The organism is Microbacterium sp. JAI119 (genome assembly GCF_013410135.1).
Classification (GTDB): Bacteria; Actinomycetota; Actinomycetes; order Actinomycetales; family Microbacteriaceae; genus Microbacterium; species Microbacterium oxydans.
Map to the genome: position 1 here is coordinate 1,348,826 of NZ_JACCCK010000001.1, position 57,069 is coordinate 1,405,894.

Genomic DNA, 57,069 nt, shown 5'->3' on the forward strand with positions numbered 1-57,069 from the left:
GGTCGCCCTTCACGCGGAACTCGGGACGGTCGGAGTCGATCGTGAGCGTGTCGGCGGTGTAGGTCTGGATCTTGAGGGCATTCGCCCCGGTCGATGCCACGGCATCCACGATCGCGAGCGCTCGTTCGAGATCTCCGTTGTGGTTGCCCGACATCTCGGCGATCGTGAACACGGGGGAACCGGTGCCGATCTTCGCCGAGGAGAGATCGATGGTCTGCGCAGAAGTCACGCCGACAACTCTAGACGGGGGAGTTCCTCGAAGACGCGACCTGCCTTGCTCGGGGAGGTGCGCTCCGGCCCCGCGGACCCCAGGACCGCAATTCCGGATGAGCCGGAATATTGCCCTAAGCTGTGGGTCTATGGGGCGTGTGACGGAGCTCGTCGGGGACGAGCGTGCGACGACTGGCGAGGAAGCCTTCTACGACCGGCTTCGACCGCTGGTGGAGTCGTTCGGCCGCCCCGAGGGGATCCGCCGGGTCGCAGTGGTGGGGAATCAGCCTCTGGACGAGTCTCCGGAACGTGCGGAGCGGATCGACTCCGCAGACCTCGTCATCCGCGTCAACGGCTTCCGCATGGATGACATCGACGGGCCTGCCACCGTCGGGAGGCGCGTCGACGTCGTGGTCTTCAACCGTGGGGTGCGACCGACCCCGTGGTTCTTCTCGGACTACACCGACCGTCTCTACCTCATGATCGAACCGGGGCGTCTGCTGTGGGAGAACCCGAAGACCCCCGACTTCTGGCCGCCGGACCTGGGTATCGTCACCATGCCGAACCGTGAGGTGATCCTTCCGCTCGGCGAGGCGATGGGAGTGGACCCGCACGAGGGTGGCCAATGGGCGACCACGGGCACGGTGATGCTCTGGATCGCGACCAGGCTGTTCCCTGATGTCGAGATGGACGTCACCGGTTTCTCCTTCGTGGATGCGCCGGATCAGACCGCCTGGAACCACGCTTACGGAGAACCGTCAGCTGTCGGCGCCGAACACCGCATCGACCTCGAATCCATGCTCTTGCGCGAGTGGATCGACTCCGGGCGTATCTCCTATCACCGCTGATCTCCAGACCCGACCATCACCAATCACCCGAATGATTGAGGACTGAATGCTGAACCGAATCCGTCGACGGATCGACGCTGCCGTCGTGCGCCGCGTTGATGCCAGAGTGGACGCACGCCTCGAAGAGGCCTTCGCGAACCTCGAGGGCGCCCGCGCCGACTACGAGGCTCGCTTGGCCGGCAACCAAGCGGACTTCTCCTACATCCGCTCCGAGTTCGATCGCATCGCCCCGCAGGTCGCTGCGTTGGAGCAGCGCTTCGAGTGGCTGCGTCATCAGCTCGACCTCACGAACGAGGATCCGGAGAGCGACCTCGTACGGGCGAGAGCCGAACACGAGCGTGCCCGTATCCGGCTCGAGCTCGCTTCGCACTATGAGGAGCGTCTCCGTCGTCTCGAGTCGCCCGCTCGATAGCCGCGGGCGACTCGGGCGCTAGAGGCCGGCGAGGCTGCGCAGCTGGTCGACGCTGACGCGTGCGGCGTCGACGGCCCGACCGACGTTCGATCCGGAGGACACGGCGGAGCGCAGCGCGCTCAGTCGGCTCGAGTACTCGCTCGTCGTCGTGTTCCAGTCCTCGGCGATCGACGAAGGCGGCAGCGCCTCCGACAGGCGCTGTGCGTCTCCCTGCATCGTATCCAGGACGGAATTGACGTCTCCATCGCCTTCGGACACGATGTCCAGCCCGACCAGCGCCGATTCCAGCCAGACGCCGACGCGGTCGCGGAACGCGGGAAGGGACGGGTCCTCCACGGGTGGGGGAGTGTCGACCGGAGCCGTAGGGTCGGGGGATGCGGATGAAACCGCGGAGGGCGTCTGCGTCGGCGTCGGGGTCGTCGTCGCCGTCGGAGACGCCGAAGCGCCCGGCGCCGGTGACCCGCCCCTGGGGAGGAGGAAGAACAGCAGCGCGGCCACGACGAGCAGGGCGAGGACGGAGAGTCCGACGATCAACCAGACTCGTCCGCGGTTGCGCGGCTTGGGTTCGATGGGGGCCCAACGGAGCTCGGGCTGCGGTTCGTCGGTCATGCCCTCATCCTTCCAGCGGAGCCATCGGCTGCCAGGACCGATCACGGGCGAGTCTGCCGCCTTCTCTCAGGCCTCGGAACAGGTTGCTGGTGCCCCGGACCGTCCTCTCCACGAACACCAGTCGGATGAGCTCCTTCGCGAAGGTCATCGCCGTCCCCAGCCCGAACAGCACCGGGTTGTAGACGCCGTGCACGCGGTAGTAATTCTTGATGTAGGCGCGATTGCGCATGATGTAGAAGCGGTAGGCGTTGCTCGACGCGTTCATGTGCCGGATGCCCATGTCCCATTGCTTGATCTCGCGGGTGCGGCGCAGCACGAACTCGTCCACGATCACCGCGGTCGTCTTGCGGGACGCGAGCCACCCGTACATCTGGTCGTCCCAGTAGATGAAGAAACGAGGGTCTGGCAGGCCGATCTGCGCGACGACGGAACGGTGGATGAACATGCCCTCGAAGCAGCCGCTGTTCATCTCCTTGTAGCCGGAAGTGTCGAAACCGGACGGCGCGAACGGGATCGGGATGCCCATGCGCTCGGCGATGCGGTACTGCCAGTAGAACTCGCTGCCGTCGTAGTCGTACCGGCGCCCCTGGATGCTCTTGAAACGCGGAGTCCAGAAGCCCATCCTGGCCAGGCCGTCCGGAAGGACCTCGACGTCGTCGTCCATCATCCAGATCCATTCGGCGCCGAGGTCGTATGCGGTGCGCATCCCCTCGCTGAAGCCGCCTGATCCGCCCGTGTTGGTGTCGAGACGGCGGTACACGATCTCGGTACCGATGCTGTCGCGGAACGACTCGACCACGTCCGTGGTGTCGTCCACCGACGCGTTGTCGATGATCACGATACGACCAGGCTTCGGGTCCATCGCGGTGATGCTCGTGAGCAGTCCGGTGAGAAGGTGCGAGCGGTTGTAGGTGACGATGACGATCGTCGCCGTGGTCGGGTCGAATGCAGCGGGTGCCGCGGTCATGCCTTCTCCTTGAGGATCTGCTGCCAGGACGTGGAGGAGACGAGCTCGGGGAGCGCGTCACGATAGTGCTTCTGCAGTTCGGGCCAACGGCGGCGCAGCTCGGCGTGCAGTCGGAGGGAGTCGCGGAGCATCCGGCGGTGGGTGCGCCTGTCACGGACATAGTGGAGCTTTCCGGCGGAATCCGCGGTCTCGACGAGCGCACTGTCGACGCTGCCCAGCCGCCACCAGACGGCGTCCTTCTTCCGGAACTCCGTCTCGGGCGCCGCGACGTTCTCCGGAGCGGGACGGTGAAACCAGTTCGAGACCAGCGTGGAGAGGGTCAGCCACCGCAGCTTCATCCCCTCCGGACTCATCGGTTCCTGCAGGTACCGGCGTCGTCCCGTCCGCGGGCGCCCGAGGTTCGACGTGTCGTGGTGCACGACCGTCTCCGGGAAATCGGACGCGATCGCCCGGGCTGCGGGCATCGCTGTCGCGAGGCTCTCCCGCAGATGACGCGGCCCGGCCAGGACGTCCCGCAGTGCCTTCGCGCGAAGGGCCACGGGGTAGTACTGCATCATCATGAGGTGTTTGAGGTCGACGCGACGGCTGTGCACCAGGAGCCGTCCGCTGCGGGGGGCATTCGAGTGCAGGAGCGCGGCGACGATCCGATTTCGGGCATGGAAGTACGCCTGCCAGTCGATCATGTCGTCCTTGTGCACCCATGACACGTGCCACAGGGCGACGCCGGGAAGGGATACGGTGCGGAAACCGGCCTCGCCCGCGCGCAGACAGAACTCGGCATCGTCCCACTTGATGAACGCCGGTAGGGCGAGTCCGACTTCGCGGATCACCTCGAGCGGGATGAGGCACATCCACCACCCGTTGTAATCGGCCTCCATGCGTGCGTGCAGGAAGGGGGAATCCCGCAGGCTCGCCGTCGCGAAGTCGTGGGGCATCCGCTCCGGATTGGTGTCGCCCCAGGCGAAGGCCGGCTCGTCGACGACCTCAGCCCAGCCGTGCAGTGTGCAGCGTGCCATCAGGTCGAACATGTGGCCACCGACGATGGTGGACTCGCTCGTGTAGCGGGCGAACACGATCGAGCGACGGAGGGCCTCAGGCTCGAGTCGCACATCATCGTCGAGCAGCTGCACGAACTCGCTCTCCGGACGCAGGAGCGATTCCTGCATGGCCCGAGCGAATCCACCGGATCCGCCGAGGTTGTCCTGCCGGATCACGCGAAGCGTGTCGCCGAGGAGGGCGGAGACGGCTTCGTATCCATCCTGCTCGGCGACCAAGCGGGTGCCTTGGTCGACGAGGAAGATACGGTCGACCAGCGACAGCACATCGGGGGACGATGCCAGCGTCCGCAGCGTTTCGATGCAGTAATCCGGCTTGTCGAACGTCGTGATGCCGAGTGAGGCCTTCCCGGTTCGGACCGGCTCGTGCTCCGTCTCCCAGCGCGCACCGTTCAGGACGACGGGCTCCTCATCCGCGACGACATCGAACCAGATCCAGCCGCCGTCGTCGTGGGGGCCGAGATCGAGATCGAAGGTCGTCGTGGCGTCTCCGACGACGGAGCGCGCCTCGATCCGGCGGGACTCGCCCTGCGCATCCGAACGATGCAGCAGCACGGTGCCCGATCCGGTGGAGCGCACGGTGAGACGCACGTCCCGCACGCCCGTCCAGTGGCGCCAGTATGCGGCGGGGAAGGCGTTGAAATAGGTGCTGAAAGACCACGTGCTCTTCGCCGGGACCCGCGCACTGGAGCGGTCGAGGATGCCCTCGACCGGTGTGATCGCCGCACGCGCCGCGCGTTCGTCCTCGGTGTCAGGTCGATGCTCGGCGTCCACGTAGAGGGGGAACACATCGGGGTCGTCGCCACCGGGGAAGACGACGTTCTGCAGGACGTATGCCACGGGTTGGTTTCTCCGATGTTGGTGTCACAGGCGGTTGTCGTGGGGACAGCGGCCGGACTCGACGAGCAGAGAGTAGCCTACCGTCCGCTCCCTTCGGATCAGCGGAGAGGCTCACCTCGGTGGCGAAGGGGCGACGGTTAGACTGGCTGCGATGAAGGTACTGATCACCGGCGGCGCCGGATACATCGGATCCACGGTCGCCACCGCGTGCATCGAGGCGGGCATCGACGTGGTCATCCTCGACGACCTCTCCAAGGGGCTCCGAGCCTTCTGCGAGGGTCGCGCGTTCTACGAGGGCGACATCGCCGACCAGGTGGTCCTGGAACGTCTGCTCGCCGATCACCCCGACATCGATGCGGTCATCCACTGTGCTGCACGTATCGTCGTGCCCGAGTCGGTCACGGATCCCCTCGGCTACTACGAGACCAACGTGGGAAAGACGATCGTGCTGCTCCAGCATCTGCGTGACGCGGGGATCCCACGCATCGTGTTCAGCTCTTCCGCTGCCGTCTACGAGGGGGAGAGCGGTGCGGGGGTCGATGAAGACGCTCCGCTGGCTCCCTCGAGTCCCTATGCCACGACGAAGGCGATGGTCGAGCAGATCCTCGAAGATGCGGCCTCCAACGGCGACTTCCGTGCGATCGCCCTCCGCTACTTCAACCCCATCGGCGCCGATCCGCAGATGCGCACCGGGCTGCAGAACCCTCTGCCTTCGCATGCGCTCGGGAAGATCATGCAGTCCCATGCCGCAGCCGAGGCCTTCTCGATCACCGGAACCGACTGGCCGACCAGGGACGGATCCGGGCTGCGGGACTACATCCACGTCTGGGACCTCGCGCTCGCGCACGTGGCGGCCGTCGAGCGATTCGACGAGGTCGCGACGGCGGACGACCCCTATCGGGTGATCAACATCGGCACCGGGGAGGGCGTGACCGTCCGCGAGCTGGTGGCGGCCTTCGAGCGGGTCACGGGTGAGGCTCTCGCCGTCGTCGAGACCGCGCGGCGTCCCGGCGATCAGGCCGGCGCGTTCGCGATCGTCGATCGTGCGGCTGAGGTGCTGGACTGGCGTGCCGAGCGCTCGGTGGACGACGGGGTCCGCGACGCTATCACCTGGGCGGAGAAGCTGCCCTCCATCCGCTGACGGCGCCCCTCGGCTACTCCTGAGGGCGGAGCGTCGGTATGGCTCCCGTGTGTGCTGCATCGATGTTCTCGCGCCAGGAACGCGACTGGCCTGCACGCAGGGCGCACAGCACGAGCATGAACCATCCGGCGCCGACGAGCGTGAAGCTCTCGAACATGGAGTCGACCGCCAGCGTCACCAGCATGATCGGCGTCCAGGCGTACACGACGGAGCGGCGCGTGCTCGCTACGAGCCAGGAGCGGATGAGAGCGACGCCACCCAGCAGGAGGAAGAGCACCAGCCCCGCGGCGCCGAGCTGGAGCAGCACGTCGAAGAAGGCGTTCAGCGCGCTCTGATGGCGGTCGTCGAGTTGGAAGTTGATATAGGTGAACGGGTACTCGCCCCGTGCCCAGTCGCCGAACCATCCCCATCCCTGGACCGGTTTCACGGCCACGAAATCGAGGATCGTGTTCCAGAGCGAGCCGCGGATCGAGAAGTCGGAGCCCGCATCGAGCACGGCGATGATCTGATGGCGCAGCGCGAACGCCGCCGCAAGGGCGAGGGTGACGACGACGCCGAGCGTCCACTGCACGATCGTGCGCCGGTCGGCCGGGGTGTGGCGGACGATCGTGAGGGCGATCGTGACGACGCCGACGGCACCGGCGAGCACGAGGACCGTCGGGGAGGAGGACAGCACCGCCAGGAAGCTCGCGAGAGCGATCGACGCCACGGCGAGCGGGGCTTTCACGGACTGCGTGCGCCACTCGATCACGAAGGTGATCAGCGCGATCACCGCGATGAATCCGAGCATGTTGCGGCTGCCGAAGAGGCCCTGGATCGGGCCGCCGACGGCGAGATTCCCCTGGATCCCGAGGAAGGTGAAAGGCAGATCGAGCAGCACGCCGGACAGGATCTCCACTGCGAGGGACGCGGCCAGGAGCACCCGGAGCGTGTCGCCGATCGCGCGCACCGTCTGGAGCGTGTCGCGGACGTGGCCGATCGTGATGGCGAGGAACGCGAAGCCGAAGAGCGACATCCACCCGAAGATCGTGTCGGACTTGTCTGTGGTCCAGAAGACGCTCACCAGCGCCCAGGCGAGGAAGGCGAGCAATGACGACGGCGCGATGCGCAGCAGCGACAGCTCGTCGCGACGTATCCAGAGGATGGCCGCGCCCAGCAGGCAGAGCGCGGCGATGATCGTCGCCAGCGTTGTCGCCGACGTCATCTGCTGGATGGCATAGGAACCGAACACGGCAGCCAGCGCTGCGAGCGTGAAGGCGCGTGCCAGCTCCACGGAGCCGAGCAGCCGCACGATCGGGCGTGCCGGCGTCACGGCACCCGCCGCTGCCGAGTGCCGCGTTCGAACAGTAGGTCGCGCTCGCCGACGCCGACCAGGGGCACCGACTTGAGCTTGAACGACAGCAGCACGAGCAGCATCCAGCCCCACAGCATGATGGGCATCGACTCGGTCAAGCCCTGCACGAGCAGGACCACCGTGAACAGACTGGGCAGCAGGGTCAACGGCGAGAACGGACGTGCATCATCGAGGTCCCAGCGGGGACGATCGACCGCGAAGAACCAGGAGCGCCACAGCAGCGTGCCGTAGGCGACCGCCATCAGCACCACTCCCACCACACCGAGCTGGAGCAGGACGTCGAGCCACATGTTGTGCGCGTGGAACACGGTGATCCCGTGATCGGTGATCCACCGGTCGAAGGCGGGATCATCGGGGATCCACGGGCTCGAGAACCCGTTGCCGACGATCGGGTGCTCGGCCGCCCGCTCCAGCACCTTGGTCCAGATCTTCTCGGATCGTCCGGTGAGGTCGCTGCTGCGACCGAGAAGCCCCAGCAGTGGCTCGCGCACCAGCCAGATCCCCAGCGCGGCGACCGCCGCGCCGCCGATCGAGACCACGTAGATGCGGGTGCGCGCTCCCGGAGTGCGGGCCCGCCGCATCAGCAGCGCGACAGCGAGCACGACGGCGACCGCCGCCGCGCACACGAGGGCTGTCGCCGATGCGGTCCGGAACAGGAAGTACGTGGCGAGAAGCATCCACAGGGCCAACGTGGTGCGCCAGCGCGCCTTGGCTGCGAACAGCACTCCGAAGGTGATGATCGCGAAGAGCGAGATGATCGCGAGCAGATTCGCGTTCCCGACGATGCCCTGGATCCTGCCGCCGTCGAACAGGTTGTCGCGGACCCAGTACCACTGCGGATCGATCTTGCCGTCAGGGAGGGTGAGGAAGTTGGGCAGCAGCGGCCCGTGCAGCACCAGCGAGACCCAGAGCTCGATCGCCAGCGAGAGGCCGAGGATCCATTTGAATGCCGACGAGAGGGCACGGACGATCTCGTGCCAGGTGAGCACGTGGGCCAGGAAGAGCGCGTTCACCGTGACGGCGGCGAGAAGGATCCAGGTGACGACTGTGGGACCGCGCCACTGCGACCAGGCGACGGAGACGAGCGCGAAGGCGGTGTAGCCGAGGGCTGTCCAGGGCAGGCGCCGCCAGCGGAACGGCTGGGGGCGATTGCGGGCGAGCATCGGAATGCCGATGCCGAGGGTCGTGAGCGTGAAGACGGCGAGCGTCACGGCGGCCCCGTCCCGCCCGAGCAGGTTGTAGACCGCGGAGTGGGCGAAGGTCACGAAGAGCACGAGGATCGCATACCCGCGCAGCAGCAGATGCCCCGTCGACTCGCGCTCCGGCGCGGTGGGCGGGGCAGACACCGGATGCTTCGTGTGCTGGGCCATCGCGTTCAGGCTACCGCGCCGTGCTCCGGGCGTCGCTGAACGCCGCAGCACCGCTCTACGCTGGGGTGCATGCTGCTGCGCCTCTCGAACACGCCCCGTGACTACGCCTGGGGATCGGACTCGCTTCTCGCCGGACTCGAGGGGCGTACGCCCACCGGTGCGCCGGAGGCCGAGGTGTGGTTCGGGGACCATCCCGGCGACCCCGCCGACGTCGCGGGCGGCGGCACACTCGACCAGATCACCGGGGGCACGCTCCCGTACCTGCTCAAGCTGCTCGCCGCGGGGAGCCCGCTCTCGATCCAGGTGCACCCGACGATCGATCAGGCCAAGGCAGGATGGGAGCGCGAGAGCGGTCTCGCCGCGGACGACCCTCGGCGCAACTATCGCGACGCCAACCACAAGCCGGAACTCCTCGTCGCACTCAGCGAGCGCTTCGAGTCCCTGAGCGGACTGCGTCCCGTTCCCCGGACGCTCGCGTTGCTCGGCGCTCTCGAGGACAGCCACGGCGTCCAGGAGCTCCGGACGCGCCTGAGCGCGGAAGGCGACGTCCTGCGCGACGTGATCGCCTGGCTGCTCGGAGGCGGTGCACGCGCTGAGGTCGACGACATCATCGCCGCGGTCGTCGCTGCCTCCACCCGCGAAGACGCAGGGGAGTGGAGCACGACTCTGCAGGCGATAGCGAGCGTGGCGCAGACGTACCCTGGCGACCCCGGCGTCGTGGTGGCGCTGCTCATGAACCACGTCGTCCTCGAGCGGGGCGAGGGGATCTTCCTCCGTGCCGGCCTCCTCCATGCCTACCTCTCCGGTCTCGGCGTGGAGATCATGGCGGCGAGCGACAACGTGCTCCGCGGCGGACTCACTCCCAAGCGCATCGACGTCCCCGAGCTTCTCGCGATCCTCGACACCTCCCCCGGAGAAGTGCCGGTGCTGCGGGCGCGGGCTGAGGGTCCCGTCACGCCGTATCCCGTTCCGGTGCCCGACTTCGCCCTCGAACGGGTCGTCGTCGACGGCGACCCGCTCACGATCGGGCTCTCCGGGCCCACGATGGTCCTCGCGACGGCCGGTGAGGTGACGGTGACCTCTTCACAGGGCGAGGCGCTCACACTCGCGGTCGGGACCGTCGCCTTCGCGGACTCCGCCGAGGAGGGGATCACCCTCTCGGGTGCTGGTGAGGCGTTCGTTGCCGGACCCGGACGCTGACACGGGCTCATCGGACGCGATCCGACACGCCGGTGACAGGTCAAGAACCTTAAAGAGCTCCTTGAGGGTTTACGATCCGCGACTTGACCGGAGCGAATGACACGGGTGTAATTAGTCATGCGCACGGCCCGCCGGGGGGCGGAGACAGGGTTGGAGATCGAGATGACGGGATACCGTTCAGACGTACCGGAGAACTGGTTCGTCGATCCGATCAACCTCGGTGTTCCCGGGGTTCGACGCGCGGACACTGCAGAGGACGACAATGCCCTCGCCTGGCAGAGCGACGCGCTCTGCTCGCAGACGGACCCCGAGGCGTTCTTCCCTGAGAAGGGCGGCTCGACCAGGGACGCCAAGCGGATCTGCACCTCGTGCGACGTCCGTGGCGAATGCCTCGAATACGCTCTCAACAACGACGAGCGATTCGGCATCTGGGGCGGGCTCTCCGAGCGCGAGCGTCGCAAGCTCAAGCGCCGCGCCAGCTGAGTGGTCCATCGCTCCCGGAGCGAGAACCGCAGGGATGCATGGCTTCGCGGGCGCGCCGCGTCCAGTACGCAGACGTCGGGGGTCGCGCGCATAGGCTGACGACGTCATGCCAGCCCGAGTTCACGCCATCATCGTCGCGCGCACTGGATCGTCCTCCCGAGCGCAACTGCTCCGCACTCTCGACGCCCTCCGCGCTCAGACCACTCCCGCCGCCGCTGTAACGCTCGTCGTGTGCGGCGACGCATCGTCAGTGCGCGAGAGCGAGGCCGTCGCGAGCACCGTCGAGGGGATCATCGAGGCGCGCGCCACCACCTCCTTCGCCGAGTCCGTCGAGCTCGCGAGGCCCCGAGTCGCGGAAGGCTCGGCGATCTGGCTGCTCGCTCAGGACACCACGCCGCACCCGCGGGCACTCGAGCGCCTGAGCGGGATGCTGGAGCGCTCGCCCTCCGCCGCGATCATCGCTCCCAAGCTCGTGGCCTCGGACAACGACCGCGAGATCGTATCGCTCGGCGTCAGCATGACCGCTCTCGGACGCTCGGTCGAACTCGCGGCCGGTGAACTCGACCAGGGACAGCACGACCGCTCGGACGACGCACTCGGTGCGGACGTGCGAGGTCTCCTCATCCGTGGCGAGGTCCGCGATGCCCTGCGGCCGGATCCCGCGCTCGCCGGCGCAGACGAGGGCCTCGACCTCGGAGTCCGCGCGCGCTTGGGCGGAGGGCGCGTCGTGCTCGCTCCAGGCGCGCGCGTCTCCGTATCCCCCGATGGTCCTGCCGCGCTGCCGTCCGGCCGTTTCCGGCGCGCCTTCGTCACCCGGCTGGCCCAGCTCCATCGGCGCCTGGCTTATGCGCCTGCCGCAGCCGTACCTCTGCACTGGCTCAGCCTGCTGCCCCTCGCGCTGTGGCGCTCGATCACCGATCTCGTCGCGAAGCGCCCGGAAGCCGTGCTTCCCGAATGGGGTGCCGCGCTCACGGCGATGTCTCGGTTCGGCGCCGTCGTGCGCTCGCGCGCAGCGATTCGTGCGTTCCGCACCTCCAGCTGGGCCAGCATCGCGCCGCTGCGAGTGACGTCTTCGGAGTTGCGGCGACGGCTGGACGACGGCCACGGGAGCGAGGGCGGTGCGGTCAGCGAACTGCGCTTCTTCTCGGGGGGCGGCGCCTGGGCCGTGCTCGCAGCGCTGGTGGTCAGCATCGCCTCCTTCACGAGCCTGCTGGCATGGCCGACGCTGGGGGGAGGGGCACTGCTGCCCCTCCGACAGACCGTGGGTGCGCTGTGGAGCGACGCCGCGTGGGGGATGCGGGACGTCGCCCTCGACCTGGTCGGCCCTGCCGACCCCTTCGCGTCGGTCGTGGCGGTGCTGGGCTCGCTCTGGCCGGCCGGCCCCTCGTTCTCGGTGGTTCTGCTGTGGATCCTCGCGCTCCCGCTCGCCGTGCTCGGCGGCTGGTTCGCCGCGACGCGGGTGACCGACCGTGAGGGCCTGCGCATCTTCGCGGGAGTCGCGTGGGCTCTCGCCCCGACCTTCCTCACCGCGCTCGTCGACGGGCGCCCGACTGCGGTCCTGGTACACCTCCTGCTCCCGTGGCTCTTCCACAGCGCGGTGGTCGCGCATCGCTCCTGGGGCGCCGCGGGAAGCGCCTCGCTGCTCCTCGCCGCGGTCGTCGCCTGCGCTCCCTCGCTCGCCCCCGCCCTCGCACTGCTGTGGGTCGTCGCACTCGGCATCGTGCTGGGAACCGCGCAGTTCCGCGGCGCGGGCCGGTTGCTGTGGCTGCCGGTGCCCACGATCGTCCTCTTCGCGCCGCTCGTGTTCTGGCAGCTCGCACACGGCACGCCGTTGGCACTGCTGGCCGATCCCGGATTCATCTGGGCGGGCCCGCAGGTCGCCGCCGACGCCGCAGGGCGTCTCGCGCTCGCCGGCGGCTTCCCGACGCCGACGCTGGCCGGATGGATGGAGATCGTCCCGCCGTCGATCGCCGTATGGGCTCCGTTGCTCTGCGCCCCCATCGCCGTGCTCGCGCTCGGAGCAGCGGTCGCGCCGCGCTGGCGTGCGGGGATCACCCTGCTCGTCGTCGCTGCATCCGGGCTCGCGACGGCCTTCCTCGCTGTCGGCGTCACCGTGAGCTTCGCGCAGGGAACTCCGGTCGCGATCTGGCCAGGGGCAGGGCTCAGCCTGGCCTGGATCGGCGTGGTCGGTGCCGCGGTCGTCACCTTGGACACCGCTCTCACCATGCCGCGGCTGCGGGTCTCCGCCGCGGTGGTCGCAGCGGCGGCACTGGCAGCATGCGCGGTGCCCGCGCTCAGTGCGCAGCACACCGACCGTTCGGTCCTGACCAACGGGCCGGATTCGACGCTGCCGGCATACGTGGCAGCACAGGCGGCCGGTGATCGCTCGATCGCCACTCTCGTGCTGACCCCCCAGAACGACGGCGGCCTCGCCGCTGAGGTGACGTGGGGCGCGAGCGAGACCCTCGGTTCGCAGTCGACCTTGACCTCCACCGCCGTCGAGCCACAGGGCGCCGACATCTCGACGCTGGCCGTGGACCTCCTCTCCGCGCGCGACTTCGACGCGCCGGGTGCCCTCGCGGAGACGGGGATCAGCTACGTGCTCGTCGCCCAGGTCCAGGGAGAGGGCGACAAAGCGAGGGCTCTGCGCACCGAGGCCGTCGCAGCGATCGACCAGCGTGCCGGCCTGGTGCACGCGGGGACCACCGACCGTGGAGTGCTCTGGCGGCTGGAGGCCGAACCTGCCGAGCAGCCCTCCCTCACCTCCGCCCAGCAGGGCACGGCACGACTCGTGATCACCCTGCAGCTGCTGGCGGTGTTCGCCGCCCTCCTGCTGTCGATCCCGACGAGGGCATCGCGCCGCGCCGCACGCTCCCGCTCCCGGATCGTCGGTCGTGTGCCGGACGAGCCGATCGTCCTGCCGAGGCACAGGGAGGACGCTGACCTCATCGACGAAGCTCCGGTGGGGACGATCGAGGACCCGCAGGACGAGCCCGCACTGAACGAGGATGCCCTCGCGCCGATCGCCCAGCCGACCAGCGACGAGCCGTCTTCGTCTGGCACAGAAGCGTCGACGGACCGCGGTGAACGACGCCCGACCTCTACCGAGGAGGACCGATGAGCAGTGGCAACCGCGCATTCCGAGTCGCCGCGACCGGTGCCAGGGTCATCACGGGCGTGGCGGTCATCGCCGCGTGCGTGATCGGTGTCGCGACGGCGGTGCACGCCCCGTGGCCTGTCGTCGCGCACGATCCGGCACAGGTCGAGGTCACACCGGTCCCCGGTGACAGCATCCTCGTCTGCAACGGTGACCTCCGTGCACTCGGGCGCGACGCCGCGGCCCCGCTGGACATGCTCCCCGCAGCCTCCCCGTCCCTGACGACAGGAGGTACCGCGGGAGCTCCGGAAGCGGATCGGCTCGCGGTGACGGATCTGCCGGAGGCCGAGGGACCGGAACGGCTCACAGGGCGGGTCGACGGGCGCACGGCACCGCTGATCGCCGGAGCGGAGTCGATCACGATCGCGGCCGACGACCTCGCGGGATACGCCGCCCTGCCGTGTGGTCAGCCGCGATTGGAGTCGTGGCTCGTCGGAGGAAGCATCGACACCGGGACGGAGGACATCGTGACGCTGACGAATGCGGCCGATGTCCCGTCCACGGTCACGCTGTCGGTGTACGGACCCGCGCGGAGCACGCGGACGGTGATCGTCCCCGCGCGCTCGCAGACGGCCCTTCCCCTCACCTCATTCACCACCGGCAACGACGTGCCCGTGGTGAAGGTGAGCGCGGTGGGAGCCCCGGTGCGCGCAGCCCTCCAGTCATCGCTGGTGCGGGTTCTCGATCCCGCGGGCATCGACCTGCAGGACTCGGTCCCCGGGGCGCAGCAGAGGCTCGTGTTCACCGGGGTGGAGGCGTTCCCGGCCAGCGGCGACGACTCCGAGATGACTGTTCTTCGCGTTCTGTCGCCGGGCGTCGGCGCTCGCGTCCAGGTCAAGGTCCACGCCGAGGGGGAGGCGGGTCTGGCCGATGAGTTCACCGTCCCGCTCGAAGCCGATCTCCCGTCCCAGGTGTCCCTGTCCGGTCTCGAGCCGGGTCGGTACACGGTCGAGGTGGAAGCGGACGTGCCGCTCATCGCCGCCGTCCGACAGCAGGACGGATTCGGGCTCGACTCGGACTTCGCCTGGGTGATGCCGGCTCCTGAGGTCGATGTCGATGTGGTGTTCGCCGTGCCGTCCGGTCCGGCGGCCAGACTGCAGCTCGCCAACACATCCGACGCTGACGCCACCGTCACACTCGAACCCGTGGACGGGGGGCAAGCGCAGGAGATCGTCGTCCCGGCAGGCGAGACCGCCGGGGTCGCCGTCGCGGGGCGTACGACCTATCGGATGCAGACGACGGCGCCCGTGCACGCTGCGGTGGCGCTCACGGCTCCCGGCGCCATCGCGGTGATGCCCATCCAGACGAGCGCCGGCGGAGAAAAGCCGATCACGGTCTATCCCTGAGCGGCGCACCGCGTTCGGGCCGACATGCCGGCAACGACTGTCGTGGCGTCAGTCGTGGTGTCAGTGGTCGTGGCCGAGGTCCCACGGCTCGCGGCCGACGTACTCGGCCGCTGCCCGGAAGACCGCGCTCTCGATGGCCATGCGCCGGTGCGCGGCATCGTCGTGCCCAGGGGGCAGGAGCCGTTCGATGGGGAGTCGGAACAGCACGATGCGCCGGTTCTCGCGGTCGAGATACCACCGGGGCACTTCGTCGGTCGCGTCGAACCCCGGGATCGCGCCGATCTCGAACCGGACGTCCTGCAGTTCGGGCCAGGTACCGCGGAGGAACTCGACGGCCGTGCCGACCGTGAGGTCGAACCGGTCGATGCGTCCGTCGAGAGGAGCCAACGGCGGACGCACGACCTCGCTGCGGCCCAGGCGACCATGTCGCCCATGCCGCGCACCGCGCCGAGGAGCGGCGGTGGCGGGGGTGGCGCGTCGACGAGGCATGACGAAAGTCTAGGCGGTGGCGGCTCGCCCGGCGCGGCATCCGTCGCCGCGTCGGAGTGCGCCGTACGCTGGCGGAGATGGACGGACGACTGTGCTCGAAGGTCGGCTGCGCGCGAGAGGCCGTGGCCACCCTCACCTACGACTACGGCGATCAGATGGCGGCCCTCGGCCCGCTCGGCGCTGCGAACGATCCTCAGGCGCATGATCTGTGCTCGCCCCACGCCGACCGGCTCTCGGTGCCCGCCGGGTGGCTCGTCGTCCGTCACGAAGCACTGCGCGCCTGACACCGGTGGATCGACACGCGGTCACAGCCGAGCGCTGAATTCCGAAGTCTGGATACGCTGACCGCAGGCGTGCCAGGGCGGCGCGGCCGGAAAGGCACTCGTGATCGTCTGGCGTCGCTGGATCTTCCCCCTGCTTCTCGTCGTGGTCTTCGGCGCGTGCGCCGCGGCTCTCGTCAAGATCGCGTTCTTCCCCGACCGCGCGGAGAGCGTCGTCAGTCCGGAGGCCGGGATCACGGATCCCGTCGTGGCTGTCGAGCGCGGTTCGGTCGTGAACGCGCTGAGCCTGAGCGGGAACGTGGCGCGCGACGACGACTTCGCCGTCCGGGGTGAGCTCAACGGCACCGTCCTCGCCGTGCACGTGGGGGAGGGGGCGACCGTGACCGCGGGGCAGAAGCTGTACACCGTGCGTCAGGAGGAGCCGCGCAAGGACATCGACGTTCTCGCGCCCGAAGCCGGCGACGTGTCGGAGTTCGCCGTCGTCAAGGGCCAGGCCACCACGGTCGGCACCGAGACGTACAAGCTCACGCCAGCGCGCTACCACCTGCTCGCCACCGTCGACCCCGTGCAGCTGTACCGGCTCGTCAATGCTCCCACCGAGGCCACGGTCACCATCACGGGCGGCCCTGCCCCGTTCGCGTGCACCGGTGTGGGAGTCCAGGTGACGGCGGAGGGCACCGCGAATGTGCGCTGCGCGATCCCGGTCGACCAGACGGTCTTCGCAGGTCTCCCCGCGAAGATCGACCTCGCTCTCGGCCAGGTGGATGACGCGCTGGTGATCCCGGTCACCGCCGTCCAGGGCGGTGCGGGGTCGGGGAAGGTCTGGGTCGACGCCGGTGACGGCTCCGACCCCGAGGAGCGGGCGGTGACTCTCGGCGTCAACGACGGCGTCATGGTCGAGGTGACGGAGGGTCTGGCGGAGGGCGACAGCATCCGTCAGTTCGTGCCCGGCTTCGTCGCGCCGGTCGAGGAGTTCTGCTACGAGGTCTCCCCGGGAGTGGAGCAGTGCGACACCGGGACCAGCTGGTGAGCCTGGTCGCGCTCGACGACGTCTCCAAGAGCGTCCTGCTCGCCGACGACTCGCGCCTGGAGATCCTTCGGGGCGTCACCCTCGAGGTCGGAGCGGGGGACCACGTCTCCATCGTGGGCCGCTCGGGGTCGGGGAAATCGACGCTGCTCAACATCCTGGGGATGTTGGATGCGCCCACCTCCGGCTCCGTCGCGTTCGAAGGTCGGGAGGTGCGCCGGATGCGCTCCGGTCGCCTCGACCGCCTTCGCGGCGACAACGTCGGCTTCGTGTTCCAGCAGTTCAACCTTCTGCCGGGGCGTACGGCGATCGACAACGTGATGATGCCGCTCGGCCACGCGAAGGGGCGGATGTTCTGGAACCGTCGCCAGATCGCGGCCGACATGCTCGAGCGCGTCGGGCTGGGGCATCGCGTCGACCAGATCGCCGACAAGCTCTCCGGCGGTGAGCAGCAGCGTGTCGCCATCGCGCGGGCTCTCGTCCGCAGACCGGTCCTGATCCTCGCGGACGAGCCGACCGGAGCCCTCGATATCGACACCGGGGCATCGGTCATGTCGCTGCTCGACGAAGTGGCGACAGAGACCGACGCGGCACTGGTCACCATCACGCACGATCTCCATGTCGCTGCGCGGGCGCGTCGCCACTACCGACTCGACGCCGGACGCCTGGAGATCGCCGACCTCAGCCGCGCCTTCGAGGCGTCGACCCTCGCCGCCCCCGTGCCCTCCGCCGCACCGGAGGTGGTCGCATGACCGGTTTCCTCGGCGCCCTCTCCGACGCCTGGGCCGAGATCCGTGTGCACAAACTGCGCGTGCTGCTCAGCCTCATCGGGATCGCCGTGTCCGTGGGCGCGCTCACCGCGGTCGTCGCGATCTCCGAGTACCAGCGACAGTTCCAAGCCGAGCAGTCCGACCGGTGGGGCGGACGAGCGGCCACCGTCGTCGTCGCGGTCAACAGCGACGACGGCACGCCCGTCGACGCCGACGAGTTCGATGCCCGCTTCGACCGCGTGTCCGAGCGCTTCGGGTTCAGCCACACGGCGCGCATCTCCCAGGGCGTGATGCTCGACGTCCAGCTCCCCGACGGGATCGTGCAGGTTCCGGCCCGCGTCATGGATCCCGCGTTCTCGCAGATCCATCGCGAGCGCCTCCTGGAAGGGCGGTGGTTCCTCGATTCCGACAGCGAGGCGATGGCCCCGCCCGTCGTCATCACGGAGCCCCTGTGGGACCGGCTGGGGCGTGTGCCGTTGTCGCAGCACCCGACCGTGACGCTCGGCGGCCCGGCCGGCGGGACGTACCAGGTGATCGGCATCACTCCGCGCCAGGGGATGGGCGACGAGGAGATGCGCGTCGATGTGCTGTACGACTCCTACCGTGCCCGCGTGGATGCGCTCCCGACCGATGCGTGGACGCAGTACGAGATCTGGATGGGGACCGGCCAGGTGGATCGGATCGCGCCGGTGCTCGCGATGGACCTCAGGGCGGGGCTGCCCGAAGGTCAGACGGTGTCCGTGAGCAGGTCCGACTGGGCTGCGCAGCCGGGGGCTCTGGATGCGCAGGCGACGTTCGAGATGGTCACCGGTGGTATCGCGGCCCTGATCCTCGCCCTCGGGGCGCTCAGCCTGATCAACATCCAGCTCGTGGCGATGCGTCAACGCGTTCGGGAGATCGGGGTCAGGCGCGCTTTCGGTGCGAGCTCGGGGCGGGTCTTCTTCGCGGTGTTCCTGGAGAGCCTCGTGGCCACCACGGTCGCGGGAGTGATCGGGATCGCGATCGTCGTCGCGGTGCTGCGCTCGGAGTGGATCATCACGTCGATGTTCTACGGGATCCAGGACATCCCGCCCTTCCCGATGCGCGCGGCGCTCATCGGCCTCCTCGCGTCGGTCATCGTCGGTGCGGTGTCCGGGTTCATCCCCGCGCTGGTCGCTCTCCGTGTCAAGGTGATCGACGCGATCCGCTTCTGACGCACGCGTGAAGGTGCGGAGGACGCCGCGGTGACCGACGCCGTTCAGACGCCGACGCGCCGTCCGGTGAGCCGTTCGGCGCGACGGTCGGAGTTCTCCAGTGCCCGGCGTTCGCGTTCCCGGCGCAGCGCGGTGATCCCGATCAGCGCCTGCTCCGGCGGAGCCGGAGGCAGCGGCGAGACGAAGGGGGTCGCCTCGGTCAGCAGATCGAGCGCGACACGTGCCCGTGCCGCAGGAATCATGCGGGGGGCGCTCTGCAGGAACTGGGAGATGCGCCGCGCGAGCCGGTCGGGGAGCCGAGCGACGTCGGCGATCTGGGCCCAGCCGCCCAACGACGGAGGAAGCACGGGTACGTGCGCGACGAGAGCGGGGGTGCGTACGCGCTGACTGTAGGTGCCGGCGACCAGGTCGCCCAGGCGCTGCGACCGCGCGTTGAACGCGCCGGTGAGCACCGCCACACCGCCGAAGGTCATGTAGATCTCCAGCACGCCGAGGAGGGCGCGGATGAAGGCGTGTCGGAACCCCGCGGCGCCTCCGTCCACGCGCACGATGCGCCCGCCGACCGCGAGCTTGCCGAGGCTGCGTCCCTTCAGGGCGACCTCCATCGTGATCGGCAGCACCACGAAGCTCACCACGAAGGCCGAGACCACGGCGATCCGATCCGTCGTCTCGTCGAGCACGCCGGCGTCGAGCAGCCAGATGCGTAGGAAGATCCACAGGAGGAACACGGCGTATCCGAGGAGCATGTCGATCGCGGCGCCGAGCGCTCGGAGCAGGAAGCCGATGGGCTGCACGTCGATCGCCACGGCCTCGCCGGAGAGCACCTCGTCTGCAGCATCGATCGGGGTGGACATGAGTACAGTAAATCAGGTGGATGCCGATGCGCTGACAGATGCACGCCGCGCCGAATGGGAGCGGCTGGACCAACTCAGTCGCGCCCGTCTCGACGGGGACGGGGTCGACGAGCTCATCGTCCGATACCGCGCCGCCTCCGCCGACCTGGCTGAGCTCAAGACCTCGGTCGGCGATTCGCCGCAGGGTGCCTACCTGTCGACCATCCTGGTCCGTGCACGCCTGCGTCTGACCGGTGCATCGGACAGCATCCTCACGCAGACCGGACGCTTCTTCCGTCTGCAGCTTCCCGCTGCGCTGTATCGCCTGCGTTGGACGACCCTGGTCATCGCGATCTCCTTCATCGCGGTCGCCGTCGGCACCGCGGCCTGGATCGCGAGCGATCCCGCGCTCGTGGCGACTCTGGGCTCGCCGTCCGCACTCGAGCAGTATGCGGACGAGAGCTTCACGGGCTACTACACCGAGAACCCCGCTGCCGTGTTCATGGGCATGGTCTGGACGAACAACGCCTGGATCGCGATGCAGTGCGTGCTCTTCGGCGTCACGGGGATCTGGCCGGTCTACATGCTCGTGCAGAACGCGATGGGTCTCGGGACCACCGGCGCGGTGATGGCCGTCCACGACAAGGCCGACCTGATGGTGCTGTACATTCTTCCGCACGGGATGCTCGAGATGACCTGTATCTTCGTGGCGGCCGCCGCGGGTCTGCACGTGTTCTGGGCCTGGGTGGCGCCGGGGCGACGTACGCGAGGTGAAGCGCTCGCCGAGCAGGGCCGAGCGCTCGCGACCGTGGCGATCGGTCTGGTCTTCGCCCTGTTCCTCGCGGGGCTCGTCGAAGGTTTCGTCACCGGTTGGGCACTGCCGTGGCCGGTCAAGATCGGTATCGGAGGCGCGGCACTCGCCGTGTTCCTGATCTACATGCTCGTCATCGGCGGGCGCGCGCACCGCCAGGGTGAGACGGGAGACCTCGTCGAGTACGAAGCGGGTACGCCGCGTCTGGTGGCGGGCTGACAGACGGTGAGCTGCCACATCTCATCGTGGGCGGGGGTTCAGAGCCGACCAGCCGCTTTCAGCTCCAGATAGCGGTCGGCGATCCGGGGAGGAAGCTCCTCGGGATCGGCGGCGATCGCCTCTCCGCCCGCCCTGCGGATCGCATCGGCGACGTTCTCCGCATCGCGGAGGGTCCTCTCGGCCGCTGCTGCGAGGTACACGTACTCCCGGGAGTCGCGTCGGCGCGCGAGCGCGGAGATGCCGTCATCGGTCACGGAGCCGACCAGCACGGTGGTCGCGCGTGACGCGTTCGGGAAGGCGCCGAGGAATCCACGCGCCGACTCGGCGGCATCCTGCGCGGTCAGAGCCACGATGAGCGAGGGGCGTGTGGTGAGCGTGCGGACGGCGGTGAACGCGCCGTGCCAGTCCGTGTCGACCAGCCGAGCGTGCACCGGAGCCATGGCGTCGGTGAGTGCCGGCAGCAGCGCGGCGCCGTCGACGCCCGTCACCCGCGCGCGGACCACCCTGTCGTACATCAGGAGGTGCACATGATCGCCCGCGCGGGAGGCGAGTGCCGCCAGCAGCAGCGCGGCCTCCAGTGAGGCATCAACACGGGTGCCGTCCCCGACACGTGCGGCAGCCGTGCGTCCCGTGTCGATGATGATGACGACGTGGCGATCCCGCTCCGGCCGCCAGGTCCGCAGCATGGTGGTCCCGGCGCGAGCCGTCGCCCTCCAATCGATCGAACGCACGTCGTCTCCGCGCACGTACTCCCGCAAGGAGTCGAACTCGGTGCCCTGACCGCGCACCTGGATGCTCGTGTTGCCGTCCAGCTCGCGCAGCCGGGCGAGTCGCGACGGAAGATGCTTGCGGGAGGAGAACGCCGGGAGCACTCTGATCGCCCCGCGGACGACGTGCCGGGCCTGTCGACCGGCGATGCCGAGGGGCCCGCGCGAACGCAGCATCACGAACTCGCTCACGAGTTCTCCGCGGCGGCGGGGGAGGAGCGGAATGGCGACCCGGCCGCGTTCGCCAGGAGCGATGTGCAGACGCTGCCGGTCGAGCGGAGCGCCCGCTGTCGGCTGCCATGCGTCGCGGAGCGTCGCGTTCAGTGCCCTGCTGCCGTGGTTGTGCACCGCGACGCTCACCGGGACCGGCTCGCCGAGCCGCGCGCGTGCGGGCAGCCGGCGGCTCACGGTGACGGAGCGAGGACTCGCGGCGAGGGCGACGTCGACGGCGACGAGCAGCAGGCACAGAGCGATCCAGGCACCGAGCACCGCGTACGCCGGATAGCCCGCGAGCCCGGCGATGACGAGCGGGACGATACCGACGGCGATGGCGACGGCGAGGCGACCGGTGATGAACACCTAGATCGGCACCCTGGTCTGCTGCACCACCGAGGTCAGCACCGCATCGGCGGATACGCCTTCCATCTGCGCATCGGGGCGCAGCTGGAGACGATGGCGCCACACCGGGACCAGCATCGTCTGCACATGATCGGGCGTGACCGCCGAAGACGCGTTGAGCCAGGCCCAGGCCTTCGCTGCGGCGAGCAGTCCGGTGGAGGCGCGGGGGCTGGCGCCGAGCTCGACCGAGGGCGACTGGCGGGTCGCTCGGGCGAGATCGACGACGTAGCCGAGGACGTCGTCGGTCACCTCGACCGCGGCAGCAGCGTGCTGCGCCGCTCGGATCTCCTCGGCGGTGACCACCGCCTCCACTCCGGTGAGCTCTCTGGGGGAGAAGCCCGAGGCGTGCCGACGCAGCACCGAGACCTCCGCGTCGCGCTCCGGCATCCCGACGACGAGCTTCATCAGGAAGCGATCCAGCTGTGCTTCCGGCAGCGAGTAGGTGCCCTCGTGCTCGATCGGGTTCTGGGTCGCTGCGACGAGGAACGGGTCGGGGAGGGGACGACTGACCCCGTCCGCCGACACCTGGCGCTCCTCCATGGCTTCGAGGAGTGCAGCCTGGGTCTTCGGCGGCGTGCGGTTGATCTCGTCCGCCAGCAGGATGTTGGTGAACACGGGACCGGCTCGGAAGTCGAACTCGCCGGTACGTGCGTCGTAGACGAGGGAGCCGGTCACGTCGCCGGGCATCAGGTCCGGAGTGAACTGCACGCGCTTGGTGTCGAGGCCGAGTGCCCGCGCGAAGGAGCGCACGACCAGCGTCTTCGCGACGCCGGGCACACCCTCGAGCAGCACATGTCCGCGAGCGAGCAAGGAGACGAGCAAACCGGTGACGGTGCCGGCCTGGCCGACCACGGCCTTGTCGACTTCCGTGCGCACCCGGTGCATGGCCTGACGCAGCGTGGCGTCATCGGTGGGATGGTTCTCAGCGGTCACGTGTTTCCCTCTGCTTCTCGGGGATGGGCGGTCGTGTCGGTGCGGGCGGTCTCGTCCACCGCCGTCTCGAGCTGGTCGAGGCGTCTGGCGAGTTCGATCAGGGCGGCGTCGTCCTCGGGCGGGGGCCCGGCCAGCAGTACCTGGAGCGTGCCGCGCGGGACCCGCAGCCGATCCGATGCCGCGTCGGCGACCTCATCCGCGTCGGCGTGGACGGCGAGTCCGAGCCGACGGGCGAGACGTCGCCGAGTGCCGTCGCGGAGCGCCTGCGCGGCGTGTGCGGAGTCCGCGGCTCTGGCCGTGAGACGTGCGCGTCCCTGCATCGTCTCCGAGGCTCGCACGGTGACCGGCAGCGTCTCGGCGACGAGGGGACCGAACCGCTGGCCGCGCCAGATCGCCGTCGCGACCCCCACCGCGATCAGCAGCAGGATGGCGGGCGTCACCCACGGGGGCGTGAGGCTGCCCAGCGTGTCGACCGGCTCGGCTTCGATGTCGGAGTCCGCGAAGCTGGGGACATACCAGACGACGCGGTCGGTCTGACCGAGCAGGGCGAGTCCGAGGGCCGCATTCCCGTTCTCGGCGAGGTAGGCGTTGCCGAAGAGCCTCGATCCCTCCACCACGGTGCGCTGAGGACTGGTGCGACGATCGACGAGGACGGCTGCGCCCTCGGAATCCCCGAAGCAGGCCTGCACGCCGTCAGCGGCGGCGAAGAGACGGTCGGCGCGGATCGTGCCGACCTTCGCGAACTCCGCGACATCGCACTCCGCGCTCACGGCCGACGATGTGCCCGGCGCGTTGTCGCCGATGCGGAGCTCGTTCAGCAGATGCGTGCTCGTGGACAGGAACACCACGCGCTCCGCGGGTTCGGTGAGCGTCGCGAGTGCTTCGTCGGTGAGCGTGTAGGGGTCGGCCATGACCAGTGTGGTGTCGGCGTCGATCGCCGCGCGGGCCTCGACTCGTGACCGATGGACGTCGACCTCGACGCCCTGATCGCGCAGGATGTTCGCGAGCGCGAGTGCGCCGGCATCGTCGCGGGCCTCGGGGTCGAGGGCGCCGCGCGCACCGGGTGCCGTCGCGGCTACGCGAAGACCCACCACCGTGACGATCAGCACGAGCGCCGCGACGATGGCCCAGCCGATGATGGACTTCGCGCGACTCGGGCGGCGTTCGGCGGTGGAGAGCGGTTCGGCGTCGGAGGCGGCGGGGAGCAGGGGCGTGCGCTCGCTGTCTGTGATGCTCACGCCGGCACCACTTCCAGGCGGCGTCCGCGGATCCGATCGTCGGTGTCGACGAGATCCCGATACGCCTCCGCCGTCGCGTGATGTCCGAGATAGCGGACATCGTCGAAGGTGAGGGCGGCGCGTCGCATCGCCTCGGCCTCGTCCGAGAACACCGTGCTGGCCTCGCGGGCGATCCCCTGCGCGGTCGCGCCGGGTGCCGGATCGATCAGATCGCGTTCCCGCAGGCTGCGGGCGATGGCGCGATAGCGCAGGACGGTCGCGGAGTCCCAGTCGCCTTCGCGTGCGGCGCGCTCGGCATCCGATCTCAGCTGTGCTGCGGTGCGGTCGTCCGCCGCACCGAGGAGGTCTCCGTGCGCCCGCCTGATCGACCTCGAACTGCGCGGCCGTCCCCAGATGATGAGGGCGGCGATCAGAGCAGCCGCGATGATGACGCTGACGATGATGAGGGCGGACGGACCGACGTTCGCGCCGTTGTCCGAGCTGAACAGATCGGCGAGGAAGCGGCCGATGTCGCGGGCCACCAGATCGAACCAGGTGGGCTTCGCGTCCGCGTAGCGCGGGTTGGAGAGCTCTTCCTCCGCCCAGCGTCGAGCGTCGTCGCCATCGGGCACGAAGAGATCGTCGAAGCGTCGGATCATGCGGCGCCGTCGGAGCCGGGTGCTGTCCAGCCGCTGTCGGCCGGAGCGTCTCCGGGGGCGGGCACCGCGGGTGGCGGCGGCGGGAATGCTCCTGCCGCCGGCTGCATCGGCTGCGTCGGGTGTGCCGGCTGCGTCGGGTATCCCTGCGTCGGGTACGGAGGCGTCGGATAGGGCGTCGCCGGAGACGGAGGGTATGCGTATCCCTGGGACATCATCACGTGTTCCGGAACCTGGCGGGGCGGAGGAGCCGATGTCACCGCGCGTGAGGGATCGACGCGGAACGGATCCTCCTGCTGCTCATGGGTCCATCCGAGGTCGCGGCGCTCCACATAGGCGATCAACGTCTGATCCAGGCCCTCGTAGCGCATCCGGCAGTCCAGGTAGACGAGCGCGGCTCCGGTGCTCTGCACCACGAGCGTGATCGCCTGGATGACCAGGAGCAGGATCTGGGGAGCGACCAGGGTCACGACGAATGCCACGACAGCGCTCGGATCCGCTGCGCCGGTGGGGGCGACGACGGAGCCGAGGAGCGATCCCAGCAACGTCGCCGGCACGCTCACCACCTGTGCCGCGATGCCCATGATCGCGCTGATCAGGAATGTCACGCCGAACGCGACCCAGAACCGCCCGCGGGTGAGCCGCCAGGAGCGGACGAAGGCGTCACGGAAACGGGCACGCTCCAGGACCAGGATCGACGGCACGAGCAGCAGCTTCGTGGTGAGCCACACCGCGAGGGGGATGCAGGCGAGCACGATCAGGATCACCACGAGCACGACGACGCCGACCATCTCCATGCTCCCCCCGAGGCCTCCGGCGACGAAGCCCGCGATGATGACGGCGGCGATGATGAAGAGACCGAACACGGCGGCGACCGAGAGAGAGGCGAAACCGGCGAGTCTCCAGAAGGCGGGCGCCATCCGCCGCCACAGCATCCGCAGCGTGGCCTTCACACCGATCGCGGCGTACCCGATCTCCGCGGCGACGACCCCCTGCATCATGGCCGTGAAGGCGATCGAGGCGACACCGACGGCCAGTCCGGCGATGACGTTCACCGCGATGGTGCCCGCCATCACCGCCTCGAAGTCCGGAGAAGAGGGGGAGACGGTCTCCAGGCGGCTGAACGTGGTGAAGAGGACCACGCCCATCACCACAGCGGTGACGACGACCACGATGAGCTGGATGACGACGGCGAACCCGAAGAGCACCTTGGGGTTGTGTCGCAGTGCCGCGAAGGCCTTCCCCAGCAGCATCCCGAACGACAGCGGGTGAAGAGGGATGATGCCCTTCTTCGGGGCAGGCGTCCACGTCTGTCCGGTCACAGGCACTCCCTCTCCATCGTGCGCCTCCATCGTGTCATATCCCCTGCACGGAGCGCAGACCTGGGATCGCTGGGACTCGGTGCCATAAGGTAACTCTTATGACCTCACGTATTCTCGTGGTCGACGACGACACAGCGCTCGCCGAGATGATCGGGATCGTGCTTCGGACCGAAGGCTTCGAGCCGGTTTTCTGCGCCGACGGCGCGCGCGCCGTCGATGAGTGGCGAGCCCAGCGGCCCGATCTCGTGCTGCTCGATCTGATGCTTCCCGGCATGGACGGGATCGAGATCTGCACGCGCATCCGTGCGGAGTCCGGCGTGCCGATCATCATGCTCACCGCTCGCAGCGACACGGCCGACGTCGTCCGAGGACTGGAGGTCGGTGCGGACGACTACATGGTCAAGCCGTTCAACCCGAAGGAACTCGTCGCGCGCATCCGCACCCGTCTCCGTCCGACGCCGCAGACCACCAGCGAGCAGCTTCGCGTCGGTGATCTCACCGTCGACGTCGATGCGCACGAGGTCCGTCGCGGCTCCGAGCCGATCGCGCTCACACCGCTGGAGTTCCAGCTTCTCGTCGCGCTCGCTTCCAAGCCGCAGCAGGTGTTCTCCCGGGAGATGCTCCTGGAGCAGGTGTGGGGGTACCACTACAAGGCCGACACCCGGCTGGTGAACGTCCATGTCCAGCGCCTGCGCGCCAAGGTCGAGCTCGACCCCGACAACCCGAAGATCGTCATGACGGTGCGTGGAGTGGGCTATCGCGCCGGGAGCGTCGGCTAGGCGCACGATGGCCGCGACGACAGCGACCACCACGACGGTCGCTGTCCTGCGCGACTGGCGCGGTTGGCCGACGATGCTCGGGGTCCTGTGGCGCCGCTCGCTGCGTTTCCGTACGCTCTCGATCACACTGCTGGCGACCTCGCTCGCGATCTTCATCACGTGCGTCACGATGGCGCTGGTGATCCAGAACGATCTCTTCATCTCGCGCAAGGACGTCGCACTCGAGGATTCCCGCCGCGCGGTCGACCAGGCCCAGGGGATCCTGGATGTGGCGGAGGTGGGCGACGACTCCGCGGCTCTCACCGAACTGTGGAACAGTGTGCAGTCGAATCTCACCCGCACGTCGAGCACGGATCAGCTCGCCGGTTTCAAGGTCGACGATGCCAAGGGCGTGCGGCTGAACGGGTTCGAGGCCGGACTGAGCCGGAGTCTGCTGAGCCCCGAGCTCCAGGCGCGTGTCATCGAGTTCGACGACCGTCAGGCCTGGCAGTCGGTGGCTCTGCCGGCCGCCGACGGTGGCGAAGTGCCGGGCATCATCGTCGGGCAGCAGCTGCAGGTCCCGGAGGCAGGGGCTTTCGCGATCTACTTCGCCTACGACCTCGGCGATGCCGACCAGACCCTCGTCTTCGTGCAGCGGACGCTGTGGATCGCGGGAATCGGCTTGGTGGCGATCGTCGCCGCCATCTCCTGGATCGTCCTCCGTGCCGTGTCGACCCCGATCGTGCAGGCGGCCGAGACGAGTGCGCGGTTGGCGGCAGGTGATCTCGGTGTGCGTCTCGAGGTACACGGGGAGGACGAGCTCGCCACGCTCGGGCGCTCGTTCAACGCGATGGCCGACAGCATCGAATCCCAGATCAAGGAGCTCGGCGAACTCTCGATGGTGCAGCAGCGATTCGTGTCCGATGTCTCTCATGAGCTGCGCACGCCGCTGACCACGATCCGTCTCGCCGCCGACATGCTCAATGATCAGCGCGAGGAGTTCGACCCCACCACCGCCCGCACGGCCGAACTGCTGCACGCCCAGGTGCAGCGCTTCGAGACGCTGCTGTCCGACCTTCTCGAGATCAGTCGGTACGACGCGGGATCGGTGCAGCTGGAACTGGAGGCGACGAGCCTCACCCACCTCGCCGAGGACATCATCGAGCAGATGCGTCCTCTCGCCGAGGGGCACGGCACCGAGCTGAGGCTCGTGGCGCCTGGGGGATATTCCCCGGTGGACATGGACCCGCGGCGCGTGCGGCGTGTCCTGCGCAACCTGATCGGAAACGCGATCGAGCACGGAGAAGGTCGTCCGGTGGTCGTCACCATCGACAGCAATCAGCACGCGGTGGCCGCCGGAGTGCGGGATTTCGGGCTCGGGATGGATCCGGCGGATGCGGAGCGGGTGTTCGACCGGTTCTGGCGTGCCGACCCCTCACGCCAGCGGACGATCGGAGGCACGGGGCTGGGGCTCTCCATCGCCCTGGGAGATGCGACGCTGCACGGCGGCACGCTCGATGTGTGGTCGGAGCTGGGCGTCGGCACCAACTTCGTCCTGACGATTCCTCGACACGAGGGGGTCCTGGACGGCCCGAGCCCCATCCCCGTGGAGCCGCAGGAGCCGTTCGCGGAGATCGGGGACGCGACCCAGCCGATCTCGCTGACCGATGCGCCGGCCGGCATGTTCGATGAGGAGGATCGGCCGTGACCGAGCACCGAGGTAAGCGAAGGCTGCGGGGACTCGCGCTGGTGCTCGTAGCCCTGCTGCTTCCCGCCTGCGCCGGGTTGCCGACCAGCGGCGACGTCGCCGTCGGCCTCAAGCTCGGCGAATCCCCACAGGACATCGACATCCTTCCCGTGGCCTCCGGGCCGATCACGGGCGCAGGGCCGGAGGAGATCGTCGACGGCTTCCTCGAAGCCGGCATCACGACCACCGACAACTGGGACACCGCGCGCGACTTCCTCGCGCCATCGCTGCAGCGGAGCTGGAGCCCCTCCGCCGGCGTGTCGATCGACATCGGCCCCGACACCAGGACCGTCACGTCCTCGGTCCCGGATGACGAGGTCGAGGACGCGGACACGGCGGAGGTCCAGGTGACCCTGGACCTCGTCGCGAGTGTCGACGACTCCGGCGGATACGCCGAGGCCGTCGGCTCGTCCGCGGTGGCGTTCACCGTGCAGCGCATGGAGAACGGCGAATGGCGCATCACGCAGGCGCCCGACGGCGTCGTGATCGACGAGACGCGATTCACGAAGGTCTTCGAGGGGTATCCGCTGCAGTACTTCGACCTCGGCTGGTCGCGCCTGGTGCCCGACATACGCTGGTTCCCGCGGCGGCAGAGCCCCGCGACCACGGTGACACGGGCGCTCATCGGCGGTGCCCCCAGCGAATGGCTCGACCCGGCAGTGCAGAACGCCTTCCCCGCCGACGTGCAGCTGGCGCAGGATGCGGTGCCGATCGTCGGACAGGTGGCTGACGTCGCGCTCACGCGCCCGGCCAGCGGACTGGATGCCACGACGCTGTCGCGCATGCGCACGCAGCTCCAGGCTACCCTCAGGGCCTCCGGCGTCGCCGTCACGCAGGTGCGATTCACGGTGGACGGGAGAGACCTGGACGCGGGGCAGGCCGAGGTCAAGGAGCCCTCCACCGAGATCGGCACACTCGTGCTGCAGAACGGCGCGTTCGGGCGCATCGTCGGGGACGAGATCTCGCCGCTCGACGGGATCAGCGCGGAGATCACATCGATCCCGCAGCCGATCGTCTCGATCGATGTGGCCGCCGACGACACCCACGCCGCCACCAGACTCGCCGACCAGCACGTCTACCTCGTCGGCGCGGGGAGCCTCGACGAGCTCGACGCCCGCCCCGGGCTCATCAATCCCTCGCTCGATCCCTACGGCTACACCTGGTCGGTGCCCACGGGTTCCCCCGCGTCCCTGCAGGCGTCGGGAAGCGACGCCGTAGCCCATCCGATCGCGAAGGCGTGGCCGAGCGCGTCGGGGATCTCGCATCTGAGGGTCTCGGCGGATGGCGCGAGGGTGGCAGCCGTCGTGACCGTCGGCAAGCAGATGTGGGTCGTCGTCGCGGCGGTCGTCCGGGACTCGGCCGGTGTTCCGATCGAACTCGGAGAGGTCAAGCAGCTGACGCAGCTCGCCGACCCGGCGACAGGCCTGGTGTGGCTCGGACTCGACCGGGTGGGGGTGCTCGCCGATCCGAGCAGCCCGCGACTGATCACCCAGATGGTCGGGGGGCCGGGGGCGACGGAGGCAGCACCGAACAATGCCGTCTCGATCGCCGGGGCGCGCACGGCGTCCGGTGTGCGCATCCTCGGGGCGAACGGTGAGCTGTTCGCCCACGCGGGGTCGGCATGGCGGGAAGTCGCCTCCGGCGTCGCGGTGCTCGCCACGCGCGTCGGGGAGTGACTCTCCCTGCACGCGAGAGCGATGTGCTGCTCTTCGCGCGCACATCCTGAGATCCTCGGAGGGGCAGACCGCCAGACCGCAGAATCGTCGGATGTGGACGAAGACTCACCTCCTGGATCTGGGCACCGAGATCGCAGCCTTCCTCCTCGCCGCGACCTGCGCGGGGTGCGACGAGCCCGGCACCCTGTTGTGCGGCCGATGCCGGCAGGCGCTGCAACCGGACCCGCAGCGGCTCGCGACGCCGCAGGGGCTTCCCGTGACGGCCGCGCTCTCCTTCGAAGGGGTGGCGGCGCAGTGCATCCGTCGTCTGAAGGGGAAGGGCGAGACGCTCCTGGCGCGCCCACTCGGCGCGGCGCTGGCGTCCGTGCTCAACTCGACGGAGAGTGCGAGCAGGTGGATCGTGCCGGTGCCGACGTCGCAGAGCGCCTTCCGGCGCCGGGGATACCGTGTCCCCGACCTCCTGATCCGGAGGGCGAACGCCGAACCGCAGAGGCTCCTCAGCGTCGTGGGCGGCACCTCGGACCAGCGCGGGCTGGGCGCGCGGGCGCGTGCGACGAACGTGAGCGGCGCGATGCGCGTGCGTCGGGCAGGCGAAGGCACCGAGGTCGTGATCGTGGACGACGTCGTCACTACAGGGGCGACCTTCGACGAGGCGACACGGGCGCTGACCGCGGCGGGCTTCCACGTCTCGGCAGCGGTCGCGCTGGCCGCCACGCCGCGCCGTGACGGATTCGGATGAACCTCATCGGGAACGCATCGGCGACACAGGGGGAAGACCCCGTGACATCCGCCGACGGGCGGACTACGGTGGGGGGACACAAGGCGACCACGGTCCGCCCTTGGCCGGGAGGACCGGGACAAGGAGGCAGCAATGGAAACAAGCATCGTTGGCGTCGGAGTGGGTATCACCGATCGCTTCCGAACCGTTGTCGAAGAGAAGATCGCCAAGATCCAGATGCTCGCGTCCCGTGCGCAGCGACTGGATGTGAAGGTCACCCACCGTGTGTATCGCAACGGTCGCATCCCCGACGAGACCGTCGAGCTCACGCTGATCGGAAAGGGCCCCGTCGTCCGCGCAGAGGCGACGGACGGCGACAAGTTCGTGGCGCTCGACCTCGCCGTGGACAAGATGTCCGAGCAGCTGCGTCGCGCGAAGGAGAAGCGGGTCGACGGACGACAGCACCCGCGCGGCGCCCACTTCGAGAAGGGGAGCGGGGTGCTGGAGGGCATCGACGTCCAGCCGGCATCCGCTGACGTCCTCCGTGCGGTCGCGACCGGCAGCGTGCCGGTGCAGCAGGCGGAGGAGGACGAGTACTCGCCCGTCGTCATCCGCACGAAGAGCTTCGATGCCGAGTGGATGACCGTCGAGGAAGCCGTCGACAGGATGGAACTGGTCGGACACGACTTCTTCCTGTTCGTCGATGTCCGCACCGACCACCCGAGTGTCGTCTATCGACGCAAGGGCTGGGACTACGGAGTGATCGCGTTGAGCACCCAGGCTCCGCCGTCCGAGGCGCTCGCTTCCTGATCCGGAATCGCAGAATCGCAGAACGGCCCGGTCCCGCAGGGGACCGGGCCGTTCTGGTGTGCGAAAGCCGAGAAGGGCGCGTCAGTCGAAGATGCCGTCGAGCAGGCTGCCGATCACGAGCCCGCCGAGGATGCCGGAGGCGAGGTCTCCGCCTCCGCCTCCTCGTCGTCCGCCGCCGCCCCAGCCGCCACCGCCGCCCCAGTCCTGATCCTGCGGACGGGAGGAGTCGATGTCGCGCTGCGCGAGCTGCAGTGCTTCGGAAGCCAGATGAGCCACGCGGCGCGCCTGGACGAGCGCGGCTTCGCGGGTGTCCTCTGCGGGCAGCAGGTCCGAGAGGTCGACCCGCAGCCGCTCCGCCTCCGCGAGTCGGGTTCGGGCATCCGCGCCGATCCACCCCCGATGGCCGGAGATGAGGCCTCGCGCGACGCCCAGCTGGCGGTCGGCGTCGTCGATGGCATGCTGCACCTGAGCGAGGCTCGGCAGCGGGTTCTCCGCCCTGTGACGGGCCTTGGCGATCGCCTCGTCGAGCGCGGAGTTGGCGTCACGCAGCTGGGACAGCTCGGCGAAGGGGTCGTTCGGCTGCCCAGAGGGTGTGAGCGCGGCCAAGGCTCTCTGGAGGGCGGCGACGGCGTCGGCGACGGCCGGGACGTTCGGTGCTGTTCGCGCCGCGATGAGATCGCCGCGCGAGTCGGCGACGACCTCGGCGAGGGTGGATTCCGCGCGAAGTGCCTCGATCTCGAAGTCCTCCACGGCGTCGAGCAGGGCGGAGGCACGGCGGGTGGCCTCGGTCGCCGTCTCGAGCGCCACGTTGGCTTCCTCGTTCTGCTTCGCGGCCCGACGGCGCTCCGACACGTCGGCGCTGTGGGTCGCGAAGCTGATGAGCTGCTCCGCTTCGGCGGCACTCGCGGTGATCTGATGCATGGCGGAGTCCGCATACCTCGACGAGAGGCGGGCGACGGCTTCGCTGGTCTGCGGGATGCGAGCACTCAGCGCCGCCGCGTCTGCCCGCACCTGGGCGATGATCTCGGGTGCGCGGCGTACCTTGGCGACCGACTCGGCGAGCACGGAGGTCTTCTCGTCGAGAAGGTCCTGCGCCCAGTCGCAGAGCTGGAGGATGCGCGCGTTGCGTGTGCGCAGCTCTTCGTCGGTGTCGGGGATCTCGTCGTGGTTCAGCTGGTGGAGCTGGAACGCTTCCCGCAGATGGGTGCGTACAGCCGCGAGCGCCCTGCGCAGATCGGCTGTGAGCGACTCGCCGAGTTCTGCCTCCGCGAAGGCGAGCTCATCGGAGGTCGTGCGGATCCGCTCGTCTGCGCTGACCAGGGCCTGCTCAGCACGGCGCGCGAGATCGGCGTCCTGAGCGGCGAGTTCTTCCTGTTCGCGTTTGCGTCTGCCCCAAAATCCAGCCATGACCCGATCCTAGTTTCCCGGGGGCCAGCGGTGGCTGAGCATCCGCTCGGGGCGAACGCGGAACCGGTCCGCGTGAGCGAGCCGGGCGACATCGGGCCGGGTCAGGACGCCGCGATCGCGTCGGCCGTCGCCGTCTCGGCCTTCGTCGGGCGTCCCCGCTTCGGACGATCGGCGGTGAGTTCGAGTGTCATCGCGTGGCGAGGGTGGGCACCCAGACGCTGTGCGGCATGGTCCAGCCATCGGATCTCGGCCTCGGCGGCGAAGATCATCGAGTCGGCGACGAGCGACCACGCGAGTCCCTCAGGGGCGTCGACGTCCCGATGTGCGCGTCGCTGCCTCTGCAGCGCCTCCAGCTGTCGGAGCGATGCGGATCGCTGGGACTGGATCGCGGCTGCGGGGTCGACGCCGGGCAACGTGGCGGCGACCGCGACCTTGATGGCGAGTTCGTCTCTCGTGCCCTGGGGGCGCATGACGGGGGAGGAGAGCCAGCGGTCGACCTCCGTCCGTCCGGCGTCGGTGATCTGCCAGTACACATGGCCCCGGTCATCTGCCTCTCCGCGCGAGACCAGGCCGTCGCGTTCGAGACGTTCAAGCGTGTTGTAGATCTGCCCGACGTTCAGCGGCCAGATGGAACCGGTCCGGCGATCGAACTCATGGCGGAGCTGATAGCCGTAGCACGGCCCCTGCGCGAGGATCGCGAGCAGACTCTGGCGTACTGACATCGTTCGTCTCCTGTGGCCGTCCGGGAATGCGATACCGAGTATATGGTCGGCGCGCGAACGTCCGATTCGACGCGCGGGACGGCTATGCAGGCGACGTGCAGGTCACAGCCCGGTAACATGGCGAAGTATGCCTGGCGTCGGGTTCACCGACGACCGGCGGTTCACCCACCGACAGGGAGATGACATCCGTGGCCAATCCTCTTGAGAAGCTCCTGCGTGCGGGCGAAGGGCGGGTCATCCGCCGCCTGAATCAGGTCGTCAAGGCAGTGGGTGCACTGGAAGAGGACATCTCCAAGCTCACCGACGACGAGCTGCGCAACGAGACCACCGAGCTGCGCGCGCGCTTCGAGAAGGGCGAGACGCTCGACCAGTTGATGCCGGAGGCCTTCGCCGCCGTGCGCGAGGCCGCCAAGCGCACCCTCGGCATGCGCGCATACGACGTGCAGATCATGGGTGGGGCCGCCCTTCATCTCGGGAACATCGCCGAGATGAAGACCGGTGAGGGCAAGACCCTCGTCGCGACGCTGCCCGCGTACCTGAATGCGATCGCCGGCAAGGGCGTTCACGTCATCACGGTCAACGACTTCCTCGCCAGCTACCAGGCCGAGCTCATGGGGCGCGTGTTCCGCGCGCTCGGCATGACCACCGGCATCATCGTCTCCGGTCAGACTCCGGCAGTGCGCCGCGAGCAGTATGCCGCCGACATCACCTACGGCACGAACAACGAGTTCGGCTTCGACTACCTGCGCGACAACATGGCCTGGCGCAAGGAGGATCTCGTCCAGCGCGAGCACTTCTTCGCGATCGTCGACGAGGTCGACTCGATCCTCATCGACGAGGCGCGCACCCCGCTCATCATCTCCGGCCCGTCATCGGGCGAGGCGAACCGGTGGTTCGCCGAGTTCGCGAAGATCGCCCGCACCCTCGAGGTCGGCGAGGACTACGAGGTCGACGAGAAGAAGCGCACGGTCGGCGTCCTCGAGCCCGGCATCGAGAAGGTCGAGGACTACCTCGGCATCGACAACCTCTACGAGTCCGCGAACACGCCGTTGATCTCGTTCCTGAACAACTCGATCAAGGCGCTGGCGCTCTTCAAGAAGGACACCGACTACGTCGTCATGAACGACGAGGTCATGATCGTCGACGAGCACACCGGCCGCATCCTGGTCGGTCGCCGCTACAACGAGGGCATCCACCAGGCGATCGAGGCGAAGGAGGGGGTGCCGGTCAAGGCCGAGAACCAGACCCTCGCGACCGTCACGCTGCAGAACTACTTCCGTCTCTACGACAAGCTCGCCGGCATGACCGGTACGGCCGAGACAGAGGCCGCCGAGTTCATGTCGACTTACAAGCTCGGCGTCATCCCGATCCCGACCAACAAGCCGATGATCCGCAAGGATCAGTCCGACCTCGTCTACAAGAACGAGACAGCGAAGTTCGCGCAGGTGGTGGAGGACATCGCCGAACGGCACGCCGAAGGCCAGCCGGTGCTGGTCGGAACGGTGAGCGTCGAGAAGAGCGAGTACCTCTCGCGTCTGCTCGCCAAGAAGGGCATCAAGCACGAGGTCCTCAACGCGAAGAACCACGCGCGCGAGGCCGAGATCGTCGCGCGCGCCGGTCGCCTCGGTGCCGTCACGGTCGCCACGAACATGGCAGGACGAGGAACCGACATCATGCTCGGCGGAAACGCCGAGTTCCTCGCGGTCCAGGAGCTCAAGGGCAAGGGGCTCGACCCCGTGGAGACGCCCGAGGAGTACGAGGTCGCCTGGGACGAGACGTACGAAGCGATGAAGGCCGTCGTCGCCGAGGAGGCCGAGAAGGTCATCGAGGCCGGTGGCCTCTACGTGCTCGGCACGGAGCGCCACGAGTCCCGCCGTATCGACAACCAGCTCCGCGGTCGCTCCGGACGTCAGGGCGACCCGGGCGAGAGCCGCTTCTACCTGAGCCTCACCGACGACCTGATGCGTCTGTTCCAGTCGGGCGCTGCCGAGGCGATCCTCGCCAGGACCAACTTCCCCGACGACGTGCCGATCGAGTCCGGTCTCGTGTCGCGCGCGATCCGCAGCGCTCAGTCGCAGGTCGAGTCCCGCAACGCGGAGATGCGCAAGAACGTCCTCAAGTACGACGACGTCCTGAACCGTCAGCGCGAGGCCATCTACGCCGACCGCCGTCAGATCCTCCAGGGCGACGACATCGCCGACCGGGTGCAGCACTTCATCGAGGACGCCATCAGCGGTGTCGTCCGTGACCACACCGGCGAGGGCCACAACGAGAGCTGGGACTTCGACGCGCTCTGGACCGAGCTCAAGACCCTCTACCCCGTGGGGGTGACGATCGATGAGGTCGTCGCCGAGGCTGCCGACCGCAAGGGCGGTATCGACGCCGACGGCCTGACCCGCGAGCTGCTCTCCGATGCCAAGATCGCGTACGAAGCGCGTGAAGAGGCCCTCGGTGAAGCGGCGACGCGTGAGCTGGAGCGTCGCGTCGTGTTGCAGGTGCTCGATCGCCGCTGGCGCGACCACCTCTACGAGATGGACTACCTCAAGGACGGCATCGGTCTGCGGGCCATGGCCCAGCGCGATCCGCTCATCGAGTACCAGCGCGAGGGCTACGCCATGTTCCAGTCGATGATGGGACAGATCAAGGAGGAGTCGGTCGGCTACCTCTACAACCTCGAAGTCGAGGTGCGTCGTGCCGGCGACTCCCAGACGGCGGAGGTCGAAGCCAAGGGGCTCGCCACCGATGGGGGAGAGCAGCGTCTCGAGTACTCGGCGGCCAACGATGCGGGCGAGGTCGAGGTCCGCAACGACCGCGGCCAGGTCCAGCAGGCGGCGACGGATCGCGTACGCCAGGCCGCTGCCCGCGCTCAGGCTCCGCAGAGCGAGCCGGAGGAGGCGCCGAGAGGAGCCTTCGGCCAGCGCACCGATGCAGCGGCTCCGGCCGCAGGCAACCGCGAGCAGCGTCGGGCCCAGGGCAAGAAGAAGAAGTAGGGCGTGCGCAGAGGAGGGCCAGTCCGCGTGGATTGGCCCTCCTTTCGTCGCTGTAGGCTTGGCCGATGACCCCAACGCGCAACTTCGACCAGTCGTCGAAGCTCAAGAACGTCCTGTACGAGATTCGCGGAAACGCCCTCGTCGAGGCGGCGCGGCTGGAGGCGGAGGGCCACAAGATCCTCAAGCTCAACACCGGCAACCCGGCGATCTTCGGCTTCGACGCCCCGCACCAGATCGTGCGCGACATGCTGGCGGCGCTGCCGACCGCACACGGATACAGCGACAGCAAGGGCATCATCTCGGCCCGACGTGCCGTGGTGAGCCGATACGAGGAGATCGAGGGCTTCCCCCGGTTCGACCCCGATGACGTGTACCTCGGAAACGGTGTGTCCGAGCTCATCACCATGACGATGCAGGCGTTGCTGGACGAAGGCGACGAGGTCCTCATCCCGGCGCCGGACTACCCCCTCTGGACGGCGATGACCAGTCTCGCTGGCGGCACACCGGTGCATTACCTCTGCGACGAGGAAGATGAGTGGCAGCCCGACCTCGAAGACATCCGCTCGAAGATCACACCGCGGACCAAGGCTCTCGTCATCATCAACCCGAACAACCCCACCGGCGTCGTGTATTCGCGCCAGATCCTGGAGGGGCTGGTGCAGATCGCCAGGGAGCACGAGCTGCTGCTGCTCTCCGACGAGATCTACGACCGGATCCTGTTCGACGGAGCGGTGCACATCCCCACGGCCACGCTCGCTCCCGACCTGCTGTGCCTGACCTTCAACGGCCTCTCCAAGACCTATCGGGTCGCGGGATACCGGTCGGGCTGGATGGTCATCACAGGGCCGCAGGATCACGCGAAGGGCTTCCTGGAGGGCATCACGCTGCTCGCGTCCACGCGACTCTGCCCCAATGTGCCGGCGCAGCACGCCGTGCAGGCGGCGCTCTCCGGAGTGCAGTCGATCGAGGCGCTCATCGCGCCGACGGGGCGTCTTCATGAACAGCGGGACATCGCGTGGGAGGGGCTCGAGTCGATCCCCGGAGTGTCGTGCGTCAAGCCCCAGGGTGCGCTGTACGCGTTCCCTCGACTCGACCCGAACGTGCACGAGATCAGGGACGACGCCCGTCTGGTGTACGACCTGCTGGTCTCGGAGCACATCCTGCTGGTCCAGGGCACCGGATTCAACTGGGCGACCCCCGACCACCTCCGACTGGTCACGCTCCCCGAACCCCGAGTGCTGAGCGAAGCCGTCGAACGATTGGGGAACTTCCTCTCGAGCTACCGGCAGTAGCCGTCGCCGGCGGGGAGAGGGATGCCGCCAGTCTCCGCACGGCGGCGGCGAACGGCGAGCGGGGCGCGACATCGGTCATCGGCCGGGCGTGCAGCAGAGCCGCATCCGCCGCTCGCAGGTCGAAGGGGAGGAAGAAGATGTCGGTGATGCCGGCGAACCTCTCCAGGGTGCGTCGCACCTGCCCGCGCGCATCGATCCCGAGGGGGCCGGGGCGCACCTGATTCACCACGACGATGACGGGCGTGGGGGAGGTGAGGCGGCGAAGCTCGGCATGATCGCGGATGAACCTGCTGATACCGAGCGGGTCGGCCGATGCGATCGCCACGATCAGATCCGCCTCCTGCAGCGCCGCCGTGGTCGCCGCGTGACGTCGTGGTCCGGCAAGGTCGTACGTGACTTCGTCGTCGGCGTCGACCGCACCGGCGACGTCCACCACTGTCTCGTCGATCCACCCGCGACAGGTGCCGAGCGCGGCGACGAGGCGCGCGGATGACAGCTCTGGCCAACGGCTGGGGCGGTTGATCCCCGGCAGCACTTCGATCTCACCCGCGCTCGTCGTCACCGTCGTCGCCAGTCGCGTCAGCTCCGCCGGATCGAGCGCGCCGCGCTCGGCCCTCCGGCAGGCGGCGGCGATGCCGGGAGCGTCGTCGCCGAGACCGAGGAGCATCGCGAGCGAAGGAGCGACGGTATCCGCGTCGACCAGGGCGGTGCGGCGTCCGGTGCGGGAGAGCTCCACGGCCAGCTGGATCGACAGGGTCGACCGCCCCGGCGCCCCATGTGGTCCCCAGACGGCGACGATACGAGGGGGGAGCTGGGCCTCTGGTGGCGGTGGCGTGTCCGTCTCGGCCAGCAGCGCGGCTGCGATCTCCCACCCCGCCGCGTCAGGTCGCAGCGCTGTGGAGAGGCCGAGACGGCCCAGCAGTCGGCTGTCCTCGGCGCCGAGAGCCAGGATACGGACTCCGGCACGGTCGCACAGTGCGATCAGGTCCGCATTCAGGATCGATCGAGTGGCGGGGACGATGATCGCTTCCACCCCGTCCGGGATCTCTGCGAGTGGGGCGGCGGGGACGGTCGCGATGACATCGACGCCTTCGAGGGCGAGTTCCGCTGCCAGCTCATCCGCCCGTGGCTGCGGGATGGCCACGACGACGCCCGTCACGATCCCGCCCCGACCGGCACCACCGAGAGCGCGGAGCCTCCCGTGATCGCCGCGAGCACGTCGGCGACATCGGCGCGGTCGATCACGACCTCGAGCCGGGTTCCGGCCTCGGCGAGCACCCCCTCGGGTTCGAGCACGTCGCGGACGATCACGTCTGCGACCAGGATGCGCGGGACATCGTACGAGCGCCTTTCATCCACCGGCGGTGCCTGCCAGATCTCGACGACTGTTCCCGCGGCGACGCCTTCCGGGATTCCCGTCGTGCTCTGGATGACCACCGTCGTCGATCGGCTGTCCTCCGCATCGGTCAGCGCCGAGACGGGGACGAGTTCGCCGCCGTCGAGGGTGCGGGTCGCCACGCTGTCCGCAAGGAGGTCGTCGGGACCGAGGTATCCCTCACCGGCAGCGCCGAGTCGCACGTCGACGACCTGGAAATCCGCGGCGGTCACGGGCTGGCCCTGCGTGATCGTCCGGGTGGTCTGGAGAACGGGTACCGCATCGTCGGCGGCGGAGACGATGAGCCAGACCCCGCCGATCGACAGGGCGACCAGGGCGATGCCGATCAGGAATCGCACGTCGCCCCAGAAGGCGCGACGGGGAGGAGAGAGGGAAGCCATGGCGATATCGTCACAGAATCGGCTTCGGCGCTTCGCGAGTTATCCACAGCGAAGGATCCGGCGGCACCTGCGGGAGGGCCTGGGAGAGAATGGGCACATGGCTGCCACCCCCGCTCGCGCACCGCGTTATCTCGCGCCGGCGCAGGTGGCGGAGCTGCTGAGCATCGGCGTCGACGAGGTGGTCACCCTCGTGCAGGAGGGGAGGCTGAGGGGCGCTCGGCTCGGTTCACCGCCTCGGTGGCGAGTGGAGGAGTCCAGCCTCGACGGCTATCTGTCCGAGGAATCGGAGATCGCCCGCCGGATGGCGCTGTGGCGACAGTCTCAGACGGCGAGTTTCCCCGAGGTCTGGGGAACGTCCGCCGCTCAGGGCATCTGACCGCTCGAAGCCCGCAGCGCGACGAGCGAAGAGAACGGGACGACGCGGAACGCCTGCACCGCCGCGGCCGATCGCGCTTCGCCGGGATCGTGCACGGCCAGATCCAGATGGTCGGCGGCCGCACGATCGATGGTTCCGTGGAGGTCGTCACCGACGAGTGTGGTGATGCGCACCGGCACACGACGCCGGGCGAGATCGCGCAGCACGAAGCCGAGCGTCATCCGTTCCCGCAGTGGCACGTCGGCGGCCGCGGGCTCATCGAGACTCGCGAGGATCATCCCGTGATCCAGCGTGATCCCCGCGACCGCGAGGAGGGGGAGGATCGATGTGCCGGAAGCGGGGCTGCCGCTGCCGGTTCCTCTCGTCCTCACGGCTATCCAGTCCGCTCCGAGGGTCTGCAGCGAGACGGGGATCCGTCGCCCGCTCATGAGGTCGATGGTGGCCTCGGCGCCGCCGCCGCACAGTGCGCGCAGGCGATGGCGCAGATCCAGCCGCGCGATCCGCAGCCGCTCCGACTCGGCATCGAGCACCGCACGCTCCGCCTCCCATTCCGAGGCGAGCTGGCCCTCGAGGTCTTCGAACAGTCGGTCCCAGTGCATTCGACAGAGCGTAGGCGACCGGGATACGGGGCATACGAGTTATCCACATTCTTCGTCGATCCCGGCCCTGTCGAGATGCACGCGCTGCTGTACTGGCTCACTCGCAGACCGTCCCGATCGAGAGTCCGTCATGATGCCGCACGAGTACTTCGCACCCCAGCCGACGTCGACCAGCGAGCTTCCCGATCCTGTACCGCTTCTGCGCAGCCTCACACACGGCGTCCTCGAGGTCCTCGCCGGGGTCAGGGAGGTCGACCAGCTCGCCCGATGGCTCAGCGAAGACGCGTTCCGGAGCCTGGTGACGCGCGCGAACCTGTCCGCCAGGGCACGCAGCGCGCGCGGGGTGGTGCCCGCGCGGCCGACGTTCGAGATCAGGGCGCTGAGGGTCACAGAACCTCTCGACGGGGTGATCGAGGCCGTCGTCGTGGTGGCGGGGCCCGGCCGCACCCGGGCGGTCGCCGTCCGGCTGGAGGGAATCGATCGTCGGTGGCGCGCGACTTCGCTGGCGATTCTCTGAGGCATCTGACCGTAGGCTGGTCAGGTGTCAACCCTCAGTGATCTCGCCCATGCCCAGGGGCGCCTGAACGACAGCGATGTCGAATGGCTCCATCGACTCGCCGGCGACGGTCAGCTTCTCGCAGACCTCGCCTCTGCCGACATCGTGATCTGGATCCAGACCGAGGACGGGTCGTTCATCGCCGTCGCGCATGCCCGGCCCAGCGGTGCGGCCACGCTCTTCTATCGCGACATCGTGGGAGAGCGGGTGCGGCCCCAGTGGCGCACCCAGGTGCAGGGGGCATTCGAGTCCGCCGAGATCGTCGATTCCTCCTCGCCCGATTGGTTCGAGGAGACACCGACGAGGGTGCGAGCGGTGCCGATCGTCACCGTGAAGCGCGGAGCTGACGCCCAGTCCACTGTGATCGGGGTCGTCACCCGCCACACCAACCTCGGCGAGGTGCGCACGCCCTCGCGACAGCAGATCACGTTCGACGAGTGCGCGAACGATCTGTTCCGCATGATCGCCGACGGCAGCTTCCCTGACCTGACGGCCCCCACCTCGCCCCGCCGAGGAGCCCCTCGCGCCTCCGACGGCCTCATCCGCATCGATGTCGACGGGATCACGACCTTCGCCAGCCCGAACGCGCTCTCCGCATTCAACCGGATGGGCTTCGACGATGAGCTCGAGGGGGAATCGCTGGCCGAGGTCACCACCCGACTCGTCCCGCCCTCCCGCCAGGTCGACGAGTCGCTGCCCGTGGTCGTCACGGGGCGCGCTCCGTGGCGCACGGACATCGAGGCCCGCGGCGTGACGGTATCCCTGCGCGCCATCCCCCTCAAGGACCATGGCACGCGCATCGGCGCCATCGTGCTGTGCCGTGATGTGTCGGAGCTCCGCCATCAGGAGCAGGAGCTCATCACGAAGGACGCCACGATCCGCGAGATCCATCACCGGGTCAAGAACAATCTGCAGACGGTGGCCTCGCTCCTGCGCATCCAGGCTCGCCGCACGCACTCCGACGAGGCACGCGACGCCTTGACGCAGGCCATGCGCCGCGTGGACGCGATCGCCGTGGTGCACGACACCCTCGCTCAGGGCCTCACCCAGAAGGTCGATTTCGACGAGGTCTTCCACCGTGTGCTCAAGCTCGTCGCCGAGGTCGCCTCCGCGCCGAACACCCGGGCACGGACCCAGTCGACCGGGCGGTTCGGAGTCCTGCCGAGCGAGTACGCGACCCCGCTCGCGCTCGCACTGACGGAGGTCGTCACGAACGCGGTCGAGCATGGGCTCGCCGGCCAGGAGGGTGTCGTGACGATCGACGCGAAGCGCACAGAGGACAATCTCCGTGTCACGGTGCGCGACACCGGCCTCGGTCTGCCGGAAGGGCGGATCGGTCAGGGGCTCGGCACGCAGATCATCCGCACCCTGATCCAGGGCGAGCTCGGCGGCACCATCGAGTGGCACGGGAGCGACGGCGACGGCACCGAGGTGGTCATCGACATCCCGCTGCGCTGGCTGGAACGCTGAGCGCAGCAGGGTCCGGACAGACGGAAGCGGCCTGAGAGTCGATCTCAGGCCGCTTCCGGAAGTTCAGGAGGCGCGGCGTGCGCGGGCGGCGCGACGCTTGAGAGCGCGGCGCTCGTCCTCGGAGAGGCCGCCCCAGACGCCGGAGTCCTGGCTGGTCTCCAGGGCGTACTGCAAGCAGATCTCGGTGACCGTGCAGGTGGCGCAGACGGTCTTCGCCTTCTCGATCTGATCGACGGCCGGGCCGGTGTTCCCCACGGGGAAGAAAAGCTCGGGGTCGACAGTCAGGCAGGCGGCCTTATCGCGCCAGTCCATGGGGGCTCCTCGGTGTGGATTTCATGAGATGTCGCGATGCGACCTCTCGGATTCGGGTAGTAGTTCGGGTTCCGCTACCCTGTTGAGATGCGGACGGAATGCCCGCGAATTGTGATGCGAGCGTCAACGCTCGCCCCACGCCGCTGTGGGAGCACATGACTTTCTCTATTCTGTTACATGAAAACCGTGAAATCAAGGGTTTTCTCCTCATTCGATCCATGGGAGACACCGTGCGCGCACCCGGAATCGCCCTCGCGGCAGCAGCCGTCCTCGCTCTCGAGGCAGTGGCGCTCCTGGTCTTCGCGGTGATCGAACTCGCCGGCCTCGGTGCGGGTGACGCGGCCTCTCTCCCGACCGCCCTCGCGCTCATCGTGCTCACGCTGATCGGTGCCGCAGCCCTCGTCGCCTTCGCGGTGGGCACGCGCTCCGGGAAGTCCTGGGCGCGCTCAGGGGGAGTGGTCTTCCAGGTGCTCGCCGTGGCGCTCGCGCTGGCTTCTCTCACGCTGCAGCCGATCTCCTGGCCGTTCACGCTCGGAGTCGGGCTCCCCGGCCTGGTCGGCTTCGCGCTGCTGATCACGAGCGCCCGTCGCGAAGGGCCGCAGCGCGCGGCGGAGTGACCTCCGGAGCTCGGATCTCTGAGGCTCGGGAGGTGCCTACGGGGCAGGTCAGGCGTCGATGCCGAGCTGTTTGCGCAGACGCGCGACGTGGCCGGTGGCCTTGACGTTGTACTGCGCGAGCACGATCGTGCCGTCCTCGTCGAGGACGAAGGTCGAGCGGATGACGCCTTCGACGAGCTTGCCGTAGTTCATCTTCTCTCCCCACGCACCGTACGCGGAGTGGACCGCGTGATCGGGGTCGCTGAGGAGCGGGAAGGTGAGGGCGTCGCGCTCGCGGAACTTCGTCAGCGTCGCGGGGTCGTCACGCGAGATGCCGACCACGCGGTAGCCGGCGCCCTGGAGGGACGAGATGCTGTCGCGGAAGTCGCAGGCCTCGGTGGTGCATCCGGGGGTCATCGCCGCCGGGTAGAAGTACAGCACGGTCTTCTGGCCGCGCAGATCCTCGAGGCGGACGGTGTTCCCGTCCTGGTCGAGGAGTGAGAAGTCGGGGGCGGCGGTTCCTGGTTCGAGGCGCTGGGTCACGCCTCCAGCCTAACGCCCGGGCGTCTGCTCCGCCTTGTCTGCGAACGTCTGCAGCAGCCGCTGCAGAGAGTCGAGTCGCGCACGACCGGTCTCTCCCAGCTCCCCTCGTTCCGCCGCCTCGATGAGCGCGCAGTCGGGGGCATCGGCCAGATGGGTGCAGCCGCGGGGGCAGTCCTCGGCGATCGTCGCGAGCTCGGTGAAGGCCGCGAGGATGTTGGCCGGATCGACATGGCCGAGTCCGAACGAGCGCACCCCAGGGGTGTCGATCACCCAGCCGGTGCCACCCGCTCCCTGGTAACGCAGGGACACGGTCGACGACGACGTGTGGCGTCCGCGTCCTGTCACCTGATTCACGTGTCCCGTGGCGCGCAGCGCTGTGGGGACGAGTGCATTGACGAGTGTCGACTTGCCGACTCCGGAGTGTCCGACGAACACCGTGGAGTGACCGATGAGAGCCTCGCCGATCTCCTCGACGGGCATCTCGTCCTGGGAACTCGTGAAGACCCGAAGGTCCAGCCCCTCGAAATGCGTGAGGAACTCGGTCGGGTCGGCGATGTCGGTCTTCGTGACGACGAGAAGGGGGCGGATGCCGGCGTCGAGTGCTGCCACGAGATAGCGATCGACCAGGCGCGCACGGGGTTCGGGGTCGGCGGCCGCGACGACGATGAGCATCTGGTCCGCGTTGGCGACGATCACCCGCTCGACCTGGTCCGTGTCGTCCGCGCTGCGTCGGAGAAGCGAGGTCCGCTCCACGATGCCGACGATACGGGCGAGGGTGCCATCGTCTCCCGAGGTGTCGCCGACCACTCGGGCCTGGTCGCCCGTGACGATGGGTGTTCGGCGCAGCTCGCGCGCACGTGTGGTGGTGATCGTGCGCTCCTCCGCCGTGTCCTCCCCGAGCAGGACGGAGTAGCGACCCCGATCCACACCGAGCACTCGCCCCACCTGCGCGTCCTCGTGCGCGGGACGGCGCTTCGTGCGCGGCCGGTTGGCTTTGGGGTTCGGGCGGGTGCGGATGCTGCTCTCGTCGAAGTCCTCGAAGTCGTCTTCGAGGTCGTCGGCGTCGTCGAGCCAGCTCACCGTCAGCCCCGCAGCATCCGCTCCCAGAGCATCGTGAACTCCGGGAGGGTCTTCGCAGTGGTGCCGATGTCGTCGATCTCCACATCGGGGACACGGAGACCGATGAGCGCGCCGGTCGTAGCCATGCGGTGGTCGTGGTGCGCAGCCCAGCGTCCGCCGTGCAGTGGGCGCGGGATGATGCGGAGTCCGTCCGGCAGTTCCTCGGCCTCGCCGCCGAGGGCACGCAGGTTCCCGATCAGCGCGGCGATTCGATCGGTCTCGTGCAGACGGATGTGCCCGATGCCGCGGATCGTCGTCGGGGAGTCCGCGAAGGCGGCGAGGCCGACCAGTGTCGGGGTGAGCTCGCTCGCCGCCGAGAGATCGAGGTCGAGACCGCGGATGCCGGAGCCCGCGCGCACCGTGAGCGTTCCGCCGTGCCGCCCGACGTGAGCTCCGGTCGCCTGGAGGATTTCCGGCAGGAGGGCGCCCGGTTGGGTGGAGTGCGGAGGCCAGCCCGTGATCGACACGGATCCACCGGTGACGAGCGCGGCGGCGAGGAACGGTGCGGCGTTCGAGAGATCGGGTTCGATCGCGATCTCCTTGGCGCGGGGGACGCCCGCCTCGACAAGCCATTCGCCGACGGCTGGGCGCTCGATGCGGATGCCTCGGCGGCTGAGTGCCTCGATGGTCATGTCGATGTGCGGAAGGCTCGGCAGGTGCTCGCCGGTGTGGACGAGGTGCAGTCCCACATCGAAACGCGGAGCGGCGAGGAGGAGCCCGGAGACGAACTGGCTCGATGCGGAGGCATCGATCTCGACGCGCCCCCCGCGGATGCGCCCGTGGCCGCGGATCGTGAACGGAAGAGCCCAGGTGCCCTCGTCGTCGATGTCGACTCCGAGGTCGCGCAGCGCGCTGATGAGGCCCCCCATCGGCCGATGGAGGGCGGTCTCGTGCGCGGTGAGATGCACGTCGTTCTCGGCGAGTCCGGCCAGCGGAGCGATGAAGCGCATGACGGTGCCGGCCTGCCCGCAGTCGATCGTGGTGCCGCCGTCGAGTCTCGCAGGGGTGACGACGAGGTCAGGCCCGAACTCATGACCGGCATCCACCTCCTCGATGCCCACCCCGAGGGCACGCAGCGCGTCGACCATGCGCGCGGAGTCGTCGGAGTGCAGAGGGGCGATCAGGCGGCCGGGACCGTCGGCGATCGCGGCGATGATCAACTCGCGGTTCGTCAGCGACTTCGAACCGGGGATCGTGAGCTCGGCGTGCACGGGCACGTCGGTCGAGGGCGCGGTGTAGGCGCCCTGCACGCGGGAGGGGGAATACCTGTTGGCGCTCATCGGTTCTCACCTTAGTAAACGCAGGGAGCTTCGTCGCGAACGACAGGCTCCCACCCCACCGAAGGAGCGAGTATGACGGCGACGTTGGAGCGCGAGGTGATCGACCTCAGCGGCCTAGACTGGCCGGTGATGGATGACACCGCAACCGCAGACACCGTCGGCGACCCTCGGCGCGAGTTCGAAGAGCAGGCGCTCCCGTTCATGGACCAGCTCTACGCCGCCGCGATGCGTATGACGCGCAATCCCGCCGACGCCGCAGACCTCGTGCAGGAGACCTTCGTCAAGGCCTATGGGTCCTGGGCGACGTTCTCGCAGGGTACGAACCTCAAGGCGTGGCTCTACCGGATCCTCACGAACACCTACATCAACATCTACCGCAAGCGTCAGCGGGAGCCGTTCCAGGGCACGATCGACGAGCTCGAAGACTGGCAGCTGGGCGGAGCGGAGTCGACGACGGCGTCGCACAGCCGGTCGGCCGAGGCGGAGGCCATCGACCGGATGCCCGCCTCCGTCGTCAAGGACGCGCTGCAGGCCGTGCCGGAGGACTTCCGTCTCGCGGTCTATCTCGCGGATGTCGAGGGTTTCGCGTATCAGGAGATCGCCGACATCATGAAGACCCCCATCGGCACCGTCATGAGCCGTCTGCACCGTGGCAGGCGGATGCTGCGGGAGCTGCTGGCAGATTACGCCGCTGAGCGGGGCATCGCCGCGGCCGAGACGAGGAGCAAGAAATGAGTGACTGCGGCTGCGACAAAGCCCGTCAGGATCTGGAGGAGTATCTCCGCAACGAGGTGTGCAAGACCGAGCACACCGAGATCCGCGAGCATCTGGAGAACTGCCCGTCCTGTCGGGATGAGGCTCTCGTCGCCACCACCCTCACCGATGTGATCGCGCGGGCCTGCAAGGAGACCGCACCCGAGGAGCTGCGCGACCAGGTGTTCGCCCGGCTGCGGGCAGTGCAGGCAGCCCAGCACTGACTCCGGGTCGGAGGGCGTCGGTAGTGTGGGTGGATGACCTCCATCGATGCGAGAGACGTACCCGCTGACACCATCTCGAGGGAACGACTGGCCGGAGCCGGTCTCGACTATCGCGTCGTCGATCTGAGCGACGACCCGAAGGCATCGGCATTCGAGCGCGCGGTCGACCGCGGGTTCCTCGGGCCTGAGCCGAGCACCGAGATGATCGCCCAGGTGCGCAAGACCTTCGCCGAACGGCGGAACGTCGGCGTGTACGAGCAGGGCGCCGTCGATGCCGACCTTCCCGTCGCGACCATCAACGGCTGGGTGACGCCGCTCACCGTTCCCGGTGGGCGTGAGATCGACATGTGGGCCATCAGCGTGGTGACGGTGTCGGCGACGCATCGCCGCCGCGGGATAGCCAGGGCGCTTCTCGAAGGAGAGCTTCGCGCTGCGGCAGCCTCCGGTGTGCCCATCGCGGGCCTCACGGTGTCGGAGGCGACGATCTACGGTCGCTACGGCTTCGGCTCCGCGATCCCGGTCGCGCGTCACACGGTCGACACCCGCCGCGCCGGCTGGAGCGGCCCGACCCCGCTCGGCACCCTCGAGTACGTCGACCGGGAGACCCTCGCTGCAGACCTCGGCACGGTCCACGAACGCGCACGGGGGAGGGCCGCGGGGCAGATCCCGGGCTGGCAAGGTCGATGGGAGGGGTACGCGGGCGTGTCTCCCACCCCGGACCGCGACCAGGCACGTGGGGTGCGTTATCGGGACGAAGACGGCGTGCTGCGTGGCGTCATGGCCTACACCGTCGGTGAGGCCGCCGGCACCTTCCGGTTCCGGATGGACGTGCGCCTGCTGGTCGCCGAGACGACGGACGCGCGCACGGCGCTCTGGCGCTTCGCTCTGCAGCACGATCTCGTCGACGAGGTGGTCGCCGACCTCCGCCCGGTCGACGACCCGCTGCCATGGCTCGTGCACGACACCCGCGGCGTGAAGCAGGAGGTGCACGACCACGGCTGGCTGCGCGTGCTCGACATCCCTGCCGCGCTGACCGCCCGTCGATACTCGGCGCCGATCGACACCGTCATCCGCGTGGAAGACTCCCTCGACTTCGCGAACGGCGACTGGCGCCTGCACGTGGACGACTCCGGCGTCGCGACCGTCGATCCGGTGACCGACTCCGCGACAGACGTCGATGTCACGCTCGATGTCTCCGCGCTCTCCGCCCTGTATGCGGGAGGGGTCCGCGCTGCGACGCTGCACGGTGCCGGCCGCATCGCCGCCGATGCCGCTGCGGTCGAGGCCCTCGACCGAGCCTTCATCACCTTCCCCGCGCCGTCTCTCGACATCTGGTATTGAGTCGGCACGAGAAGGGGCGCCGCGACCTGAGTCGCGGCGCCCCTTTCGTGCAGACGATCAGCCGAGTGTGACGGCTGCCTGGATCAGCGCAGCCTGCTCTGCCGCGTGGACCTTCGAGGATCCCGTCGCCGGCGAGGCCGAAGCCGGGCGCGAGACCGGACGGAACGAACGGTCTCCCGGCACGTCGGCGAAAGCGAGCGCGAGGAAGGGCCATGCGCCCTGGTTCTCCGGCTCCTCCTGCACCCACACCAGCTCGGCGTTCGGGTAGGAATCGGTGATGGCCTTGAGGCCGTCGATCGGAGTCGGGTACAGCTGCTCGAGCCGGACCAGCGCCACCGCGGGGTTCGGGTTCTTCTCGAGCTCGGCCCGCAGGTCCCAGTGCACCTTGCCCGAGTGCACCAGCACGCGCTTGACGGCGGCGCGGTCGAGACCGCGGTCGTCGTCGAGCACAGGTTCGAACCGGCCCTGGGTGAAGGCCTCGACCGGGCTGGTCGCTCCACGCAGACGCAGCATGGCCTTCGGGGTGAACACGATCAACGGCTTGCGCGGACGGGCATAGGCCTGGCGACGCAGCAGGTGGAAGTACGAGGCCGGAGTCGACGGGCGCGAAACGATCATGTTGTCCTGCGCGCACATCTGCAGGAACCGCTCGATGCGCGCAGAGGAGTGATCCGGTCCCTGACCCTCGTAGCCGTGGGGGAGGAGCAGGGTCACACTGGACTGCTGCCCCCACTTCTGCTCGGCCGCCGAGATGTACTCGTCGATGACGGACTGAGCGCCGTTGACGAAGTCGCCGAACTGCGCCTCCCAGAGCACGAGCGCTTCGGGGGCCTCGACCGAGTAGCCGTACTCGAAGCCGAGAGCCGCGTACTCGCTCAGCAGCGAGTCGTAGACGAAGAAGCGTCCCTGGGCGTCGGAGAGGTTCGACAGGGGCAGCCATTCCTGACCGTTCGCGCGGTCGTGCAGGGTCGCGTGCCGCTGCACGAACGTGCCGCGCCGCGCATCCTGCCCGGCCAGACGAACCGGGGTGCCCTCCACGAGGAGCGAGCCGAAGGCGAGCAGCTCGCCGAAGCCCCAGTCGATGGCGCCGTTGCGGCTCATGTCGAGGCGCTTCTCGAGCAGCTGCTGGATCTTCGGGTGCACCGTGAAGCCCTCTGGCTTGTTCACGAAGGCATCGCCGATCATCTGGATGACCTCGCTCGGCACGCCGGTGACCTCCGGTGCGCCGACCTGGTCCTCGACGGGCGGCGTCTCCGGCGCGACGGGGAGGGCACCGGTCTCGGCCGCGTGCGTCTCGGCGAAGGCGATCTCCAGTCGGTTCTGGAAGTCGGCCTTGGCCTCGTCGTACTCCTGCTCGGTGATGTCACCTCGGCCGACGAGCGACTCGGTGTACAGCCGCCGGACGGAGCGCTTCGCCTGGATGAGGTCGGTCATCAGCGGCTGCGTCATCGAGGGGTCGTCTCCCTCGTTGTGGCCGCGTCGGCGGTAGCAGACCAGGTCGATCACGACATCGCGGTGGAAGCGCTCGCGGTACTCGAAGGCGAGCTGCGCGACGTGGATGACCGCCTCCGGGTCGTCGCCGTTCACGTGGAAGACCGGGGCCTGGATGGTCTTGGCCACGTCGGTCGAGTAGATCGAGGTGCGGCCGTCGTTCGGGGTGGTGGTGAAACCGACCTGGTTGTTCACCACCACGTGGATCGTGCCACCCGTGCGGTAGCCGCGCAGCTGCGACATCTGCAGGGTCTCGACCACGACACCCTGCCCGGCGAACGCGGCGTCGCCGTGCACGAGGATGGGCAGCCACGCGAACGTGCCGATGGGCTTGCGGTCCTGCTTGGCGCGGACGATGCCCTCCAGCACGCCGTCGACCGTCTCGAGGTGCGAGGGGTTGGCGGCTAGGTAGACGGGGAGCTCCGACTTGTCATCGGCGACGAAGGTGCCCTCGGTCCCGAGGTGGTACTTCACGTCACCGGATCCGCGCTGGTTGCCCGGCGTCTGCGTGCCCTCGAACTCACGGAAGACCTGACCATAGGTCTTTCCGGCGATGTTGGTGAGCACGTTCAGGCGGCCGCGGTGGGCCATGCCGATCGCAGCCCCTTCGAGGCCTGCCGTGGCCGCGCCCTGCAGGATCTCGTCGAGCAGCGGGATCAGCGACTCGCCGCCCTCGAGGGAGAAGCGCTTCTGGCCGACGAACTTGGTCTGCAGGAAGGTCTCGAACGCCTCGGCCTCGTTGAGCTTGCGGAGGACCCGCAGCTGCTCGTCGTGGCCGGGCTTCTGGTACTTGACCTCGACCTTCTCCTGGAACCAGCGGCGCTGCTCCGGGTCCTGGATGTGCATGTACTCGATGCCGAGCGTGCGGCAGTACGAGTCGCGCAGCACGCCGAGGATGTCGCGGAGCTTCGCGATGCGTCGTCCGCCGAAACCGCCGGTGACGAACTCGCGGTCGAGGTCCCAGAAGGTGAGGCCGTGGCTCTCGATCTCCAGGTCCGGGTGCGAACGCTGCACGTACTCGAGCGGGTCGATGTCGGCCATCAGGTGACCGCGCACACGGAACGAGTTGATGAGCTCCTGCACGCGGGACTGCTTGTCGACGCGCTCGGCGAGATCGACCGCGATGTCGGGGTTCCACCGGATCGGTGCGTAGGGGATGCGGAGCGCCGCGAAGATGTCGTCGTAGAAGCCGCGCTGGCCGATGAGCAGCTCGTGCACCTTCTTCAGGAACTCGCCGGAGCCGGCTCCCTGGATGACACGGTGGTCGTAGGTGCTCGTGAGCGTGATCGTCTTGCCGATCGCCAGCTCGTTGAGCGTCTTCTCGCTCGCGCCCTGGAACTCGGCCGGGTACTCGAGGGCGCCGGCGCCGATGATGCAGCCCTGGCCCTTCATGAGACGCGGCACCGAGTGCACGGTTCCGATTCCGCCGGGGTTGGTGAGCGACACCGTGGTGCCCTGGAAGTCGGCGGCGGTCAGCTTGTTGCCTCGTGCACGCGTGACCAGGTCTTCGTAAGCGGAGAGGTACTCGGTGAAGGTCAGGGTGTCGGCGCGCTTGATGCTGGGCACCATGAGGGCGCGCGTGCCGTCGGGCTTGGGCAGGTCGATCGCGATGCCCAGGTTGACGTGCGCCGGTGCGACCACCGAGGGCTTGCCGTCGACCTCTGCGTAGAACACGTTCTGGCTGCGGAACTCGTCGAGGGTGCGGATGAGCGCCCAGCCGATGAGGTGCGTGAAGCTGACCTTGCCGCCGCGGGTGCGAGCCATGTGGTTGTTGATGACGATGCGGTTGTCGATCATCAGCTTCGCGGGCACGGTGCGCACGCTCGTGGCGGTCGGCACGGTGAGCGACTCGTCCATGTTCGCCGCGAGGGTCTTCGGCAGACCGCGCAGCGGTGTGACCTTGTCCTCTTCTGCGGGAGCGGGAGCCTCCTTGGACTCCGACTTCGCGGCGGGCTTCGGGGCCTGGGCGGGGATGGGGGCGGCCGCGGCGGGCTTGGCGGTGGTGCGCGCGACGGGCTGGGAGCCGATCACGGGGATCGGTGCCGTCACGGGGTGTGCAGCCTGGGCCGGTGCGTCGGACGCTGCGGCGGGAGCAGCGGACGTCGTCTCGGAGTGGTACTTCTCCAGGATGGGCCACCACTCCTTGTCGACGGAGTCGCGGTTCACCTTGAACTGCTCGTAGAGCTCTTCAACGAGCCAGGAATTGGCTCCGAACCCCCCGTCGCCGTTGACGCCGGTCACCTGGTTCGACACTCTCGATCGCCCTCTTTCATCGCTGAAGCTCTCTGGTGCGGACGTCGACGCAGGATGCGTTCGGGCCCGCACACTCTCGACCAACAAGCCTAACGTGTTTCCCTTGGGGAATCGTCGAAGCCGAGCGCCCACCGCGTCGCGATCTGGGTACCGTGGAACCATGAAGTTCTCTGGAGCGCAGCCGACCGTCGATCTGACCTACTCCGACGTCTTCCTGGTACCCCGCAGATCCGCGGTCACCAGCCGTCTCCAGGTCGATCTCGCGCCGCAGGACGGCACGCCGGCGACGCTGCCTTTGGTCGCGGCCAACATGAACTCCGTGACGGGTCCGCGCATCGCCGCTGTACTCGCTCGGCGTGGCGCCCTCGGCGTGCTGCCGCAGGACCTGCCTCTGCAGGAACTCGATGCCGCGATCCGTGAGGTGAAGTCGCAGCCCGTGCTCTGGGACACGCCGATCGTGCTGCCCCCGGAAGCCTCGGCTGCTGACGCGCTCCGCCTGCTGCCGGCGACCAGCGGTCACGGCATCGTCGTCGCCCGTGGCGCTGCCCCCATCGACGTCGGCCGGATCCTCGGCATCCTGCCCGCGACCAGGCTGGCGACCGCGCTCCCCGATGCGCAGCTGGGTGACCTGGTGCATCGCGGCACGCCATCGATCGACGCGGACGACATCGGCTCTGAGCGGCACGCGTTCGACGTCATCACCGACGCGGGCGTCGAGATGGTCACCGTCGTGCACCACGGGCACCTCGTCGGCACACTGAGCGCCCGCAGCGCGCTTCGTTCGACGCTGTACCGTCCGGCCGTCGACGCCGACGGGCGCCTCGCCGTCGCCGCCGCGGTCGGCATCAACGGCGACGTCGCGGCCAAGGCCAAGGCCCTCGCCGCCGCCGGCGTCGACGTGCTGGTGGTGGACACCGCCCACGGACACCAGGAGGGCATGCTGCGAGCGCTGCGGGCCGTCGCCGAGCTCGACCTCGGTCTTCCCGTCGTCGCGGGCAACATCGTCACCGCGGAGGGCGTGGCCGACCTGGTCGACGCCGGTGCGTCGATCCTCAAGGTCGGCGTGGGTCCCGGCGCGATGTGCACCACCCGCATGATGACCGCGGTCGGCCGCCCGCAGTTCTCCGCTGTGCTCGAGACGGCGCAGGCGGCGCGGGAGCTCGGCGCGCACGTCTGGGCAGACGGGGGAGTGCGCTACCCCCGCGATGTCGCTCTGGCCCTCGCCGCAGGTGCCGCCTCCGTCATGGTCGGTTCGTGGTTCGCGGGGACGATCGAAGCGCCGGGCGAGTTGCAGCGCGATGCGGAAGGCCGCCTGTTCAAGGAGTCGTGGGGCATGGCGTCGACCAAGGCGGTCCAGGCCCGCTTCGGCAGGCTCGACGCCTACGAGCGTGCGCGCAAGGAGCTGTTCGCTGAGGGGATCTCGTCATCGAAGATCTACCTCGACCCGCTCCGGCCCGGCGTCGAGGATCTCCTCGACATGATCACCTCGGGGGTGCGATCCTCGTTCACCTACGCCGGGGCTGCATCCGTCCCGGAGTTCCATGACCGCGCCGTCGTGGGTCTGCAGTCGGCGGCCGGCTACGAAGAGGGCAAGGCGCTTCCGGTCAGCTGGTGATCGTTGCGCGCATACACGGTCGCGTTGGGTACAATCGTCGGCATAATGGACGACCCTCCCAGTTGTAGAACATCGCCCCACTGTCCGCCTCTCTCACAGGAGAGGAACCTCTGATGGACTACATCATGTTGGGCGTGGGGCTCTTGCTCACGGTCGGCACCGGCCTCTTCGTCGCCAGCGAGTTCGCCCTGGTGAACCTCGATCGCGCGGACCTCGAGGCCAGGCAGGCGAGAGGCGAGTCGCGGCTCTCCCTCACCATCAGCGCCCTCAAGCACACGTCGACCCATCTCTCCGCTGCGCAGCTCGGGATCACGCTGACGACCCTGCTCACCGGGTACACGATGGAGCCGGCGCTGTCGAACCTGCTGCGTCCGACGTTCATCGCCTGGAGCATCCCCGAGGCGGCCGTCACCCCGATCGCGACCATCGTGGCGATGCTGGTGGCGACGGTGCTCTCGATGATCCTCGGCGAGCTCGTCCCGAAGAACTTCGCCCTCGCGCTGCCTCTGGCCACTGCGAAGCTCGTGGTCCCGTTCCAGATCGCCTTCACGACCGTGTTCAAGCCGGCCGTCGTGGTGCTCAACGGCAGCGCGAACGGCGTGCTGCGCAGTATGGGCATCGAGCCGAAGGAGGAGCTCTCGGGGGCCCGGAGCGCTGAGGAGCTCTCCTCTCTCGTGCGCCGTTCCGCCAGCGCCGGTCTGCTGGAAGCCGATACAGCGACGCTCCTCGACCGCACGCTCACCTTCGCCCGGCTGACCGCCGCCGATGTGATGACGGCGCGTCCGAGCATGCATGCGATCGCGGCCGGCGACTCCGCCGACGACGTCATCCAGCTCGCCCGACGCACCGGGCACAGCCGTTTCCCGGTGTACGACGACGACCTGGACGACATCACCGGTGTCGTCCACCTCAAGGCGGCCATCTCCGTGCCTCGAGAGCGTCGGACCGAGGTTCCTGCCGGCGCGCTGGCGACGGAACCGCTCCGGGTGCCGGAGACCGTGCACGTCGACGCCCTGATCGCCGAGCTGCGGGCACGCGGCTACCAACTGGCCGTCGTCGTCGACGAGTACGGCGGCACCGCCGGTCTGGTGACCCTCGAAGACCTGGTCGAAGAGCTCGTGGGCGAGGTCGCCGACGAGCACGATCGCACCAGGGCCGGAGTGATCCGCAACCGCGAGGGCATCACGTTCCCCGGGGAGCTCCGACCGGACGAGCTGCGTCGTCGCGCCGGCGTCGAGGTGCCGGAGGGCGACGTCTACGACACCGTCGGCGGCTACGTCATGAGTGTGCTCGAACGGGTTCCGTCGGTCGGCGACGAGGTCGAGCTCGACACCGGCACGCTCCAGGTCGTGCGCATGGACGGTCGGCGAGTCGATCGGGTGCGCTACGTGCCGAGACCGCTCGCTGTCGATGAGGAGGTGACCCGATGAGCGATTGGGGCGGACTCGCCTGGCTCGTCGTGCTCCTGGTCGCGAACGCGTTCTTCGTCGGCGGCGAGTTCGCCGTGATCTCGGCCAGAAGATCGCAGATCGAGCCGCGCGCGGATCAGGGTTCGCGTGCAGCGAAGACGGCCCTGTACGCGATGGAGCATGCCACGCTCATGCTCGCGACCTCGCAGCTCGGCATCACGATCTGCTCGCTGCTGATCCTCAACGTGTCGGAGCCGGCCATCCACCACCTGCTGTCGGTGCCGCTGCATGCGCTGGGGTGGCCGGACGGCGCCGTCGATGCCGTGTCGTTCACGGTCGCGCTGCTGGTCGTCTCGTTCCTGCACGTGGTGTTCGGTGAGATGGTGCCGAAGAACCTCGCCTTCTCAGTGCCGGACCGCGCTGTGCTGATCCTCGCCCCGCCGCTGGTCTGGGTGTCGAAGGTCTTCATGCCGGTGATCTGGGTGCTCAACGCGGCGGCGAACGGCGTGCTGCGCCTGTTCCGCGTCGAGCCGAAGAATGAAGCGGCATCCACGTTCACGCTCGAAGAGGTCGCGACCATCGTCAGCCAGTCGCGTCGCGAGGGCGTGCTCATGGACACGGCGGGAACCGTCGCCGCCGCCGTCGAGTTCACCGACAAGAAGGCCAGGGATGTCGCTGTGCCCTTGAGCGATCTGGTCACTCTTCCGCAGTCGACGACGCCGGACGACATCGAGAAGGCGGTCGCCCGCTACGGGTTCTCGCGTTACGTGATCGTCGACGACGAGTCGGTTCCGATCGGCTACGTGCACCTCAAGGACATCCTGCGGGCGTCCGAGGGAGCGGACGCCGAGACCAAGATGATCCAGCCGGTCCCGGCCAAGCGTATCCACCACATGGTGCCCGTTCAGGAGAACACCGACCTCGAGGACGCCCTCGCGGTCATGCGCCGCGCGGGCCGGCACCTGGCCAAGGTGCGGGACGCGGAGGGGAACACCACCGCTGTCCTGTTCCTCGAGGACATCCTGGAGGAACTGGTCGGCGAGGTTCAGGACGCGACACGTCGCTTCCGCGGACGCTGATCCTCCACCGCACGACGAAGGCCGCCGAA

Annotated in this window: 52 protein-coding genes (1 of these 52 running past the window's edge); 29 read left to right on the top strand and 23 right to left on the bottom strand. The window is 68.7% G+C overall.

Going from position 1 to position 57,069, the window contains the following annotated elements; all coding sequences use genetic code 11:
* On the bottom strand, positions 1-229 hold the 5' portion of the coding sequence (pseI, locus tag HDC31_RS06525) for a pseudaminic acid synthase (RefSeq protein WP_061015098.1). 833 nt of this gene lie to the left of the window's left edge; only the first 229 of its 1,062 coding nucleotides appear in the window; its start codon is at positions 227-229; its stop codon lies off the left edge, out of view.
* Positions 230-359: 130 nt separating this feature from the next.
* Between pseI and HDC31_RS06530 the strand changes: the two genes are divergently transcribed.
* Together HDC31_RS06530 and HDC31_RS06535 are read left to right on the top strand one after the other, a co-directional pair.
* A complete protein-coding gene (locus HDC31_RS06530) occupies positions 360-1,058 on the top strand; it encodes a glycosyltransferase family 29 protein (protein WP_218867328.1) in 699 nt (232 codons plus the stop codon).
* Positions 1,059-1,104: 46 nt separating this feature from the next.
* Positions 1,105-1,470 carry a hypothetical protein gene (locus tag HDC31_RS06535; protein ID WP_058632624.1) on the top strand — a complete coding sequence of 122 codons (366 nt, stop codon included), beginning with the start codon at positions 1,105-1,107 and terminating at the stop codon, positions 1,468-1,470.
* A gap of 18 nt (positions 1,471-1,488) precedes the next feature.
* Here the strand turns inward: HDC31_RS06535 and HDC31_RS06540 are convergent, their stop codons facing one another.
* Genes HDC31_RS06540 through HDC31_RS06550 form a run of 3 tightly spaced genes read right to left on the bottom strand, consistent with a single transcriptional unit; the run spans position 1,489 to position 4,941 of the window.
* Positions 1,489-2,079, bottom strand: coding sequence for a hypothetical protein (locus tag HDC31_RS06540; protein ID WP_113680189.1), 591 nt, complete (start codon positions 2,077-2,079; stop codon positions 1,489-1,491).
* 4 nt (positions 2,080-2,083) lie between these two features.
* Positions 2,084-3,046 carry a glycosyltransferase family 2 protein gene (locus tag HDC31_RS06545; RefSeq protein ID WP_058632626.1) on the bottom strand — a complete coding sequence of 321 codons (963 nt, stop codon included), beginning with the start codon at positions 3,044-3,046 and terminating at the stop codon, positions 2,084-2,086.
* Positions 3,043-4,941 (bottom strand): glycosyltransferase, encoded by a 1,899-nt coding sequence (locus tag HDC31_RS06550; protein WP_113680188.1) that lies wholly within the window; start codon positions 4,939-4,941, stop codon positions 3,043-3,045. The genes HDC31_RS06545 and HDC31_RS06550 overlap by 4 nt, the downstream gene beginning before the upstream one ends.
* A gap of 151 nt (positions 4,942-5,092) precedes the next feature.
* Here HDC31_RS06550 and galE point away from each other — a divergent pair, with 151 nt between their 5' ends.
* Entirely contained in the window at positions 5,093-6,082 is a 990-nt protein-coding gene (gene galE, locus HDC31_RS06555) for a UDP-glucose 4-epimerase GalE (RefSeq protein ID WP_058632628.1), read from the top strand.
* Between the two features lie 13 nt (positions 6,083-6,095).
* Here the strand turns inward: galE and HDC31_RS06560 are convergent, their stop codons facing one another.
* Together HDC31_RS06560 and HDC31_RS06565 are read right to left on the bottom strand one after the other, a co-directional pair.
* Positions 6,096-7,394, bottom strand: a complete 1,299-nt coding sequence (locus HDC31_RS06560) for an O-antigen ligase (protein ID WP_061015095.1) — start codon at positions 7,392-7,394, stop codon at positions 6,096-6,098.
* Positions 7,391-8,806 (bottom strand): O-antigen ligase, encoded by a 1,416-nt coding sequence (locus HDC31_RS06565; protein ID WP_179515927.1) that lies wholly within the window; start codon positions 8,804-8,806, stop codon positions 7,391-7,393. The genes HDC31_RS06560 and HDC31_RS06565 overlap by 4 nt, the downstream gene beginning before the upstream one ends.
* A 69-nt stretch (positions 8,807-8,875) precedes the next feature.
* Here HDC31_RS06565 and manA point away from each other — a divergent pair, with 69 nt between their 5' ends.
* The 4 genes from manA to HDC31_RS06585 all read left to right on the top strand — a co-directional run bounded on the left by manA (position 8,876) and on the right by HDC31_RS06585 (position 14,992).
* Positions 8,876-10,006 (top strand): mannose-6-phosphate isomerase, class I, encoded by a 1,131-nt coding sequence (gene manA / locus HDC31_RS06570; protein ID WP_113680186.1) that lies wholly within the window; start codon positions 8,876-8,878, stop codon positions 10,004-10,006.
* Between the two features lie 162 nt (positions 10,007-10,168).
* Positions 10,169-10,489, top strand: a complete 321-nt coding sequence (locus HDC31_RS06575; RefSeq protein ID WP_082682698.1) for a WhiB family transcriptional regulator — start codon at positions 10,169-10,171, stop codon at positions 10,487-10,489.
* 106 nt (positions 10,490-10,595) lie between these two features.
* Complete coding sequence (locus HDC31_RS06580) at positions 10,596-13,610, top strand: glycosyltransferase (RefSeq protein WP_179515928.1); 3,015 nt, start codon at positions 10,596-10,598, stop codon at positions 13,608-13,610.
* Positions 13,607-14,992 (top strand): DUF5719 family protein, encoded by a 1,386-nt coding sequence (locus HDC31_RS06585; RefSeq protein WP_061017860.1) that lies wholly within the window; start codon positions 13,607-13,609, stop codon positions 14,990-14,992. The genes HDC31_RS06580 and HDC31_RS06585 overlap by 4 nt, the downstream gene beginning before the upstream one ends.
* 60 nt (positions 14,993-15,052) lie before the next feature.
* Here HDC31_RS06585 and HDC31_RS06590 read toward each other — a convergent pair whose 3' ends face one another.
* Positions 15,053-15,481 (bottom strand): hypothetical protein, encoded by a 429-nt coding sequence (locus tag HDC31_RS06590; protein ID WP_227750927.1) that lies wholly within the window; start codon positions 15,479-15,481, stop codon positions 15,053-15,055.
* 77 nt (positions 15,482-15,558) lie between these two features.
* Here HDC31_RS06590 and HDC31_RS06595 point away from each other — a divergent pair, with 77 nt between their 5' ends.
* From HDC31_RS06595 to HDC31_RS06610, 4 genes are all read left to right on the top strand, one after another.
* Positions 15,559-15,765, top strand: coding sequence for a DUF3499 family protein (locus HDC31_RS06595; RefSeq protein WP_021199833.1), 207 nt, complete (start codon positions 15,559-15,561; stop codon positions 15,763-15,765).
* Positions 15,766-15,865: 100 nt separating this feature from the next.
* A complete protein-coding gene (locus tag HDC31_RS06600) occupies positions 15,866-16,792 on the top strand; it encodes an efflux RND transporter periplasmic adaptor subunit (RefSeq protein WP_061017858.1) in 927 nt (308 codons plus the stop codon).
* Positions 16,768-17,541: an ABC transporter ATP-binding protein gene (locus HDC31_RS06605; RefSeq protein WP_197077719.1), complete on the top strand. Its 774-nt coding sequence runs from the start codon at positions 16,768-16,770 to the stop codon at positions 17,539-17,541. Before HDC31_RS06600 ends, HDC31_RS06605 begins: the two co-directional genes overlap by 25 nt.
* Entirely contained in the window at positions 17,538-18,752 is a 1,215-nt protein-coding gene (locus HDC31_RS06610) for an ABC transporter permease (RefSeq protein WP_046749498.1), read from the top strand. The genes HDC31_RS06605 and HDC31_RS06610 overlap by 4 nt, the downstream gene beginning before the upstream one ends.
* 44 nt (positions 18,753-18,796) lie before the next feature.
* On the opposite strand, the gene HDC31_RS06615 is transcribed toward HDC31_RS06610, so the two are convergent.
* Positions 18,797-19,606, bottom strand: a complete 810-nt coding sequence (locus tag HDC31_RS06615; protein WP_061017853.1) for an RDD family protein — start codon at positions 19,604-19,606, stop codon at positions 18,797-18,799.
* 16 nt (positions 19,607-19,622) lie between these two features.
* On the opposite strand from HDC31_RS06615, the gene HDC31_RS06620 reads away from it, so the two are divergent.
* Positions 19,623-20,615, top strand: a complete 993-nt coding sequence (locus tag HDC31_RS06620) for a stage II sporulation protein M (protein WP_046749496.1) — start codon at positions 19,623-19,625, stop codon at positions 20,613-20,615.
* 38 nt (positions 20,616-20,653) lie between these two features.
* Here the strand turns inward: HDC31_RS06620 and HDC31_RS06625 are convergent, their stop codons facing one another.
* From HDC31_RS06625 to HDC31_RS06645, 5 genes are read right to left on the bottom strand one after another with little or no spacing between them, the layout of a single operon-like run.
* On the bottom strand, positions 20,654-21,961 hold the full coding sequence (locus HDC31_RS06625; protein ID WP_179515929.1) for a DUF58 domain-containing protein: 1,308 nt from the start codon (positions 21,959-21,961) through the stop codon (positions 20,654-20,656).
* The gene (locus HDC31_RS06630; RefSeq protein ID WP_218867656.1) at positions 21,962-22,885 is read right to left on the bottom strand and encodes a MoxR family ATPase; all 924 of its coding nucleotides are present in this window, start codon (positions 22,883-22,885) and stop codon (positions 21,962-21,964) included.
* 44 nt (positions 22,886-22,929) lie between these two features.
* On the bottom strand, positions 22,930-24,171 hold the full coding sequence (locus HDC31_RS06635; protein ID WP_179515930.1) for a DUF4350 domain-containing protein: 1,242 nt from the start codon (positions 24,169-24,171) through the stop codon (positions 22,930-22,932).
* Positions 24,168-24,809 (bottom strand): DUF4129 domain-containing protein, encoded by a 642-nt coding sequence (locus tag HDC31_RS06640; protein ID WP_113680689.1) that lies wholly within the window; start codon positions 24,807-24,809, stop codon positions 24,168-24,170. Before HDC31_RS06640 ends, HDC31_RS06635 begins: the two co-directional genes overlap by 4 nt.
* Positions 24,806-26,128 carry a glycerophosphoryl diester phosphodiesterase membrane domain-containing protein gene (locus tag HDC31_RS06645; protein WP_113680688.1) on the bottom strand — a complete coding sequence of 441 codons (1,323 nt, stop codon included), beginning with the start codon at positions 26,126-26,128 and terminating at the stop codon, positions 24,806-24,808. The genes HDC31_RS06640 and HDC31_RS06645 overlap by 4 nt, the downstream gene beginning before the upstream one ends.
* A 98-nt stretch (positions 26,129-26,226) precedes the next feature.
* Here HDC31_RS06645 and mtrA point away from each other — a divergent pair, with 98 nt between their 5' ends.
* The 5 genes from mtrA (at position 26,227) to hpf (ending at position 31,837) form a co-directional block, all read left to right on the top strand.
* Positions 26,227-26,907 (top strand): MtrAB system response regulator MtrA, encoded by a 681-nt coding sequence (gene mtrA, locus HDC31_RS06650; protein WP_046749491.1) that lies wholly within the window; start codon positions 26,227-26,229, stop codon positions 26,905-26,907.
* Between the two features lie 7 nt (positions 26,908-26,914).
* Positions 26,915-28,594: an MtrAB system histidine kinase MtrB gene (mtrB, locus tag HDC31_RS06655; protein WP_058632640.1), complete on the top strand. Its 1,680-nt coding sequence runs from the start codon at positions 26,915-26,917 to the stop codon at positions 28,592-28,594.
* The gene (locus HDC31_RS06660; RefSeq protein WP_258546299.1) at positions 28,591-30,309 is read left to right on the top strand and encodes an LpqB family beta-propeller domain-containing protein; all 1,719 of its coding nucleotides are present in this window, start codon (positions 28,591-28,593) and stop codon (positions 30,307-30,309) included. Before mtrB ends, HDC31_RS06660 begins: the two co-directional genes overlap by 4 nt.
* Before the next feature lie 91 nt (positions 30,310-30,400).
* Positions 30,401-31,048 carry a ComF family protein gene (locus HDC31_RS06665; protein WP_179515931.1) on the top strand — a complete coding sequence of 216 codons (648 nt, stop codon included), beginning with the start codon at positions 30,401-30,403 and terminating at the stop codon, positions 31,046-31,048.
* 132 nt (positions 31,049-31,180) lie between these two features.
* Complete coding sequence (gene hpf / locus HDC31_RS06670; RefSeq protein ID WP_046749488.1) at positions 31,181-31,837, top strand: ribosome hibernation-promoting factor, HPF/YfiA family; 657 nt, start codon at positions 31,181-31,183, stop codon at positions 31,835-31,837.
* Between the two features lie 81 nt (positions 31,838-31,918).
* Here the strand turns inward: hpf and HDC31_RS06675 are convergent, their stop codons facing one another.
* Together HDC31_RS06675 and HDC31_RS06680 are read right to left on the bottom strand one after the other, a co-directional pair.
* The gene (locus HDC31_RS06675; protein WP_113680687.1) at positions 31,919-33,244 is read right to left on the bottom strand and encodes a hypothetical protein; all 1,326 of its coding nucleotides are present in this window, start codon (positions 33,242-33,244) and stop codon (positions 31,919-31,921) included.
* 101 nt (positions 33,245-33,345) lie between these two features.
* The gene (locus HDC31_RS06680; protein ID WP_058633164.1) at positions 33,346-33,966 is read right to left on the bottom strand and encodes a PadR family transcriptional regulator; all 621 of its coding nucleotides are present in this window, start codon (positions 33,964-33,966) and stop codon (positions 33,346-33,348) included.
* A 188-nt stretch (positions 33,967-34,154) separates the two neighbouring features.
* Between HDC31_RS06680 and secA the strand changes: the two genes are divergently transcribed.
* Positions 34,155-36,956 carry a preprotein translocase subunit SecA gene (secA, locus tag HDC31_RS06685; protein WP_113680691.1) on the top strand — a complete coding sequence of 934 codons (2,802 nt, stop codon included), beginning with the start codon at positions 34,155-34,157 and terminating at the stop codon, positions 36,954-36,956.
* A 65-nt stretch (positions 36,957-37,021) separates the two neighbouring features.
* Positions 37,022-38,248: a pyridoxal phosphate-dependent aminotransferase gene (locus HDC31_RS06690; protein WP_061015948.1), complete on the top strand. Its 1,227-nt coding sequence runs from the start codon at positions 37,022-37,024 to the stop codon at positions 38,246-38,248.
* Here HDC31_RS06690 and HDC31_RS06695 read toward each other — a convergent pair.
* Together HDC31_RS06695 and HDC31_RS06700 are read right to left on the bottom strand one after the other, a co-directional pair.
* Positions 38,172-39,407, bottom strand: a complete 1,236-nt coding sequence (locus HDC31_RS06695) for a P-loop NTPase (protein WP_179515932.1) — start codon at positions 39,405-39,407, stop codon at positions 38,172-38,174. The two genes, HDC31_RS06690 and HDC31_RS06695, sit on opposite strands and share 77 nt — an antisense overlap.
* Complete coding sequence (locus HDC31_RS06700; protein ID WP_179515933.1) at positions 39,404-40,024, bottom strand: SAF domain-containing protein; 621 nt, start codon at positions 40,022-40,024, stop codon at positions 39,404-39,406. Before HDC31_RS06700 ends, HDC31_RS06695 begins: the two co-directional genes overlap by 4 nt.
* Positions 40,025-40,121: 97 nt before the next feature.
* Between HDC31_RS06700 and HDC31_RS06705 the strand changes: the two genes are divergently transcribed.
* Positions 40,122-40,400: a helix-turn-helix domain-containing protein gene (locus HDC31_RS06705; protein WP_113680690.1), complete on the top strand. Its 279-nt coding sequence runs from the start codon at positions 40,122-40,124 to the stop codon at positions 40,398-40,400.
* Here HDC31_RS06705 and HDC31_RS06710 read toward each other — a convergent pair.
* Complete coding sequence (locus HDC31_RS06710) at positions 40,388-40,999, bottom strand: hypothetical protein (protein WP_113680684.1); 612 nt, start codon at positions 40,997-40,999, stop codon at positions 40,388-40,390. The genes HDC31_RS06705 and HDC31_RS06710 overlap by 13 nt on opposite strands.
* Before the next feature lie 130 nt (positions 41,000-41,129).
* On the opposite strand from HDC31_RS06710, the gene HDC31_RS06715 reads away from it, so the two are divergent.
* Together HDC31_RS06715 and HDC31_RS06720 are read left to right on the top strand one after the other, a co-directional pair.
* Positions 41,130-41,516, top strand: coding sequence for an Rv3235 family protein (locus tag HDC31_RS06715; RefSeq protein ID WP_045262053.1), 387 nt, complete (start codon positions 41,130-41,132; stop codon positions 41,514-41,516).
* A gap of 24 nt (positions 41,517-41,540) precedes the next feature.
* Entirely contained in the window at positions 41,541-43,025 is a 1,485-nt protein-coding gene (locus tag HDC31_RS06720; protein ID WP_046749481.1) for a sensor histidine kinase, read from the top strand.
* A 63-nt stretch (positions 43,026-43,088) separates the two neighbouring features.
* Here HDC31_RS06720 and HDC31_RS06725 read toward each other — a convergent pair whose 3' ends face one another.
* Positions 43,089-43,337 carry a WhiB family transcriptional regulator gene (locus HDC31_RS06725; protein ID WP_017203224.1) on the bottom strand — a complete coding sequence of 83 codons (249 nt, stop codon included), beginning with the start codon at positions 43,335-43,337 and terminating at the stop codon, positions 43,089-43,091.
* 230 nt (positions 43,338-43,567) lie between these two features.
* Here HDC31_RS06725 and HDC31_RS06730 point away from each other — a divergent pair, with 230 nt between their 5' ends.
* On the top strand, positions 43,568-43,954 hold the full coding sequence (locus HDC31_RS06730; protein ID WP_231589744.1) for a hypothetical protein: 387 nt from the start codon (positions 43,568-43,570) through the stop codon (positions 43,952-43,954).
* 48 nt (positions 43,955-44,002) lie between these two features.
* Here HDC31_RS06730 and bcp read toward each other — a convergent pair whose 3' ends face one another.
* Genes bcp through aroA form a run of 3 tightly spaced genes read right to left on the bottom strand, consistent with a single transcriptional unit; the run spans position 44,003 to position 46,875 of the window.
* Positions 44,003-44,476, bottom strand: a complete 474-nt coding sequence (bcp, locus tag HDC31_RS06735) for a thioredoxin-dependent thiol peroxidase (RefSeq protein WP_058633158.1) — start codon at positions 44,474-44,476, stop codon at positions 44,003-44,005.
* A 9-nt stretch (positions 44,477-44,485) separates the two neighbouring features.
* Positions 44,486-45,556, bottom strand: a complete 1,071-nt coding sequence (gene rsgA / locus HDC31_RS06740) for a ribosome small subunit-dependent GTPase A (protein ID WP_046749478.1) — start codon at positions 45,554-45,556, stop codon at positions 44,486-44,488.
* Between the two features lie 2 nt (positions 45,557-45,558).
* The gene (aroA, locus tag HDC31_RS06745; RefSeq protein WP_061017489.1) at positions 45,559-46,875 is read right to left on the bottom strand and encodes a 3-phosphoshikimate 1-carboxyvinyltransferase; all 1,317 of its coding nucleotides are present in this window, start codon (positions 46,873-46,875) and stop codon (positions 45,559-45,561) included.
* Positions 46,876-46,947: 72 nt separating this feature from the next.
* Between aroA and HDC31_RS06750 the strand changes: the two genes are divergently transcribed.
* The 3 genes from HDC31_RS06750 to HDC31_RS06760 are packed head-to-tail and all read left to right on the top strand — an operon-like array spanning position 46,948 to position 49,193.
* Complete coding sequence (locus HDC31_RS06750; protein ID WP_046749476.1) at positions 46,948-47,610, top strand: sigma-70 family RNA polymerase sigma factor; 663 nt, start codon at positions 46,948-46,950, stop codon at positions 47,608-47,610.
* Entirely contained in the window at positions 47,607-47,852 is a 246-nt protein-coding gene (locus tag HDC31_RS06755) for a zf-HC2 domain-containing protein (RefSeq protein ID WP_046749475.1), read from the top strand. Before HDC31_RS06750 ends, HDC31_RS06755 begins: the two co-directional genes overlap by 4 nt.
* 33 nt (positions 47,853-47,885) lie before the next feature.
* A complete protein-coding gene (locus HDC31_RS06760; RefSeq protein WP_113680682.1) occupies positions 47,886-49,193 on the top strand; it encodes a GNAT family N-acetyltransferase in 1,308 nt (435 codons plus the stop codon).
* Between the two features lie 57 nt (positions 49,194-49,250).
* Here HDC31_RS06760 and HDC31_RS06765 read toward each other — a convergent pair whose 3' ends face one another.
* Complete coding sequence (locus HDC31_RS06765; RefSeq protein WP_179515934.1) at positions 49,251-52,937, bottom strand: multifunctional oxoglutarate decarboxylase/oxoglutarate dehydrogenase thiamine pyrophosphate-binding subunit/dihydrolipoyllysine-residue succinyltransferase subunit; 3,687 nt, start codon at positions 52,935-52,937, stop codon at positions 49,251-49,253.
* Between the two features lie 160 nt (positions 52,938-53,097).
* Here HDC31_RS06765 and HDC31_RS06770 point away from each other — a divergent pair, with 160 nt between their 5' ends.
* From HDC31_RS06770 to HDC31_RS06780, 3 genes are all read left to right on the top strand, one after another.
* Positions 53,098-54,552, top strand: coding sequence for a GuaB1 family IMP dehydrogenase-related protein (locus tag HDC31_RS06770; protein WP_058631356.1), 1,455 nt, complete (start codon positions 53,098-53,100; stop codon positions 54,550-54,552).
* Between the two features lie 113 nt (positions 54,553-54,665).
* On the top strand, positions 54,666-55,982 hold the full coding sequence (locus HDC31_RS06775) for a hemolysin family protein (protein WP_113681591.1): 1,317 nt from the start codon (positions 54,666-54,668) through the stop codon (positions 55,980-55,982).
* Positions 55,979-57,040: a hemolysin family protein gene (locus HDC31_RS06780; RefSeq protein ID WP_046749470.1), complete on the top strand. Its 1,062-nt coding sequence runs from the start codon at positions 55,979-55,981 to the stop codon at positions 57,038-57,040. The genes HDC31_RS06775 and HDC31_RS06780 overlap by 4 nt, the downstream gene beginning before the upstream one ends.
* The last annotated feature ends 29 nt before the right edge of the window (positions 57,041-57,069 follow it).

Coding starts and splice junctions, on each gene's coding strand:
- HDC31_RS06780 (WP_046749470.1), top strand. CDS start 55,979: ATGAGCGATTGGGGCGGACTCGCCTGGCTCGTCGTGCTCCTGGTCGCG.
- HDC31_RS06680 (WP_058633164.1), bottom strand. CDS start 33,966: ATGTCAGTACGCCAGAGTCTGCTCGCGATCCTCGCGCAGGGGCCGTGC.
- HDC31_RS06540 (WP_113680189.1), bottom strand. CDS start 2,079: ATGACCGACGAACCGCAGCCCGAGCTCCGTTGGGCCCCCATCGAACCC.
- HDC31_RS06610 (WP_046749498.1), top strand. CDS start 17,538: ATGACCGGTTTCCTCGGCGCCCTCTCCGACGCCTGGGCCGAGATCCGT.
- HDC31_RS06690 (WP_061015948.1), top strand. CDS start 37,022: ATGACCCCAACGCGCAACTTCGACCAGTCGTCGAAGCTCAAGAACGTC.
- galE (WP_058632628.1), top strand. CDS start 5,093: ATGAAGGTACTGATCACCGGCGGCGCCGGATACATCGGATCCACGGTC.
- HDC31_RS06630 (WP_218867656.1), bottom strand. CDS start 22,885: ATGCACCGGGTGCGCACGGAAGTCGACAAGGCCGTGGTCGGCCAGGCC.
- HDC31_RS06585 (WP_061017860.1), top strand. CDS start 13,607: ATGAGCAGTGGCAACCGCGCATTCCGAGTCGCCGCGACCGGTGCCAGG.
- HDC31_RS06530 (WP_218867328.1), top strand. CDS start 360: ATGGGGCGTGTGACGGAGCTCGTCGGGGACGAGCGTGCGACGACTGGC.
- HDC31_RS06565 (WP_179515927.1), bottom strand. CDS start 8,806: ATGGCCCAGCACACGAAGCATCCGGTGTCTGCCCCGCCCACCGCGCCG.
- HDC31_RS06775 (WP_113681591.1), top strand. CDS start 54,666: ATGGACTACATCATGTTGGGCGTGGGGCTCTTGCTCACGGTCGGCACC.
- mtrA (WP_046749491.1), top strand. CDS start 26,227: ATGACCTCACGTATTCTCGTGGTCGACGACGACACAGCGCTCGCCGAG.
- HDC31_RS06535 (WP_058632624.1), top strand. CDS start 1,105: ATGCTGAACCGAATCCGTCGACGGATCGACGCTGCCGTCGTGCGCCGC.
- HDC31_RS06700 (WP_179515933.1), bottom strand. CDS start 40,024: ATGGCTTCCCTCTCTCCTCCCCGTCGCGCCTTCTGGGGCGACGTGCGA.
- HDC31_RS06770 (WP_058631356.1), top strand. CDS start 53,098: ATGAAGTTCTCTGGAGCGCAGCCGACCGTCGATCTGACCTACTCCGAC.
- HDC31_RS06675 (WP_113680687.1), bottom strand. CDS start 33,244: ATGGCTGGATTTTGGGGCAGACGCAAACGCGAACAGGAAGAACTCGCC.
- HDC31_RS06580 (WP_179515928.1), top strand. CDS start 10,596: ATGCCAGCCCGAGTTCACGCCATCATCGTCGCGCGCACTGGATCGTCC.
- aroA (WP_061017489.1), bottom strand. CDS start 46,875: ATGAGCGCCAACAGGTATTCCCCCTCCCGCGTGCAGGGCGCCTACACC.
- HDC31_RS06575 (WP_082682698.1), top strand. CDS start 10,169: ATGACGGGATACCGTTCAGACGTACCGGAGAACTGGTTCGTCGATCCG.
- HDC31_RS06710 (WP_113680684.1), bottom strand. CDS start 40,999: ATGCACTGGGACCGACTGTTCGAAGACCTCGAGGGCCAGCTCGCCTCG.
- HDC31_RS06640 (WP_113680689.1), bottom strand. CDS start 24,809: ATGATCCGACGCTTCGACGATCTCTTCGTGCCCGATGGCGACGACGCT.
- HDC31_RS06725 (WP_017203224.1), bottom strand. CDS start 43,337: ATGGACTGGCGCGATAAGGCCGCCTGCCTGACTGTCGACCCCGAGCTT.
- HDC31_RS06755 (WP_046749475.1), top strand. CDS start 47,607: ATGAGTGACTGCGGCTGCGACAAAGCCCGTCAGGATCTGGAGGAGTAT.
- HDC31_RS06665 (WP_179515931.1), top strand. CDS start 30,401: ATGTGGACGAAGACTCACCTCCTGGATCTGGGCACCGAGATCGCAGCC.
- HDC31_RS06615 (WP_061017853.1), bottom strand. CDS start 19,606: ATGTCCACCCCGATCGATGCTGCAGACGAGGTGCTCTCCGGCGAGGCC.
- HDC31_RS06750 (WP_046749476.1), top strand. CDS start 46,948: ATGACGGCGACGTTGGAGCGCGAGGTGATCGACCTCAGCGGCCTAGAC.
- mtrB (WP_058632640.1), top strand. CDS start 26,915: ATGGCCGCGACGACAGCGACCACCACGACGGTCGCTGTCCTGCGCGAC.
- hpf (WP_046749488.1), top strand. CDS start 31,181: ATGGAAACAAGCATCGTTGGCGTCGGAGTGGGTATCACCGATCGCTTC.
- manA (WP_113680186.1), top strand. CDS start 8,876: ATGCTGCTGCGCCTCTCGAACACGCCCCGTGACTACGCCTGGGGATCG.
- HDC31_RS06595 (WP_021199833.1), top strand. CDS start 15,559: ATGGACGGACGACTGTGCTCGAAGGTCGGCTGCGCGCGAGAGGCCGTG.
- HDC31_RS06705 (WP_113680690.1), top strand. CDS start 40,122: ATGGCTGCCACCCCCGCTCGCGCACCGCGTTATCTCGCGCCGGCGCAG.
- HDC31_RS06590 (WP_227750927.1), bottom strand. CDS start 15,481: ATGCCTCGTCGACGCGCCACCCCCGCCACCGCCGCTCCTCGGCGCGGT.
- HDC31_RS06715 (WP_045262053.1), top strand. CDS start 41,130: ATGATGCCGCACGAGTACTTCGCACCCCAGCCGACGTCGACCAGCGAG.
- HDC31_RS06545 (WP_058632626.1), bottom strand. CDS start 3,046: ATGACCGCGGCACCCGCTGCATTCGACCCGACCACGGCGACGATCGTC.
- HDC31_RS06760 (WP_113680682.1), top strand. CDS start 47,886: ATGACCTCCATCGATGCGAGAGACGTACCCGCTGACACCATCTCGAGG.